This window comes from Microbacterium gawkjiense, from assembly GCF_031932225.1.
In the GTDB taxonomy this organism is placed as follows: domain Bacteria; phylum Actinomycetota; class Actinomycetes; order Actinomycetales; family Microbacteriaceae; genus Microbacterium; species Microbacterium gawkjiense.
On the sequence record NZ_JAUZVV010000001.1, the window covers coordinates 618284 to 675459 of the forward strand.

Sequence of the window (57176 nt, forward strand, 5' to 3'; positions counted from 1 at the left end):
GGCTCGGCGATCAGCTTGACCTGGCTGACCACCGGGTCCTGCTGCACGAGCTCGAAGAACGTCGACAGGCGGTCGACGTCGTAGAACTCGCGGGCGAGGGTCGAGGCGAGGTCGAAACGGAAGCCGTCGACGTGCATCTCGAGCACCCAGTAGCGCAGCGAGTCCATGATCAGCTGCAGCGCGTGCGGGTTGCCGACGTTGAGGCTGTTGCCCGTGCCGGTGTAGTCGGTGTAGTACCGCTTGTCGTCGTCTTCGAGCCGGTAGTACGCCATGTTGTCGATGCCGCGCATCGACAGCGTCGGGCCCATGTGGTTGCCCTCGGCGGTGTGGTTGTAGACCACGTCGAGGATGACCTCGATGCCCGCGGCGTGCAGCGCCCGCACCATCGCCTTGAACTCCTGCACCTGCTGGCCGACGCCGCCGCCCGCCGAGTACGTGTTCTGCGGGGCGAAGAAGGCGATCGTGTTGTAGCCCCAGTAGTTCGAGAGGCCCTTCTCCTGCAGCGTCGAATCGTTGACGAACTGGTGCACCGGCATGAGCTCGAGCGCCGTGACGCCGATCTTCTTGAGGTGCTCGATGACGACGGGGTGCGCGATCGCGCTGTACGTGCCGCGGATGTCCTCGGGGATGTCGGGGTGCGTCATCGTGAGGCCCTTGACGTGCGCCTCGTAGATGACGGTCTCGGCGTACGGGGTCTTCGGCTGCCGGTCACCCTGCCAGTCGAAGAACGGGTTGACGACGACGCCTTTCATGTTTGCTGCGGCCGAGTCCTCGTCGTTGGTCGAGTCGGGGTCGCCGAACGTGTAGCTGAACACCGACTGCCCCCACTCGACCTGGCCGTCGACGGCCTTGGCGTAGGGGTCGAGGAGGAGCTTGTTCGGGTTGAAGCGGCATCCGTTGGCGGGGTCGTACGGGCCGTACACGCGGTAGCCGTACCGCTGCCCCGGCTGCACCGACGGCAGGTAGGCATGCCAGACGAACGCGTCCACGTCGATGAGCTCGACGCGGGTCTCCTGACCGCTCTCGTCGAACAGGCAGAGCTCGACTTTCTCGGCGCCCTCGCTGAACAGGGCGAAGTTCGTCCCATTGCCGTCGAAGGTCGCTCCCAGGGGGTAAGCGGAACCGGGCCAAACCTGCATGCGTACTCCCGTGTTAGGTGGAAGGCCACAGTACCCAGGCGAGGTTTCCACCCTCCGGCCCTTGACAGGTCAGCGCAGCGACAGCATGTCGTCGAGGTACGCCGCGAGGGGCCGCGGCGGCCCCGTCGTGCTCCACGCGACGTGCGGCACGCCGTCCACGAGGGACAGGATGCCGGAGCTCTCGCCGCGGTCGACGGCTGCGGCATCCATCTCGGTCCAGCCGAGGTGCAGCACCTCGCCCTCGGCGAAACCGCCGCGGAAGGCCGCCGCCGCCCGCTCCGACCGCGCTCGCTGCGCTTCGGCCGTGTACCCGCGGACGGCGTCGTGCCGAGCGCGCAGGACCTCTCCCGTGGCGAACACCCGGTCGTCGCCGATCAGCAGGACCCCGACGTGCCACGCCTCGGTGACCGGGAGGATGCGAGGCGCGCGACCGATGCCGAGGATGCGGCGGTTCGCCGCCCAGTCCCCCAGTCGCTCCCGCGGGGAGCCGGCGAGCCGGGCGCGCGCCGCGTCGAGCAGACCGACCGTGGTCGTCGAGGCATCCGTCACCGTCGTCAGACGAGGCGGGTCGGCGCGACCGCGGCGCCGCCGCGGATCTGCTGATGCAGCCGCGCCATGCGCGCGTCGAGTTCAGCGGCGGCGTCGGCGGCGTCCTTCAGCTGGCCCAGCAGGTGCTCGGGCACCTGCCGCTCGTACTTGTAGTAGATCTTGTGCTCGAGGCTCGCCCAGAAGTCCATCGCGATCGTGCGGAACTGCACCTCGACCGGCACGTCGACCCGCCCCGTCGAGAGGTAGACGGGCACCTCGAGGATCGTGTGCAGGCTCTTGTACCCGTTGCCCTTGGGTGTCGCGATGTAGTCCTCGACCTCGCGCACCGTGATGTCGTCCTGCGCCGTGAGCAGGTCGAACAGCCGGTACACGTCGCTGACGAAGCTGCAGGTGATGCGGATGCCGGCGATGTCGGTGATGTGCGCGCGCACCGAGTCGAAGTCGGGCTCGATGCCGCGGCGCTGGATCTTCTCGACGATGCTGTCGGGCGACTTCACCCGGCTCGAGACGTGCTCGATCGGGTTGTAGTCGTGCATCTCGTGGAACTCCTCGCGGAGGATCGAGATCTTCGTCTCGATCTCCTGCAGCCCGAACCGGTACTCCATGAGGAACCGCTGGAACTCGTCGCGCATCGCCCGGAGGGAGGACGCCGACACCGTGATCTGCTGCTCGTCGAGCGGAGTGGACATGCTGCGACGCTATCGGGAACCACTCTGAGCGTGCTGTGAGGGCGGTGCCGTCGTCGCCCTCGGCACGAGCGCCGTCGGCAGCCGCAGGTGCGTCGCGGCCGGGGTCGCCCCGCCCATCAGCTCGAGCAGCATCGTCACGGCCTCGGCGCCGAGGCGCTGCATCGGCTGACGGACCGTCGTGAGCGCCGGGTCGGACTGCGACGCGTCGGGCACGTCGTCGAACCCGACGACCGACAGATCGCCCGGCACCGACAGCCCGTGCTCGTGCGCGACGCGGATGACGGTCAACGCCGAGACGTCGTTCGCGGCGAACACTGCCGTCGGCCGGTCGGCGCGGCGCAGCAGCCGGGTCGCGGCTTCGCGGGAGATGTCCTCGACGTACTCTCCGACCCCGACGAGGCTCGGGTCGAAGGGGATGCGGGCGTCCTCCAGCGCGCGGCGGTACCCGCCCTCCCGCAGCATCGACGAGCGCAGGTCCGGTCGGCCCGCGACGAATCCGATGCGCCGGTGCCCGAGCGAGATCAGGTAGGCGACCGCGTGACGGGCACCCGCGTAGCTGTCGGACTCGACGGTGGGCAGGTCCGCTGGACCGGTGTGCGGGTCGATGGCCACCACCGGCACCTCGGCCGTCACGTTCACGACGGTCGGCGTCACCATGATCACGCCGTCGACGAGCGTGCCGCTCAGCCGGCTGAGCGAACGCCGCTCCCAGCCCTGACTCGACACCTGGCGCGACCCGCTGTAGGCGAGCAGGTCCAGCCGCGAGTCGCGCAGCGCCGCCCCGACACCCTTCAGCACCTCGGCCGAGAACGGCTCGAAGTCCGCGACGAGCACCCCGACGACCCCCGTGCGCCGCGCGCGCATGCTGCTCGCGACGAGGCTCGACTCGTAGCCGAGCTCCTCGACGGCACCCAGCACACGCTGCACCGTCGCCGGCGCCACGCCGTACCTCCCGTTGACCGCCTTCGAGACCGTGGCCACCGAGACACCGGCCGCCGCGGCGACGTCATGGATGGTGGTGCGCCTGCGCATGTGTCGAAGCGTAGTCCCATGGAAAACATTTTCGAAAACGTTTGACGCCGGCGACAACAATTCCGACACTGGACCCAGCCCGGCACGCACCGCCGGGACCACCCGCACCTCGAGGACCGAGCGTGCACTCAATGAGGAGATTGGTGATCACATGAGGACCAGACGGTTCGCAGTGGGACTCGCGGCCTTCGCGGCAGCGACCCTCGCGCTCAGCGCATGCGCGGGCGACAACGGCGGCGGCAGCGGCAGCGGTGACGTCGAGATGACGCTGTGGCAGAACTCGACCACCGGCCCCGGCCAGCAGTTCTGGAAGGACGCGATCGCGGCGTTCGAGGCCGAGAACGAGGGCGTCACGATCACGATGCAGTCCGTCCAGAACGAGGACATGGACGGCAAGCTGCAGACCGCGCTCAACGCCGGCGACCCGCCCGACATCTTCCTCCAGCGCGGCGGCGGAAAGATGACCGCGATGGTGAACGCGGGTCAGCTGATGGATCTCACCGACCTGATCTCGGACGACGTCCGCAGCGAGATCTCGGAGGGTTCGTTCGCCGCGGAGACCTACCAGGACAAGGTGTGGGCCATGCCCCTCTCCGTCCTCCCCGGCGGATTCTTCTACAGCCAGGACGCCTTCGACGCGGCCGGCATCGCCGAGAACCCGAGCACGATCGACGACCTGAAGGCCGCAGTCGAGGACCTGAAGGGCACCGGGATCGCCCCGATCGCCCTCGGCGCGAAGGATGCCTGGCCGGCCGCTCACTGGTACTACTTCTTCGCCCTTCGCGAGTGCAGCCCCCAGGTGATCGAGGAGACCGGCGACTCCAAGGACTTCAGCGACGAGTGCTGGACGCGTGCCGCTCAGGACCTCACGGACTTCGCCGCCATCCAGCCGTTCAACGAGGGCTTCCTGACGACCGCCGCCCAGCAGGGCGCCGGCAGCTCGGCGGGCCTCATCGCCAACCGCAAGGCCGCGATGGAACTCATGGGCGCGTGGGACCCGGGCGTGATCGCGTCCCTCACCCCCGACGAGAAGCCGCTCCCCGACCTCGCCTGGTTCCCCTTCCCCGAGATCTCGGGCGGCGACGGCGAGCCGGGCTCCATGATGGGCGGTGTCGACGGCTACTCGTGCGCCGCGCAGGCGCCCAAGGAGTGCGCCGACTTCCTCAACTTCATCGCAGGCTCCGAGCAGCAGACGAAGTACTACGAGGCCTTCCAGTCGCCGCCGGTCAACTCGGTCGCGCAGGAGGCGGTGGAGGAGCCGTACCTGCAGCAGATCCTCGAGGCGTACAACAACGCACCGTTCGTTTCGCAGTGGCTCGACACGGTCCTCGGCCAGAACGTCGGCAACGCGCTGAACGTCGCGGTCGTCGACCTGCTCGCGGGAGGCAGCGACCCCGAGAAGTTCATCGCCGCCGTCAACGCCGCAGGCGCACAGGGCTGAGCATGACCGTTCGCGAGATGTCCGTCTCGGACACCCCTCCTCTCGCGGCGCACGCCGGGGGCGGCGACTCGTCGCCCCCGGCACGGCCGCGGTCCCGCCGCCGGCGGGGCCTCGGCTGGTCGGGGCGCCTCGAGGTGCTCCTGCTCGCCGGGCCCGCCGTCGTCTTCTTCGTCGGGTTCGTGATCCTGCCGGTGCTGATGGCCGCGTACTACGGCTTCTTCCGCTGGTCCGGGTTCGGGCCGGCCACCGAGTTCGTCGGGCTGAAGAACTACATCACGATCTTCAGCGACCCGAACTTCCAGAGCGCCCTGCTGCACAACGCCTTCATCGTCGTGATGTCGATCGTCTTGCAGGGACCGATCGCGATCCTGCTGGCACTGCTGCTCAACCGCAAGATGCGAGGGCAGTCCGTCATCCGCGTCCTCATCTTCGTGCCGTACGTCATCGCCGAGGTGGTCGTCGGCACCGGGTTCAGCCTGCTGCTCTCGACCAACGGCGCCGCCAACGGGATGCTCGAGAAGCTCGGCCTCGGCGGACTCGCGCAGGACTGGCTCGCCGACCCGGCGATCGCCATCTGGACCCTCATGGCGATCCTCACGTGGAAGTACGTCGGCTTCGCCGTCATCCTCTTCCTCGCGGGCCTGCAGGGCATCCCCGAGGAGCTCTACGAGGCCGCCGCGATCGACGGCGCGTCGTACTGGCAGATCCAGCGCCGCATCGCGCTGCCCCTGCTGGCTCCGACCCTGCGCATCTGGGCGTTCCTGTCGATCATCGGCGCGCTGCAGCTGTTCGACCTCGTGTACATCATCTGGGGCCAGTACGTCTCGTCGGTCGCCGGCACCAACACGATGGCGATCTACATGGTCGTCACCGGTCGCAACGCCGGGAACTTCGGCTACGGCAACGCCGTCGCCGTCGTGATCTTCGTCATCTCGCTCATCGTCGCGCTGTTCTACCAGCGCTTCGTGCTCCGCCGCGACACGGCCGGGGCGATCACAGAGAGGGGCGTGCAGTGAGCGCCACCATGACCCTCGTCACGGCTCCGCCCGTCGACACCCGCCCGCGCCGTGCACCCAAGAAGGCGCTGCCGTGGGGCTCGCCGGTCGTCTACTTCGTCGCCCTCGTCGTCATCGCCCTCATGCTCGGGCCGGTGATCTACATCATCCTGGGCGGGTTCCGGTCGAACTCGGCGATCACGGTCGACCCGGCCGGCTTCCCCGATCCGTGGAACGTCGAGAACTACGTCGGGGTGATCACGAGCGGCCAGTTCTGGGGGCAGGTCGGGAACTCGACCATGGTGGCGCTCGCCACCACCGTCGGCGCCGTCGCCCTCGGCCTCGCCGCGAGCTACGTCATCGCCCGCTACAACTTCCGCGGCCGCGGCGCGCTCTACGCGCTGTTCGCGTCGGGACTCATGTTCCCCATCACCGTCGCGATCACGCCGCTCTACATCGTGATCCGCTCGCTCGGGCTCATGAACTCGCTGCCGGGCATCATCCTCCCCCAGATCGCCTTCGCACTGCCGACGACGATCATCATCCTGGTGCCGTTCCTGCGGGCGATCCCCGACGAGATCCAGGAGGCGGCGTCGATCGACGGCTGCAGCCGACTCGGGTTCTTCTGGCGGATGGTGCTGCCGCTCGCGGTGCCCGGTGTCATCACCGTCGGCATCCTCGCCTTCATCGGCAGTTGGAACGCGTACCTGCTGCCGCTGTTCATCCTCAACAACGAGGCGTCGTTCACGCTGCCACTGGGCGTGCAGGCGTTCTCGTCGCAGTACTCCGTCGACACGGCGCGCGTGCTGGCGTTCACCTCGCTGTCGATGCTCCCCGCACTGCTGTTCTTCAGCCTGTTCGAGCGGCGCATCGTCGGCGGCCTCACCGGAGCCGTGAAGGGCTGACATGACGGACACGACGGTGCGCGCTTCGGCGCGCGTACGCGACCTGCTCGCGCAGATGACGCTCGAGGAGAAGACGGCGCAGCTCGTCGGCTACTGGGTCGACCAGGGCGGCGAGGTCGTCGCCCCGCTGGCCGACGAGATGGTCACGACGACGAAGTACGCGGATGCCACGACCCACGGCCTCGGCCACCTCACCCGGGTCTACGGCACACGCCCGGTCGACCCGGTCGAGCGGGCGGCGTGGCTGTGGGGCGAGCAGCGCCGCCTGCAGACCGAGACGCGCCTCGGTATCCCCGCGATCGTCCACGAGGAGTGCCTGACGGGCCTCGCGGCGTGGCAGGCGGCGACCTACCCGACGCCGCTCGCGTGGGGCGCCTCGTTCGACCCCGACCTCGTGGCCGAGATGGCCGTCGCGATCGGCGAGTCGATGCGCGAGCTCGGCATCCATCAGGGGCTCGCTCCCGTTCTCGACGTCATCCGCGATCCCCGCTGGGGGCGCGTCGACGAGTGCATCGGCGAGGACCCGTACCTCGTCGGGACGATCGGGACGGCCTACGTCCGCGGTCTGCAGTCGACGGGGGTGGATGCCACGCTGAAGCACTTCGTCGGATACTCGGGCTCGCAGTCCGGCCGCAACCATGCGCCGGTCCACGCGGGACCCCGCGAGCTCGCCGACGTCTTCCTGCCGCCGTTCGAGATGGCCCTCCGCGACGGCGGCGCGCGATCGGTCATGAACAGCTACGCCGAGATCGACGGCGCTCCGGTCGGCGCGAGCCCGTACTACCTGAGCGAGGTCCTCCGCGGACGCCTCGGGTTCGAGGGGCCGGTCGTCGCGGACTACTTCTCGGTCGCGTTCCTCCACTCCACGCACGGTGTCGCCGCCGACCTGGGCGAAGCGGCGGAGCTCGCCCTGCGCGCCGGGATCGACGTCGAGTTGCCGACGCTCGACGCGTTCGCCGGTCCCCTGCGCGACCGCATCCGCTCGGGGGCGCTCGACGAGGGCGTCCTCGACGATGCCGTCCTGAGGGTCCTCGCGCAGAAGGAGCGCCTGGGGCTGCTCGACGCGGACTTCGCCGAGCCTCCCGCGAGCGTCGACCTCGACGGGCCGCGCCACCGCGAGCTCGCGCGGCGCCTCGCCGCCGAGTCCGCCGTCCTGCTCTCGAACGACGGCACGCTGCCCGCGGCAGCGCCGGGGCGCATCGCCGTCCTCGGTCCGAACGCCGACTCGTCCGAGGCGCTCATGGGCTGCTACTCGTTCGTGAACCACGTGCTCGCCCACCACCCCGGCACACCCGCGGGCATCGAGATCCCGACCGTCCTCGACGCGCTGCGCGCCGAGTACCCGGCGGCGCGGATCGAGTCGGTGCGCGGGTGCGACGTCGAGGGCGAGGACGCGGCGGGGATCGCGGATGCCGTGGCCGCGGCATCCCGGTCCGACCTGGCGATCGTCGTGGTCGGCGACCGCGCCGGCCTGTTCGGCCGCGGCACCGTGGGCGAGGGCAACGACGTCGACGACCTCGAGCTGCCGGGTGTCCAGCGGCGCCTGGTGGAGGAGGTCGTCGCGTCGGGCACCCCCGTCGTCGTGCTCGTCCTCTCGGGGCGGCCCTACGCGATCGGGTGGGCGCTCGACGGCGCCGCCGCGCCCGCGGCGGTCGTGCAGTCCTTCTTCCCGGGCGAAGAGGGCGCCGACGCCCTCGCGGGGATCGTCTCGGGTCGGGTCACCCCGTCGGGCCGCCTGCCCGTTTCGCTCCCCCGCTCGGCCGGTGCGCAGCCGTTCACCTACCTGCACCCGCGCCTCGGCGGACGCAGCGACATCACGAGCGCCGACCCCACGCCGGTGCGGCCGTTCGGGTTCGGACTGACCTACTCGACGTTCGCGTACGAGGACCTGCGGGTCGCGACGCAGGCCACCACCGGCGACGGGCTCACCGCGACGGTCACGGTGCGCAACACCGGCGAGGCCCCGGCGACCGACGTCGTGCAGCTGTACGGTCACGACGTCGTGGGCACGACGACACGGCCGTCGGCGCAGCTGCTCGCCTACCAGCGTGTGCCGCTGGGGCCGGGCGAGACGGCGATCGTGGAGTTCCGCGTGCCGCCCGCCCGCCTCGCCTACGCCGGCCGCGACGCGGTGCGCGCGGTCGAGCCGGGACGCGTCGACCTGTGGGTCGGGCCCTCCAGCGCCGACCGCGAAGCGACGGCCTCGGTCGAGTTCACGGGTGAGGCGTACGTCATCGGACCGGACGACGCGCGGCTGGCGACGGCATCCGTCCTCGAGGGTGCCGTCGTCAGTCGGTGACGACGAGGGCCGCCTCGACCGGGAGCCGGTCGGCCGAGCCGCCGGCGGCGATGCGGTACGCGCCCGGCTGCACCCACAGCGCGCCCTCGTACAGCCAGCCCTCGGGCGCGCCGTCGACCCGGATCGTGTCGTCCCAGACCGCGAGGCGCTCGACGGCGAAGGGGACCTGCACCGTGCGGGTGGTGCCGGGCTGCACCCGCACGCGGGCGTACCCGAGTAGCAGGCGGCGGGGAGCGGCGATGGGCAGCTCGGGCGCGACCGCGTAGACCTGCACGAGCTCCTCGACGGCCCGTGCCGACGTGTTCGCGACCGTCACGGTCGCGACGACGACGCTCTCGTCGACCCGTGGGTCGAGGGCGGGATGCCGGTGGCCGGGCGCCGGAGCGGCGACCTGGGCGGCATCCACCGTCACCGCCGTGTAGGCGACATCACCGTAGCCGAGCCCGTGACCGAAGGCGAACGCGTACGGGTCGGGCTGGTGCCGGTAGGTCGCCTGCTGTCGCTGCGTGTCGTAGTCGAACAGATCGCCGGCCTGCGCGGGGTGGGCGGGCCACGACTGGGCGAGGCGGCCGGTCGGTTCGCGGTCGCCGCTCAGCACGTCGAGCAGGCCGTGTCCGAGCTCCTGGCCGGCGTGGCTCGACCACACGACCGTCTCGGCGTCTGCGGCGTCCGCGAGGACGTAGGGGAAGCTCGAGACGACCGTGAGGATGCTGCGCGGGTTCGCGTCGCGCGCGGTGCGCCAGAGATCCGTGGCGGCGGCCGGCAGCGACAGGTGCGGCCGGTCGACGGTCTCGCGCCCCGACAGGTGCGGATCGTTGCCGACGGCGACGATCACGACGTCCGCCGCCGCGGCGGCGCGGGCCACCTCGTCGCGGCCCGAGACGACCGTCTCGACCTCGAAGCGCGCGGCCTCGTCGAGGGTGACCGCCTCGGCGGCGAGCTGCCCGATGTCGCGCACGACCCGGACCCACCGGCCCGAGCCGAGGTGCAGGAGCGACCACGTGCCGTCCTCGTGGACGTGACGGCGGAAGCTCTCCTGCACGACCCAGCCGCCGACGCGCGTCGCGTCGGCGCGCATCGGCCAGCCGGCGCCGGTGAGCAGCCGGCCGGTCGCGTGCGACCGCAGCGTGAGCACGCCGTCGCCCCAGTCGGTCACGTCGAACAGCGTCGTGTCGGTGCGGGTCGCGGTGACGGCGTCGACGAACGCGCCGTCGGCCGTCGCGGCGACGTAGCCGGAGGGGGCGCGCAGGGCGACGGTGTCGGCTCCCGTGACCACCTCGACGTGCTCATCGGGGTACCGGTCGCGCACCCCCTGGGCGATCCCGACCTCGTAGGGTGGCGTGCCCGAGTACCAGTCGGTGAGCACGAGATCGGCCAGCGGTCCGACGACCGCGACCGATGAGGGCGGCGTGAGCGGAAGGATGCCGGCGTCGTTGCGCAGCAGCACGACCTGGCGCGCCGCGGCGACCCGGGCGAGCTCGCGGGCCTCCGCGGTGTCGATCTCGTCCGGGGCGATCCCGGCGTACGGATCGTCGTCGCCGTCGAACTCGCCGGTCCGCACCCGCATCTCGAGCAGACGCAGCACCGCGGCATCCACATCCGCCTCGGTCAGCAGCCCCGCCGCGAGCGCCCCGCGGACGGCCTCGAGGGTGGGGCCGGCGTCGGGGCCGTCGTCGGTGAACGAGTCCATCCCGCTCGTCACGAGCGCCGCGGCGCCGTGCACCTTGTCGGGCTGCGCGCGCTGGACGGTCACGAGGAAGGTGGGGGCACCGGCATCCGACACGACCGTGATCGACTCGTCGCTCCAGCGGCGCGCCTCGGCGACGAGCTCAGGCTGCGTGTGCGCCGGCACCCCGTTCACCCGGTTGTACGCGAGCATCATGCTGCCCGCGACCTTCTGCTCGATCGCCGGGCGGAACGCGGGCAGCTCTTCTTCGTGGAGGGTGCGCAGCGACATCTCCGACGACGTCGCCGACCGGTCGGTCTCGTTGCTGTAGGCGAGGAAGTGCTTGAGCGAGGGCACCGTCTTCCACACGCGCGGGTGGTCGCCGCGCAGCCCGCGGCTGTACGCCGCACCCAGCTGACCGGTGAGGTGCGGGTCCTCGGAGTACCCCTCCTCGTTGCGCCCCCACGCCGGGTGGCGGAGCGTGTTGACGACGGGGGCCCAGACGTTCAGGTCGACGTCGGCGCCCGACGCGCGCTTCGCGCGGACCTCGGTCGCGACGAGGTCGCCGATCCGATCGATCAGGTCGGGGTCCCAGGTCGCGGCGAGGCCTACCGGCTGCGGGAACACCGTCGCGACCCCCACCCAGGCCAGCCCGTGCAGAGCCTCGCAGCCGGTGTGGAAGGGACGGATGCCGAGACGGTCGACCGCCGGCATCGCCTGGTGCAGCATCGCGAGGCGCTCCTCCGGGGTCAGCCGGTCGAGCAGGTCGCGCGCCCGCTCGGCGAGGGGCAGGTCGACGCGGCGGAAGGCCTCGGCGCTCACCCCGCCGCCTCCACGCTGACGCTGCCGGCACCGGTCGCCGACGCCGTGCGGTCGCCAACCTGCAGGCTCCACGGCGCACGCGCATCGCTCGACTCGGCCGTGATGCGACCGCCCTCGCGGCGCACGCGGAACACGGTCGCGGGCGTGCCGTCGAAGCCGGGGACGATCGTCTCGGCGTCGTACCCGTCGGGCAGCTCGAAGCAGCGCAGGGTGACCCCGTCGGCCCAGTCGTAGTCGGGTCGGTCCTCGCGGGCGCCCCACGGCAGCACCGTGCCGGGCCGCACCCGCAGCGGGACGGAGTCGTACCCGTGGCGCTCGGCGTGCCAGCGCCGCCCCTCCGCGACATCGCCGGTCAAGAGCGAGGTCCATCGCCCGTCGGGGAGGTAGTACTCGACGTCGCCGTCCTCACCGAACACCGGCGCCACCATCAGGGCGTCACCGAGCAGGTACTGCACGTCGGCGTCGTGCGTCGTGCGGTCGTCGGGGAATTCCAGCACGAGCGGACGCATCATCGGGATGCCGTCGGTGTGCGCCTCCTCCGCGACCCGCGCGAGGTACGGCATCAGGCGCAGTTTCAGGCGCGTGAACAGGCGCGTGACCTCGACCGCCTCCTCGTCGAACGCCCACGGCACGCGGACCGTCCCCGATCCGTGCAATCGCGAGTGCGACGAGAGCAGACCGAACGCCAGCCAGCGCTTGAAGACACCGGCATCCGGCGTGCCCTCGAACCCGCCGATGTCGTGACTCCAGTAGCCGAACCCGCTCATCGCGAGCGACAGGCCGCCGCGCAGCGTCTCGGCCATCGACAGGAGGGTCGAGTCGTTGTCGCCGCCCCAGTGCACCGGGAACTGCTGCCCGCCGGCCGTCGCCGAGCGCGCGTAGAGCACCGCTTCGCCGACGCCGCGCTCCTCTTCGAGCACGCGGAACACCAGCGCGTTGTAGAGCTGCGGATAGTAGTTGTGCATGCGCTGCGGGTCGGAGCCGTCGTGCCACACGACGCCCTCGGTGGGGATCCGCTCGCCGAAGTCGGTCTTGAAGCTGTCCGCGCCCTGCCGGACGAGTCGGCGCAGGTGTTCGCCGAACCACTCGGATGCCTCGGGGTTGGTGAAGTCGACAATCGCCATGCCGGCCTGCCACATGTCCCACTGCCAGACGCCGCCGTCCGTGGTCTTGAGCAGGTAGCCCTTCTCGGCCGCCTCGGCGAACAGTGCGGAGCGCTGCGCGATGTACGGGTTGATCCACAGCGACACCTTCAGACCCCGCTCCCGCAGCCGCGCGAGCTGACCGTCGGGGTCGGGGAACATGCGCGGGTCCCACGTGAAGTCGGTCCACTGGAACTCGCGCATCCAGAAGCAGTCGAAGTGGAAGACCGACAGCGGCAGCTCGCGCTCCCGCATCCCGTCGACGAACTCCGTGACGCTCGCCTCGTCGTACGCCGCCGTGAACGACGTGGTCAGCCACAGGCCGAAAGACCAGGCGGGTACACGCGCGGGCCGACCGGTGAGCGCCGTGTACCGGCGGAGCACGTCCTTCGGCTCGGGGCCGGCGATCACGTAGTAGTCGAGCGTCTCGCCGGGGACGGAGAACTGCACGCGCGAGTTGATCTCGGATCCGACCTCGAACGAGACGGCGTCGGGGCTGTCGACGAAGACGCCGTAGCCGCGGCTCGTCAGGTAGAACGGCACCGACTTGTAGGCCTGCTCGCTCGAGGTGCCGCCGTCGGCGTTCCACGTGTCGATGGACTGCCCGTTCTTCGTGAACGCACCGAACCGCTCGCCGAAGCCGTAGACCCGCTCGCCCGGTTCGATCGACAGCTGCTGGTGGACGAAGGTGCCGTCGGGTCCGCTCATGTGTCCGATCGACCGGGGCAGTGATGTCGTGAGGACGCGGTCGCCCTGCTCGAACGCCATCCGCCACGCCCCCTCGCGCGAGACGCGGACGCGGAGGTCACCGGCATCCAGCACCGCCTCGGCGTCGTCGACGGAGACCGTCGGCAGGTACCCTTCCTGCGCCGTCACCGCGAAGTCGGGTCCGCGGTGCGCGGCGCCCGCGTGCCGCTGCACCCGCACCCGGATCACCCCGGCCGCCGGCGCCGTGAACGTCGTCGTGATCAGCGGGCGGTTGAGCGTGTCGCCGCGGTGGCGGATCTGCGCGGTGGGCGCGTAGACCGTGAGACTCCCCGCCTCGGCGTCGGCACGGACATCGTCCACCGTGCTCGCGTACAGCCCGGTCACTCCGGGCCGCATGAGCCAGTAGCCGTCGGTGAACTTCATGTCCTTCGCCTTTCCGTCACGACCCGCGCGTCCCCCCTCGGGACCGTCACGTGCTCGTCCATCTCGTCATCCGTCAACAGGTCGATCCACGCGCCCGGGAGCGGGATCGTCGCATCCTCCATGGAGCGGTTCAGCAGGAACAGCGCGTCGCCGCGGCGCACCGCCTCGACTCCGGGCACGGGCTCGGCGAGCGCACCGGCGACCCCGGCCGCCGCGAGGACGTCGCCGACGATCCCGTCGAGCAGCGCGTCGTCGACGACCGCGCCGACGTACCACGCGCCGCCGTGGCGCGTCACGACCGGCCGCCCGGCGAGGTCTCCCTCGGCGAAGGCCACGACCGTCTCGGCCCCGTCCGAGCGGAGCTTCTCGGCGAGGACCGAGGCGACGGATGCCGGGTGCCGCCCGTTCTCCGAGGCGAGGGCGACCCCCGCGTCGGGGAGCGCGACCCACTCCTCGCCGCTCGCGCCGATGAGGTCGCGCAGGAGCGCCGGCGAGCGGCCCGTCAGTATGTGGCCGCGCTCGTCGGCGACGCCGCTGAACGGTCCGATCACGACCTGCGCACCGGCGGCCGCGGCCTCCGCGAGGCGCGCGGCGTCGCCGGGGCGGAGGACGTAGCCGTGCGGCAGGACGACGACGTCGTAGCCGGTGAGGTCCGCGTCGAAGCGCACCACGTCGACGGGCACGTCGCGCCGCCACAGCGCGCGGTACCAGCGACGCACCTGGTCGATGCCGTCGAACCGGGTCGTCGGGCGAGCGGGTTCGTCGGACGCCCACCACGAGGACCAGTCGAACAGGAGGGCCGTGCGCGCCGGGACGCGCCCGCTGACGACGGGCCGCAACCGCTGCAGGTCGCTCCCCTGGCGGCGGACGCCCGCGAACACCTCGGTGTCGGCGCCCGCGTGGGGCAGCATCGCCGAGTGGAACCGCTCGGCGCCGGCGGTCGACTGGCGCCACTGGAAGAAGCAGACGCCGTCGGCACCGCGCGCGACGGCCTGCAGCGAATCCAGCCTCGCCCGCGCGGGCGTCTTCGGGAGGTTGTGAGGCCGCCACTGCACGGCGCTGATCGCCTGCTCCATGAGCAGCCACGGCCGGCCGCCGCCGAGACCGCGCATGAGGTCCTGGGCGAAGGCGATGTCGGCGGGACTGTCGGGATCGGCGGGGTCGGGGTACTGGTCGTCGCTCACGACGTCGACGTCGTCGGCCCACGACCAGTAGTCGACGTGCGCGAAGGGCCCCATGAAGTTGGTGGTGATGGGCTGCGTCGCGCCGGCCTCTCGGATCGTGTCACGCAGCTCGCGGTAGCAGTCGCGCAGCTCGTCGGAGGTGAACCGGCGGAAGTCCAGCGACTGCGTCGGGTTGATGAGGTACGGCGCGCGCCGGGGCGGCAGGATCTCGGACACGTCGGCGTAACGCTGCGCCCAGAAGGCTGTGCCCCACGCCTCGTTGATCCCCTCGATCGACCCGTACCGGCGCAGCAGCCACGCGCGGAACGCCCGGGCGGCCTCGTCGCCGTGGTCGATCTGGCCGTACTCGTTTCCGACGTGCCACATCCGGACGGCGGGATGCTGTGCGTACCGCGCGGCGAGGTCGGCCGTGATCGCCCGCGCAGCGTCGCGGTACACCCGCGAGGACGGCGCGAACTGGTTGCGGGACCCGGCCACGAGTCGCACGCCGTCGCGGTCGACCGGAAGGGTTTCGGGATGCCGCACGCCCAGCCACGGCGGCGGCGAGGCCGTGGGGGTCGCGAGGTCCACGGCGATGCCGCCGGCGTGCAGCAGGTCGAGCACCTCGTCGAGCCAGCCGAACTGCCGGGCGCCGGGGGTCGGCTCGATCTCGGCCCAGCTGAACACGCCCACCGTGACGAGGTTCACCCCCGCCTGCTGCATGAGCTCGACGTCCTCGCGCCAGACCTCGTGCGGCCACTGCTCGGGGTTGTAGTCGCCACCGAAGAGGATGCCGCGCTCGGCCGTCAGTTCGGCGAAGGCCGCGGCGGCAGCAGGGGTCATGACCGAGGGCCTTTCAGCGATATGGACGACGGTGTCGAAGCGCTTCAACGATTCCAACCTATACTAGCGATCAGGACCGTGTCCATCGGTCCGGCGGGCGGCGTTCCCGGCTCATGACGAGCAGATACGCTCGATCCACCCGGGTGTCGGAGCAGACCCCGCGGAGAAGGAGTGTCCATGACCACGATCGCGGACGTGGCGCAGGCCGCGGGGGTCTCGATCTCGACGGTGTCCTACGTGATGAGCGGCAAACGGACGATCTCGCAGGAGACGCGCGAGCGCGTCGAGCGGGCGATGGCCGACCTCTCCTACAGCCCGCAGGCCAGCGCCCGATCGCTCGCCTCGCGTTCCACGAGCGTCCTCGGTCTGCAGGCGCCGATCCGCGCAGGCGTCGACGTGCACGTCGTCATGCAGATCGTCGCCGGCGCCCTCAAAGAGGCACGCGCGCATCACCACGACATCCTCCTGCTGACCAGCGACGACGCCGCGGGGGTGGAACGCGCCGCACGGGCGGGCATGGTCGACGGCGTCCTCATCCTCGACGTCGAGACGAGCGACCCGCGCGTCGGTGCGCTGGCCGAGCTCAGCATCCCGGCCGTGCTCATCGGACTGCCGGATGCCGCCGACGACCTCGTCTGCGTCGACTTCGACTTCGAGGCCGCCGGCCGACTGGCCGCCCAGCGGCTCGCCGAGCGCGGCCATCAGTCCGTCGCCCTGCTCGGCGCCCCGCCGCAGGTGCAGGCCCGGCACACGTCGTACTCCGACCGCCTCATGCGCGGGTTCCTCGCCGCGAGCGAGGCGGCCGGCCTCACCGCGCGCGCCCTGCCGTGCCCCTCGGGCCCGGGCGCGACCGAGGTCGTCGACGCCGTGCTCGCGGAGTCCCCCGACACGACGGCGCTGTTCGTCCACAACGAGGCCGCGCTCCCCTTCATCGCCGCCCGCCTCATGGGAGCGGCGGACACAGGCCCCGTCGAGATCCTCGCGCTGAGCCCCGCCGAACTCGCCCTGCACGTGCCGGGCGTCTCGGACGTCATCGACCTGCCGGCCGAGACCCTCGGCGCGCGGGGCGCCCGGGCGTTGCTCGACGCCATCGGCGGCACGCGCGGACCGGGGGCCGAACTGATCGCCCCGCGTTTCGCCGATCCGACGGGCTGACGGATGCGGATCGATCCGGAGAACCGCGCGGTCCAGGGCCTGACGAGCTTCCTCGAGTTCGTCGCCCTCAACATCCTGTTCCTCGTGTGCTGCGTCCCGATCGTGACGATCGGCGCCGCCACGAGCGCGCTGTTCGAGGTGACTCGGCGCTACTCGGACGAGGAGAGCGGAAGGCCGGTGCGCGACTTCCTCCCCGCCTTCGGCCGGAACTTCCTCGCAGCGACCGGGCTCAGCCTCATCCTGCTGTCGGCCGCCGTCGCGCTGGCCTTCAGCGGCGTGTTCTGGCTGTCCTCGCCCGAGCCGCTGTTCACGGGTCTCGCGGTGCTGGGCTTCGCGGCTGCGGCCTACGCGATCGCTGCGTTCCTGCACGCGATGGCGCTCGTCGCCTCGTACCGGGCGCCGTTCCGTCAGACGCTCAAGAACGCGCTCCTGCTGCCCGCGGCGGAGCCCCTGCGCACCCTCGTGCTGCTCGTCATCCCGGTCACCGTGCTGTGCCTCGTGATCGTCTTCCCGCCGACGATCTTCCTCGTCGCGACGATCGGTTTCTCCGTCGGCGCCTACGGCTGCGCGTTCCTGTTCCGCAGCATCCACAGGCGCCGCTCCGGCACCGCCACCTGACGCGTCCCCCACGCGCCCGCGCCCCGCCCGTCTTCCCCGTCTGCAGCGACGATGGACGGCGACGACGCACGGTCATCTCTGGCGAGAGGCGATCACCAAGAGGACTGAATGAACGGCCGCGACGATCGCTCCGCCGACAGCCAGAGCAATCGCACCTCCACCCCAAGATGTCGAGAACCCGAGAAGCACGCCGATCAGGGCGAGGACGACCCCCAGGGCGAACCCTCCCCAACGCTCAGTCGTCGTCATGGTCCCGAGTCGAAGAAGCAGTAATGGACGAGGCCCGCGCCGATCGCAACCGTGAGCGGCAGCGTGGGTAGGAACACGGTAGCCGCGATGGACGCAGAACAGGGAAGGGCCCCGCCGGATCATCCGACGGGGCCCTTCGTCACTGCGGTGGCTGAGCTCAGCCGCCGAACTCCGCAGCGACCGCCTTGCGCGCGGCATCCTGCTCTTCAGCCCTGCTCATGTCGACCTCGAGGACCTTGTCGTAGCCGAGGCCCGTCGCGGTCTCCTGCAGCGAGGCGAACAGCGAGTCGAACTGCGCGTCGTTCTCGGCGAACACCATCTGCCACGAGGTCTGCACGATCGCCGCCTTGGCCTGGTTGCGCAGCGTCTCGATCTCGGACGAGTCGGCCTCCGGGGTGTAGCTCGCGCCCGGCCCGACCAGCAGCTGGTCGTTCTCGCGCAGGTAGTCCATCGTCGTCGTCGCGCCCATCTTGGCCGACCAGTCGTCGGTCACCGGGTTGCTCGTCTCGGCCTGATACGTCGGCCACAGCTTGTAGCTGTACGGGAAGCCGGTGTTCGGGTCGGTGTCGATCGGCAGGACCGCGCTGATGTTCAGCTGCGAGGCGCCGTCGATGTAGCTGCCGCCGCCCCACTCGGCCGGGACCTCGGCGTCACCTTCGAAGAACACCTTGTGACCCAGCTCGTTGAGCTCGGGCTCGCCGTCGGCGTTGATCTCCCACGTGAGGCCCTGAGGTCCCGCGGCGCCCTGCGTCTGGCTGTTGTTGGCCAGCGCACCCTCGGGCGAGAACAGCCAGTCGATGAACGCGGCGATGCGCTCGGGGTCCTCGGCCTTGGAGCCGATCGCGAACACCTGCTTGCCGCCGTACGCCTCAGCGCCGTACGAGAAGATGTTCATGTCGTCCATCGGCGCCATCATGAAGCCGCGACCCTCGTTGACGTTGGCGTCCGTGTTGTAGGCCGCTTGACCGAGCCACGGCCAGAACGAGTACAGGACCTGCCCGTTCTGATACTTCGTCCACAGGGTGTCGTAGTTCTGGGTCGTCGAGTCGGGGTCGAGGATGCCGAGCTGGTTCGCCTCGTAGAAGAAGCGCAGCGCACGGACGTACTGGCCGTCGTCGTCGAGGATGCCCTGGTACTCCGAGCCGTCGCCCTTCGCGAGGGCGAAGCCGACCTCGTCGAAGCCGTAGTAGGTGGTGGGCTGCTTGGCGTTGTTCAGCATGTTGCCGTCCCAGTCCTTGAACAGCGAGACCGCGTAGGTCTTCTGTCCGTTCGGGGCGGTGGGCTCGGCATCCTGCATCTTCTTGAGCACCGGCAGGAGGTCCTCGAGCGTGCCGATCTCGGGGTAGCCGACCTCTTTGTAGAGGTCCCAGCGCAGATAGGGACCGAAGGTCGGGTCGAGCCCCTCGGAGGGCTCGGTCGGCTTGAGCGAGGACACCTGCGAGGGGAAGGCGTACGTGGCGCCCAGGTCCTCGTTGATGCGGTCGACGGCGGCGTCGAAGCGGCCGACGTTCTTCATCGCCGGGTAGAAGCTCTCGGAGTCCAGCAGCAGACCGCCCTCGGCGAGCTCCTCGAGGCGCTGGCCCTTGTCGGTGATGATCAGGTCGCCGAGGTCACCCGCCGTCACACGCGTGTTGAAGAGCGTGTCACCGCCGCCCGCGACGTTCGGGGCGATGATGTTGAGCTTCATGTTGAACTTGTCCTCGACGAGCTTGCCGAACCAGCCCTCCTGCATGCCCATGTAGTTGGCGAGGCCGTCGAACACGTCGATCGTGATCGGCTTGTCCCATTTGTCGGGGAACTCGGAGATGGCCTCGCGCTCTTGATTCGCGGCGGGGCCGGTGCAGGCGCTCAGCAGCCCGACCGTCGCCAGAGCGGCGACGGCGCCGATGGCCTTGCGTGATAGCTTCATTGCTTTCCTCTCGGTGGTGTGACCGGGATCGGTCGATTCAGCCCTTGACCGCGCCGAGCATGATGCCCTTGACGAAGAAGCGCTGGAACAGCGGGTAGACGAAGATGATCGGCAGGATGACGATCACCGAGATCGTCATCCGGATCGACGTCGGGGTCTGGCTCGTGGCCGCGTCGACGATCGAGGTGAGGTTGCCGCCGTTCTGCATGGCCAGGGCCAGGCTGTTCGCCTGGTTGATGAACATGTAGAGCAGGTACTGCAGGGTGTAGAGACTCTGGTCGGTGATGTAGATGAGGGTGTCCTGGAAGCTGTTCCACTGCGCCACCGCCGAGAAGATCGCCACGGTCGCGAGGATCGGCGTCATGTTGGGCAGGTAGATCCGGAAGAAGATCTGCAGGATGTTCGCCCCGTCCATCTCGGCCGCCTCCTGCAGCTCGCTCGGCATCGCCTCGACGTAGGTCTTCACGAGGATGATGAAGAACGGCTGCACGACGAACGGCAGGACGTAGACCCAGAAGTTGTTCGTCAGTCCGAGGTTGCGGACGATGATGAACACCGGGATGAGGCCGGCGCTGAAGTACATCGTGATGATGACGAAGCGGTACCAGAACTTGCGACCCCACATGCGGGTCTGCGTGAACATGAAGCCGAGGAACGCCGAGGCGAGTACCGCCGCGACGGTGCCGATGACGGTTCGACCGACCGAGACGATCGCGGCCTGCGTGAGCCCGCCGAGCTGGAACACCTGCTCGTAGTTGGAGAAGTGGATGCCGCTGGGAAGCCACCGGATCTGTCCGAGAGCGGCGAGGTCGTTCGAGCTGATCGAGTTGATGATCAGGTAGTAGAACGGGTAAGCGCAGACGAAGGCGAGCGCGAGGAAGACGCCGTAGTTGACGATCGCGAAGACGAAGCGGCCCGACATGTCGGTGCCCCGTCGGATCTCGCGGCGGGTGGGAGTCGTGGTGACCATGACGGTGCGCTCCTGACTCAGACGATGGATTCGCCGCGCACGCGCTTGGCGATCCCGTTGACGGTGAACAGGAGGATGACGGAGATGAGGCTCTTCAACATGCCGATCGCCGTCGCCATCGACAGGTTGTTGCCCGTCATGCCGATGTTGTAGACGTACAGGTCGAGCACCTGGATGTAGTCCTTGTTGAAGGCGTTCTGGAACACGAAGTACTGCTCCATCCCGTTGTTGAGCAGGTTCGCGATCGACAGCAGCAGGAGCACGAGGTAGGTCGGCATGAGCTGCGGGACGGTGATGTACCACATCTTCTGGAAGCGTCCCGCGCCGTCGATCTCGGCCGACTCGTAGAGCGACTGGTCGATGCCGGCGATCGCGGCGAGGTAGATGATCGCGCCCCAGCCGAGCCCCTTCCAGATCGACCAGAGCGTCATCGTGATCCACACGTTCTGGTCGGTGTCGAGGAACTTCACCGGCGTCGTGATCAGGCCCGCATCCGACAGGATGCCGTTCACGAGGCCCGAGCTCGAGAAGAGCGAGAAGGCGATCATGTAGACGAGCACCCACGAGATGAAGTTGGGGAGCGTCGTCAGCGTCTGCACCGAGTTGCGGAACCACGGCGCCTTGATCTCGTTGAGGAAGATCGCGAAGGCCAGCGGCAGGATCGACGTCGCGATCCCGAGGAAGCTGATCGCCAGCGTGTTGATGACGACCTGCCCGACCTGGGCGACCTGGGTCGGGGATCCCACGAGCAGCTGGAACCACTGCAGGCCGACGAAGTCGCTGCCCGCGAGCCCGAGGGCCGGTCGGTAGTCGTACAGCGAGTAGATCCACCCGTAGAGGGGAAAGTAGGAGAACAGGAAGACGAGGACGAGGAACGGGACGATGCACAGGAACATCCGGAACGATCGCCGGTTCTTCGAGAGCCGCTGCTCGGGCCGGTGCGGTGCCTTCTCCTCGATCGTCGCGGCCGCAGCCTCGGTGACGATCGCCTGTTGCGTCATCGGTCGTGCCGAATCGCACGCTCGGACATGTGCCGGGTCATCTCACTCCTTCGTGATCGAAGCGCTTCCCTCGTTCGCCGTCGAACACCCGTCGAACCGCTTCGATACGAAGATAACGCTCGATCGGGGCAGCGTCAAACATCACGTTTCGGTCACACGAAAACGCCGCCCCGTCCGGTCGGCGGGGCGGCGTTCAGTTCGCGCGGAAAGTGCAGGTTGGCGCGGCTATCGCGACCACTGTGCGGCGGGTGTCAACGGCACGAGCGGTGGCCTCTCGACGGCCGTGTCGAGAGTCACGCGACGCCCCTCGGCCGACGACCGCAGCAGGCTCTCCATCGCGTCGAGCACGTGCAGGGCCAGCGCGCCGCTCGCGCGGCCGGGCCCGCCCGCCGCGACGGCGTCGATGAGCCCGATGCCGCGGCCGGAGCCCTCGTACCCGGCCGAGGCGAGGACTGCACGCCACCCGTCGTCGCCCAGCTCGTTCAGCCGGACCTCGCCGTCGAACATGTTCGGGTCGGGCACGACGAGCGATCCCCGGTCGCCGTGCACCTCGATCGGCGGGGATGTCGTCGCGACCGCGTCGAAGCTCGTCACGATCGTCGACACCGCGCCGCCGGCATGCTCGAGGAGCCCGCTCACGTGCGTGTCGACCTCGACCTCGATCCGCTCACCGGCCCGAGGACCCGTCGCGATGGTGCGTTCCGCGCGTGCGCGCCGCGCGGCGCCCGTGACGGCCACGATCGGTCCGAGCAGGTGCACGAGGCTCGTGAGGTAGTACGGCCCCATGTCGAAGAGGGGTCCTCCCCCGGGCGCGTAGTAGAACCCGGGCGCGGGGTGCCACAGCTCGTGACCCGGCGACACCCACGTCGCACTGGCCGCCATGGGCCGGCCGATGACCCCGTCGTCGACGAGCCGACGCGCCGTCTGGATGCCGGTGCCGAGCACCGTGTCGGGGGCCGAGGTGACCCGCACGCCGGCGGCGGACGCGGCATCCAGGATCGCCCGTCCATCGGCGACATGCAGGGCCAACGGCTTCTCGCCGTGCACGGACTTGCCGGCCGCGATCGCCGCGTGGGCGATGTCGGCGTGTGCGGCGGGCACCGTCAGGTTCAGCACCGTCTCGACCTCGGGATCGGCCATGAGCTCATTGACGCTGAGCGCCCGGGCACCGGGGACGGCAGCCGCCACCTGGGCCGCGCGCTCGCTGTCGAGGTCCGCCACCGCCGCGACCCGCACCGACGAGCTCGCCGCGAACAGGTCGAGGTATTGACGGGAGATGACGCCGAGACCGACGATCCCTACGGAGTGCGGGCCGCCCACAGCAGTCCCCTTTCGACGATGGTCCGCACGTGCGGATCGGCCAGCACCTCGGGGGTGTGGCCCGGGGTGGCGACGAAGACGCGACCGGCGCCCCAGAGGCGGGTCCAGACCGCCGGGCTCACGATCGGGCGATGCCACGGGTGGTAGTCCTGCGTCGGATGCGTCGTCGTGGCGAGGACGTCGATGAGGTCGTCGTGCAGCACCCAGTACTGCTCGGTGTGCAGGACGAAGTCGTCGACGCCGGCGGTGATCTCGTGACGTCGGCCGAGGTCGGTGATCTCGATGGTGTGGTCGAGGTAGTTGTCGCGCTCGTCGCCCGGCCGTTCGTCGGGATGCCGGCCCGGGTGGGTCGCGAACTGGCCGCCGACGAGCTGCAGGTAGTCCGAGCTGCCGCGGTACGAGTCGGCGATCCCGCCGTGCCAGCCGGCGAGACCGGTGCCGGCCTCGACGGCGGCGCGGAGCCCTTTCACCGCGGCATCCGAGATCGACGACATCGTGACCGCCTGGACGACGAGATCGGTCTCGGCCATCACGGCGGCGTCGGCGTAGACCTCGTTGGACTCCTCTACGCGTACTTCGAAGCCGTTCTCGGTGAGGAACGGGCGGAACATGTCCGTCGCCGCGACGGGATGGTGCCCGTCCCAGCCGCCGCGGACGATGAGCGCGCGCCGGCCCGTCACCGCAGCTCCGCCGCTCGTCGCGCGGCGACGCGGTCGTAGCGCTCCCGCACTTCGGGACGGGGGTCGGATGCCGCATCCCGGTCCATCTCGACCGGCCACTCCGGCCACGACCCGGCGAGCACGGCGGCCGCCTGGCGGGCCGCGCCCTGGGCGACGTACTCCCCCGGCGACGGCACGGCCACGGGCACGTCGAACACCTGCGCCGCGACGGCGGCGACCGCGGGGTTGCGCGCCGCGCCGCCCACGAGCAGCACCCGCTCGGTGGCGACACCGAGGCTCCGGATCGCCTCGAGCCCCGTCGCGAGGCCTGCGAGCATGCCCTCGACGGCGGCGCGGGCGAGGTTCTCCCGCGTCGTGTTCTCGAGCGACAGACCGTCGAGCGACGCGCGCGCCGCGGGCAGGTTGGGCGTGCGCTCCCCCTCGAACCAGGGCACGAGCACGACACCGCCGGCTCCGGGCTCGGCGGCGGCCGCCAGATCGGTGAGACCGTCGTGGTCGACGCCGAGCAGACGCGCGACGGCGTCGAGCACGCGCGCCGCGTTGAGGGTCGCGACCAGCGGCAGGAACCGTCCCGTCGCATCGGCGAACCCGGCCGCGGTCCCGGTCGGGTCGATCGTCCGGGTGTCACTGACGGCGAAGACCGTGCCCGACGTACCGATCGACACGACGACGTCGCCCGCCGTCGCACCGACGCCGAGGGCGGCGCCGGCGTTGTCGCCCGCACCCGGCCCGACGCGGCGGCCGGCGGCATCCGTCACCCACTCGAGCGGGCCGAGCACGCGCGGCAGCACCGCGTCGTGACCGAGCGCCCCCGCGAGCAGGTCGCGGTCGTAGCCGTCCGACGCGGGGTCCCAGTAGCCGGTGCCCGAGGCGTCCGAGCGGTCGGTGACGAGCTCGTCGAGCTGCGGATTCCCGGGACCGAACCCGCGCAGGCGCCACGTCAGCCAGTCGTGCGGCAGGGCGACCGCCGCCACCCGTGCTGCATTGTCGGGCTCGGCGTCGCGCAGCCAGCGGAGCTTCGTGATCGTGAACGAGGCAACCGGCACCAGACCCGTGCGCTGCGCGAGCGTCTCGGCGCCGAACTCGGCCGTGAGATCGGATGCCGCCTGCCCCGAGCGCGTGTCGTTCCACAGCAGCGCGTCGCGCACCACCGCGCCCGCCGCGTCGAGCGCGACCATGCCGTGCTGCTGGCCCCCGATCGACCACGCCTCGACGTCGTCGATGCCTCCGGCATCCGCGATCGCGCCCTGCAGGGCCGACCACCAGGCCTCGGGATCGACCGCCGTGCCTTCGGGGTGCGACGCGCGACCGGAGCGGACGACCGCCCCGGTCGCGGCGTCGACGATGACGACCTTGCAGGACTGCGTCGACGAGTCGACGCCCATGACGAGCGTCACGTCAGCGTGCGCCCAGCAGGTGCTCGGTCGCCAGCTGCTGCAGCCGCACGAAGCCGCCGCCCTTGCCGCCGAGGTAGACGCTCGGGTCGAAGTCCTCGTACGCGGAGCGGTCCGCGAGGAAGTCCTCGTACGTCTCGCCCGGGTTCAGGGTCGGCGTCGCGAGCTCATCGACCTTGGCGGCCGCGAGGGCCTCCTGCACCTCGGGGTCGGCGCGGAACGCCTGCGCCCGCTCCTTGAGAAGCAGGTAGGTGCGCATGTTGGCGGCCGCGGACTCCCACACGCCGGTCTCGTCCTCGGTGCGGCTCGGCTTGTAGTCGAAGTGACGCGGGCCCTCGTAGGCGGGGACGCCGCCGGGGCCGCCGTTCTCGAGCAGGTCGACGAGCGCGAACGCGTTGTGCAGGTCGCCGTGGCCGAACACAAGGTCCTGGTCGTACTTGATGCCGCGCTGCCCGTTGAGGTCGATGTGGAAGAGCTTGCCGTGGTAGAGCGCCTGGGCGATGCCGGCGGCGAAGTTCAAACCCGCCATCTGCTCGTGACCGACCTCGGGGTTGAGGCCGACGAGCTCGGGCCGCTCGAGCGAGTCGATGAAGGCGATCGCGTGACCCAGTGTCGGCAGCAGGATGTCGCCGCGCGGCTCGTTCGGCTTCGGCTCGATCGCGAAGCGGATGTCGTAGCCCTTGTCGGTGACGTAGTCGCCGAGCAGGTTGACGGCCTCGCGGTACCGCTCGAGCGCCTGGCGGATGTCCTTCGCGGAGTCGTACTCGGCGCCCTCGCGGCCGCCCCACATGACGAAGGTCTTGGCGCCGAGCTCGGCCCCGAGGTCGAGCTGGCGGAACACCTTGCGGAGGGCGAAGCGGCGGACGTCGCGGTCGTTGGCGGTGAAGCCGCCGTCCTTGAACACGGGCGCGCTGAAGAGGTTGGTCGTGACCATCGGGACGATCATCCCGGTCGCGTCGAGGGCGCCCTTGAGGCGGTCGATCTCGCGCTGGCGCTCGGCGTCGCTCGACCCGAAGGCGAACAGGTCGTCGTCGTGGAAGGTGAGCCCGTAGGCGCCGAGCTCAGCAAGCTTCTCGACGGCGTGGACGGTGTCGAGCGGGGGTCGCGTCGGTCCGCCGAAGGGGTCGGTGCCGTTGTAGCCGACGGTCCACAGGCCGAAGCTGAACTTGTCTGCGGGGGTGGGGGTGACCATGTCGCTCCTTCGCGAACCATTAATTGTTGTTAGCAGCAACGTATACCAGGCGCGCCGCCGCCACAAACCCCACGTGATGGCTATGGTGGGTCCGTGACCGAGCAAGGGCGAACCGTCGAATCCGTCCGGCGCGCCAACCTCGGCAGCATCCTGGGGATCGTCCACCGCGAGGGCCCGCAGTCCCGCGCCGCGCTCACCGAGTCGACCGGACTGAACCGGTCGACCGTCGCCGACCTCGTCGCGACCCTCGTCTCGTTCGGCCTCGTCGTCGAGCGCGCACCCGACCCCTCGCACCGCGTCGGCCGCCCCTCCCCCGTCGTCTGCGTCGACCCCGCCGTCGTCGCCATCGCCGTCAACCCCGAGGTCGACGCGCTCGAGATCGCCGCCGTCGGGCTCGACCGCGCAATCCGCGCCGTCGTCGACCTGCCGCAGGAGCACCTCCTCACCCCCGAGGCGACCGCCGACCTCGTCGCCGCGCAGATCGCGACCTGGCGCCGAGCCGAGCTGGCGGACGCCCGCATCCTCGGCGTCGGACTCGCCGTGCCCGGGCTCGTCCGGGTCGAGGACGGCCTCGTCCGCGACGCGCCGCACCTCGGCTGGGTCGACGTGCCCCTGCGCGACGTCGTCGCGGCGGCCACCGGCATCCCCGTCGTCGTCGGCAACGACGCCACCCTCGGCACCGTCGCCGAGCACCTCTTCGGCGCCGCGAGCGGCATCGACAACGCGGTCTACCTCAACGGCGGCGCGAGCGGCATCGGCGGCGGCATCATCGTGAACGGGATGCCGGTGGTGGGCGCCGGCGGCTACGCCGGGGAGTTCGGGCAGAACCGCCCCGGCATCGCCACCCTCGCCGACCGGCGAGCCCGCGACGGCGTCCTGGAGGACGAGGTCAGCCGCGCTCGACTGCTGTCGGTCGTGGGACTGGGCCGCGGCGACGACCGCGAGCTCGGCGACGCGCTCGCGGCGCAGATCGACACCCCGTCGGTCGCGGGAGAGGTCGAGCGGCAGCGCCGCATCCTGGCCACCGCACTCGCGAACGCCGTGAACGTGCTGAACCCCTCCGCCGTCGTGCTCGGCGGCTTCCTCGCGGTGCTCGCGGGACTCGACGTCGCAGCCCTCGAGCAGGCCGTGCGCGCGCAGGCGATGCCCGCCTGCGGCGAGGACCTGCGGATCCTGCCCGCCGGCCTGGCGGATCACCGCCTGCTCATCGGCGCCGCCGAAGCCGTCTTCGAACGCGTGCTGGCGAACCCGCAGCCCGTCTGAGCGGCGCGCGGTTCTCGCCGCGTGTGCCGGATGCAGGGTGAGATGCCCCCGGGGCGCGTCGACACCCCCGTATGCAGCATTGAACCTGCGCTCGGCACACCAACGGCGAACCGTTCTCCGGAGGGATGCGAGGAACGTGCCCCGCAATGCCTCCCTCGAGGCGATCCATCCGGAGAACGGCCCGGGATCCGCCGCCGACGGCGTCAGTCGCCGAGACGCCAGGTGACGAACGGGATGCCGGCGACGCCGTCGCGCGTGCGGTCCGTCGCCCGCCGACCGCGCGCGTGTTCCGCCGGGCGACCGCCGCGGATCTCGTCGAACCGCTCGTGGAGGGCCGACCCGATCCCCCGATCGAAAAGGTCCGGCAGGACGTACAGGCTCACCAGCTCGACGGTCGCCCCGAGCCGCACGTGCAGGAACCCCGTTGGTCTCTCGTCCGCGGCGACGAGCCGCCGCCACATCGGCTCGCGGTCGCGCGCCGCGGCATCCTCAACGGTCGCCGTCCGGAGCATCGTCAGCGGGGGCCGGGTCTGACCGACAGGTCGGTGATGACGGCGTCGCGCGGCAGGTCGAGGGCGGTGAGCACGGCGGTGACGACGGATGCCGGCTGGATCCAGGCATCCGCGTCGTAGTCCTTCGCCTCCTGCGCGTGGACCTGGGCCTGCATCGGCGTCGCGGTGCGACCCGGGTAGACCGTCGTGACGCGGACGCCGTGGGCGGCCTCTTCGCCGCGCAGCGCATCGGCGAGCGCCTTGAGCCCGTGCTTCGACGCGGCGTACGCGGCCCACTGCGGGTGGGCGGTGAGGCCGGCACCGGAGTTCACGAACAGCACCTGTCCCCGCGCGGCGCGCACGCGCGGCAGCAGCAGGCGCGTGAGTTCGGCGGGCGAGACGAGGTTGACCGCGAGCTGGTCCTGCCACGAGTCGACCGTGAGGTCCTCGACGTGCCCGAGGTCGACGATCCCCGCCGCGTGCACGACCGCGTCGATCCCATCGGGAAGATCGGATGCCGCAACGGCCGCGGCGAGCGATGCGGGCTGCGCGAGGTCGGCGACGATCATCGCGGCCCCGGGGTGCTCGGCCGCGAGATCGTCCGCCCGGTCGGCGTCGCGCGCCACGAGGACGAGGCGGTCGCCCCGCTCGGTCAGGCGCTCGGCGAGGAGCTGCCCGATGCCCGATCCGGCACCGGTGAGGACGATGGTGTGCGGCATCCCCTCATCCTGTCATCGGATGTTCCCGAGGAGATGCGGCTTCCCGAGGACCGATCGGGTCGAAAACCTCCTCGGCAACCGTCATCTCCTCGCGAACCGACACGGCGAACCGACGCGACGCCGCCTCAGTCGCCCAGCAGCGCGCGCCGGGCCATGCCGGCCAGGATGCCGCCCGCCCGGTCTGCGCTCGGCGCGGCCGAGTGCGGGGTCGAGTTCAGCAGGCCGAAGGCGGCGAGCAGCCGCGTCTCGCGCTCGGCGTCGGCGAGGTCGGGGCGGAGCGCCGCGAACGGCCTGTCCCACTCCCGCACGTACTCGCGCTGCAGCCGCCGCACCTGCTGGTTGACGTCCGCCGGCAGGTTGGCGAGCTCCCGGTCCTGCACCCGGATGACGTCCGCGTCGCTCGTGGCGAACTCGAGGTGGAACGCGATGAGCGCCTCGAACACCTGCCGCGGGTCCCCGCCCGAGGCCGTCAGCGCGCGCCCACCCTCGAGCAGCCGCTCGCTCGCGTCGAGCAGCAGGTCGCAGAGCAGCGCCTCCTTGCTCGCGAAGTGCCGATACAGCGCCGGACCGCTCATGCCGACGGCGTCGCCGAGGTCGGCGGTCGAGACGGCGGCGAAGCCGCGCTCGGCGAACAGCCGCGCGGCCGACGCCATCAGCTCGGCCCGCCGGTTCGCCTTCTGCGTCGCCCGCCAGGTCGTCATCGCGACAGGGTCCGCCGCGCCTGTCTCAGCACGGGCTCGTCGATCATCCGTCCGCGGAACCGGAACACCCCGGGCTGCCGCGTCGCCTCGTCGAGCACCGCCTCGGCCCACTCGACCTCGTCCGGGCTCGCCGCGTAGGCACGGCGGATGACCTCGACCTGGGACGGATGGATGGAGGCGGTCGCCGCGAACCCCGAGGCCGCGGCATCCCGCGCCTCGTCCTCGAGCCCGGCGGTGTCGGCGATGTCGAGGTGCACGGCGTCGATCGCGTCGACCCCCGCCGCCGCGGCGGCGATGAGCACCCGCGAGCGCGCGTACCGTGCGACGTCGCGGTAGCGCCCGTCGTCGAAGCGGCTCGAGCGTCCGCCGATGCCGGCGACGAGGTCCTCAGCGCCCCACATGAGTGCGTCGACGAGCGGATGCCGCGCCAGCGCGCCCGCGTTCTCGACCCCGCGCGGCGTCTCGCAGAGCGCGATCACCCGGTACCCGTCGAGGGCGTCGACCTCGGCCGTCTCCTCGGCCTTCGCGAGCATCAGCCGACGGAACGGCGTGCCCTGCAGAGCCGCGAGGTCGCGCGCGAGTTCGGGAGTGGATGCCGGGTTCACCCGCACGATCACGCGATCGGCGTCGACGTCCGCCGCCGCGAGCGCCGTCCGCGCGGCCGTTTTGCCCTCCGGCGCGACGGCGTCCTCGAGGTCGAGGATCACGGTGTCGGCGGCGGCGAGCGCCTTCGCGTACCGCTCGGGACGGTCGGCGGGGCAGAACAGGAGCGCGGGGCCGAGGGTCATGCCGCGGCCTCCGGCGACATCCGCATGAGCGTCGAACGTCGCGCGGTCGCGACGACCTGGTCGTGCTGGTTGCGCATCGTGTGCACGAACTCGACGATCCCCTGCCCGGGTCGCGACGTCGACGCGCGCTTCGACGCGACGACGGTCTCAGCGTAGAGCGTGTCGCCGTGCCGCACGGGGGCGGGGAAGGTGACCTCCGAGAAGCCGAGGTTCGCGACGATCGTCCCCTGCGTGAGCTGCGCGACCGACAGGCCGACGAGCGTCGACAGGGTGAACATGCTGTTGACCAGCCGCTCGCCGAACTCGGTCTGCTCGGCCCATGCGGCATCCAGGTGCAACGACTGCGTGTTCATCGTCAGCGTGGTGAACAGCACGTTGTCGGCCTCGGTCACGGTGCGGCCGGGGCTGTGTACGTAGACGGCGCCCTCCTCGAGCTCCTCGAAGTACAGCCCGCGCTGCACGATGCGCCGGGGCACGTCCTCACTCATGGGTTCTCCTCCTGCGTCGGGATCACGACGGCGAGCGTCTGCCCGCGGCCCACGCTGTCGCCCGTCGCGACCCGCAGCGCCACCGTACCGGCGACCTCGGCCCGGACGACATGCTCCATCTTCATCGCCTCGACGACGACCACGGCGTCACCGGCCGACACCACCGCGCCGTCGGCGACCGACGTCATCACGACGACGCCCGGCATGGGCGAGACGAGCTCGGGCACGGCCGACGCATCCGCGTCGCGGCGGTGGTCGAGGCTCACCCGGCGCACCTCGCGCGCGCGTCCGCCGCGCGAGAGCCACAGGGCGTCGCCCTGGACGGCCGCGACGACCGTGGCGCTGCGATCGCCGACCTGCACCGCGAACCGGTCGCCGAGGTCCCGGACGGACGCCGCGACCTCCGTCCCGCCGACGATCACCCGGTCGCCGACGAGCTCGACCGCGCGCTCCTCGCCGCCGGCCGCCAGCCGGTACCGCCGCGGCGCGGGTGGACCCAGACGCCACCCGTCCGCCCGGTGCCACGGATCGTCCCCGCGGGGGACGGCGGCGTCGAGCAGCAGCGCCGCCTCGACGAACACGTCGTCCGGATCGCCCGTCGCGACGAGCCCGTCGAGCTCGCGGGCGATGAGCCCCGTGTCGAGTTCGCCCGCCGCCACCGCCGGCAGCTCGAGCAGCGCGCGCAGGAACGAGAGGTTCGTCTCGAACCCGAGCACCGCGGTGTCGCCGAGGGCGGCGACGAGCCGGCGTCGCGCCTCGTCGCGGGTCCGGCCCGTGGCGATGACCTTCGCGAGCATGGGGTCGTAGTCGACCGACACGTCGAGCCCGTCGGCGAGGGCGCTGTCGACCCGGATGCCGGGGCCCACCGGGTGCACGACCCGCACGACGCGTCCGCCGGTCGGCAGGAAGCCCGCCGCGGGATCCTCCGCGTACACCCGCGCCTCGATGCTGTGCCCCGTGAGCACGACGTCGTCCTGCCCGAACCCGAGCGGCTCCCCCGCGGCGATCCGCAGCTGCGCCGCGACGAGGTCGATGCCGGTGACCTCCTCGGTGACGGGGTGCTCGACCTGCAGGCGGGTGTTCATCTCCATGAAGAAGAACTCGTCGGGGCGGTCCGCCGCCACGATGAACTCGACCGTCCCCGCACCTCGGTAGTCGACGCTCCGCGCGGTCTCGCACGCCGCCCGCCCGATGCGCGCGCGGGTCGCCTCGTCGAGCAGCGGCGACGGCGCCTCTTCGATGACCTTCTGGTGCCGACGCTGCAGCGAGCACTCCCGCTCGCCCAGGTGCACGACGTTGCCGTGCGCATCGGCGAGCACCTGCACCTCGATGTGCCGCGGGGTGTCGACGTAGCGCTCGAGGAACAGGGTGTCGTCGCCGAAGCTCGCGCCCGCTTCACGGCGGGCGGCGGCGAGCGCGGCCGGCAGGGCCGCGGCATCCGTCACGACGTGCATCCCCTTGCCCCCGCCGCCCGCGGACGGCTTGATGAGCAGCGGATAGCCGACCTCGGGCGCCGCGGCGATGAGCTCGTCGTCGGACATGCCTGCACGGGCGACCCCGGGCACCGTCGGAACGCCGCGCGCCTCGACGGCGTGCTTGGCGGCGATCTTGTCGCCCATCGTGCGGATCGCGTCGGCGCTCGGCCCGATGAAGACGATCCCGGCCCGCTCGCACGCCGCCGCGAAGGCGGTGTTCTCGGACAGGAACCCGTAACCGGGGTGAATCGCCTCCGCCCCCGTCGCTCGGGCCGCGGCGATCACCGCGTCGATGTCGAGGTAGCTCTGCGCGGCGGGCGCGGGACCGAGGCGCACGGCTTCGTCGGCGAGCGCGACGTGGCGGGCACCGGCATCCGCATCGCTGTAGACGGCGACCGAGCGGATGCCGAGCTCCCGCAGTGTGCGGATGACGCGGCAGGCGATCTCGCCGCGATTGGCGACCAGGACGGTGGAGAACATGCGCATCACATCCGGAAGACGCCGTAGCCCGGCGCGTCGAAGGGCGCCCGCAGGCAGACGTCCAGGGCGAGGCCGAGGGCGTCGCGCGTCTCGGCGGGGGCGAGGATGCCGTCGTCCCAGAGGCGCGCCGTCGAGTAGTACGGGCTGCCCTGCACCTCGTACTGCGCACGGATCGGCGCCTGGAACGCCGCCTCGTCGTCCGTCGACCACTCCTCACCGCGCGCTTCGATCTGCTCGCGGCGGACGGTGGAGAGGACGGATGCCGCCTGCGGACCGCCCATGACCGACACCCGCGCCCCGGGCCACAGCCACAGGAACCGCGGCGAATACGCCCGCCCGCACATCGAGTAGGTGCCGGCGCCGAACGAGCCGCCGACGACGACCGTGAGCTTCGGCACCGAAGCGCACGCGACCGCGTTCACCATCTTCGCGCCGTGCTTGGCGATACCGCCCGACTCGTACTCGCGCCCGACCATGAAGCCCGTGATGTTCTGCAGGAAGACGAGCGGGATGCCGCGCTGGTCGCACAGCTCGATGAAGTGCGCGCCCTTCAGCGCCGACTCCCCGAACAGCACGCCGTTGTTCGCGAGCACGCCCACCCGGTGACCGTGCAGGCGCGCGAAGCCGGTCACGAGCGTCTCGCCGTACTCGCGTTTGAACTCGTGCCACGAGCCGCCGTCGACGATCCGGTCGACGATCTCGCGGGCGTCGTAGGGCGTCGTGAGTTCGACGGGGACGACGTCCGCGAGCGTGGCCGGATCGGCCGCGGGTGGGGTGACCGGCTCGGGCTGCTCGCGCAGGGGTGCCGGGGCGGGGAGGGTCGCGACGATGTCGCGGACGATCTGCAGCGCGTGCTCGTCATTCTCGGCGAGGTGGTCGGTGACGCCCGAGACCTTCGTGTGCAGGTCGCCGCCGCCGAGGTCCTCGGCCGAGACCACCTCGCCGGTCGCCGCCTTCACGAGCGGCGGTCCGCCGAGGAAGATCGTCCCCTGGTTGCGCACGATGACGGTCTCGTCGCTCATCGCGGGCACGTACGCGCCGCCGGCGGTCGACGAGCCGAGCACGGCGGCGATCTGGGGGATGCCGTCGCGCGACATCCGGGCCTGGTTGTAGAAGATGCGCCCGAAGTGGTCGCGGTCGGGGAAGACCTCGTCCTGCATCGGCAGGAACGCGCCGCCCGAGTCGACGAGATAGATGCACGGCAGCCGGTTCTCGGCCGCGATCTCCTGCGCGCGCAGGTGCTTCTTGACGGTGATCGGGTAGTAGGTGCCGCCCTTCACCGTCGCGTCGTTCGCGACGACCATGACGTGGCGACCGTGGACGAGCCCCACCCCCGCGACGACACCACCGGCGGGACACTCGTCGTCGTACAGGTCGAGCCCCGCGAGCGCCCCGACCTCGAGGAACGGGCTGCCCGGATCGAGCAGCGTGTCGACGCGGTCGCGGGCGAGGAGTTTGCCGCGCGCCGTGTGGCGCTCCCGGGCCCGCTCGGGGCCACCGCGCGCGGCGTCCGCGCGGCGACGCTCGAGCTCGGCGATCAGGTCGGGATACGTGGGGGCTGTCATCGTCGACGGCACCTCCGAAGAGAATGCTTCAGTTAACGTTCGCTAACCGAAGGAACGATAACACCGCGATCGCCGCTTCGGAAGGGTCAGGCCTCGAGGATCGCCCGCAGCGACTCGAGGTCGGCCTCGATGGCCGCGGCATCCTCCGCGAACTCCGCGTCGGTCACCCCGTCGCGGCGGTAGAGCGTGAAGACGACCTCGCTGCCGTCGTCGTTGCGCAGGACGCGCATCGGATTGTGGACGACGGTGCCGTCCGGCAGGGTGACGTCGTGATCGAGGATGCCCGCCTCGACCGGCCCCGGGAACGCGACCCCGATGTCGCCCATCGGCGAGTCGGCGAGCCAGCGTCCGCCCTCGTGACGGATGCCGGTGCTCAGCCCCGCCGCCCAGCGCGGCAGGTTCGCGGGGTCGCCGGCGAAGGCGATCACCTCGCTCGGTGGCCGCCCGATCGGGCGGGAGAGATGGAGCGCGGGCCAGGTCATGCCGGGAGGCTACCGCGGAGCGGAGACACCCGCACCGGGAGCGACGAGGATGGAGGGATGACGACGTTCGACGACCCCGTGCTGCAGGCGATGGCGATGCGGCGGTCGCTCGCGAAGGTCGGGCCGGGCGCGCCCACCGACGACCACCTGCGCGACCTGCTCGCCGCCGTCACCCCCGTCGCCGACCACAAGGCGCTGCGACCCTGGCGTCTCATCACCCTCCGCGGCGACGACCGCGCACGCCTGGGCGAGGCGCTCGACGCCGCCGCCGGAGTGGAACGCGAACCGGGCGACCGCAACGGCAAGCCCTTCCGCGCCGACCTCCTCATCGCGGTCGTCGCGAGCCCGAAGCCGCACCCCGCCGTCCCCGTCTGGGAGCAGCAGGCGACCGCCGCCGGAGCGGCTCACCTCCTCGAGCTCGCGCTGTGGCGGGCGGGGTGGGGTGTCATGTGGCGGACGGGGCTGCTCGTGAACTCCCCCGAGGTCCGCGCGCTGCACGGTCTCGCCGACGACGAGCTGCTCATGGGGTGGCTCTACGTCGGCAGCATCGACCCCGACCTGCGCGCCCGGATCGACGAAGCGCCGAGGAAACCGCTCGATCCCGAGCCGTTCCTCGGCGCTCTGCCGCGCTGACGTGCGACGTCAGCCGCGACGCATCGTCGCGGTGACGGGGCAGTCGAACGGGTCGCGCGCGGCCAGACCCACCCGGTTGAGGTAATCGATGACGATCGCGTACGACCGGCCGAGGCTCGTCTCGGTGTACGGCACGCCCAGGGTCGCGCAGTGCTCGCGGACGATCTCCCGCGCCCTCGAGAGGTGGGGGCGGGGCATGTTCGGGAAGAGGTGGTGCTCGACCTGGTAGTTCAGGCCGCCCATCAGCCAGGTCGCCCACCAGCCGCCGCGGATGTTGCGCGACGTGCGCACCTGCTTGCTGAAGAAGTCGAGCTTGGCGTCGGCCGCGATGACCGGCATCCCCTTGTGGTTCGGCGCGAAGGACGCTCCCATGTAGACGCCGAACACGGCGAGCTGCACGCCGATGAAGGCGAACGCCATTCCGAGCGGCAGCAGCAGGAAGACCGGGACAGCGACGACGGCCAGCCGCACGATGATCATGCCGATCTCGAGCCAGCGCGCCTTGACGTCCTTCTCGGTGAAGAGGTACTTCAGGCCCAGATGATGCAGGTTGAGCCCCTCCAGGGTCAGGAGCGGGAAGAAGAGCCACCCCTGCCGCTTCGTGATGGCGCGGCGGATCCCGCGGGCCGATGCGGCATCGGCATCGAGGAACGAGATCGTGTCGATCTCGATGTCGGGGTCCTTGCCGACGCGGTTCGGGTTCGCGTGATGACGCGTGTGCTTGCCGGTCCACCACGCGTAGCTGATCCCGACGACCCCGGCGGCGAGGATGCGTGCGAGGCGGTCGTTGGCGGGGCCCGAGGTCAAGATCTGACGATGCGCCGCCTCGTGGGCGAGGAACGCGACCTGCGTGAAGATGATGCCGAGAGCGCCGGCCATCAACAGCTGGTACCAGGTGTCGCCGAGCAGGATGAAGCCGGTGACCGCGCCGCCGAAGGCGAGCAGCAGGGCGACGCCGACGGCGAGGTAGAAGATCGGCGTCCGGCGCAGCAGCCCGGTCTCGCGGACGATGCGCGAGACGTCGGTGAACGCCTTCGCCATGGGAGGGAACTGATCGGTTCCGGCGTACGTCTGACGGACGGGACCGAGACGCGAGTCGGCGACGGATGAAGCGATGGGGCACCTGCTTGGAATCGGGTGTCCGCTGCGGGCGGAGACGAAAGCAACAGACGGATGCCGATCGCTGAGGGCCACGTTACGGCGAGGTTCATCGCCGGCGCGGAATGCAGTGACGTTCCCCACGGGACTGCCAGGCCCCGCCCAGACTCGGGGGTCAGCTCTCCCCCGAGCGCGCGGACGCGATCTCGGGGAAGGTGCGCACCGGCACGATGACGACGTCGTGCATCTTCCAGTCCAGTCCACGGCACTCGGCCTGCGCCTGCTCGATCTCCGCGAGCCGCGGCATCCGCCCCTTCCGCGGCCGGACGAAGGCCTCGACGTGGAAGAACTGACCCTGATCGCGGGTGCGGGTGCGTACCTCGTCGACCCAGCGCAGCGACGACAGGTGGTCATGGATCCGGTCGATGTCGGGATGCGGCTTCGCGTCGTCGAAGGTGGTCGCCCGTGTGTCCATGAGGTCGGTGATCGCGCCCTTCGTGTTCTTCACGCCGTCCCAGAGGATGCTGCCCGAGATGAAGATCGCCGCCGCCGCATCCGCCCACCAGATCCCGAGACCGATGCCACCGACCCCGACGATCGAGCCGACCGCCGTCATCCAGTCCGCTTTGTTCATGTCGGCGTCGGCATAGAGCACCTTGTTGTGCAGCTGCCGAGCGAGCCGCATCTTGACCCGCCCGAACCAGATGGGGAGCGGGATCGTCGCCGCCATGACGGCCATCATGAACCAGCCGAGCCACACGGACTGGCCGAACACCTCGACCGAGCCGATGGGCGGGCGCTCGCCGCGGACGAGGGTCAGCGCGGAGTCGACCAGGAGGAACGATCCCATGGCGAACAACGCCACTCCGGCCACGAGGTGGGCGACCCCGACCGAGCGGAAGTAGCCGTAGGGGTAGCGCGGGTTCGCGGCGCGCGCCATCACCCGCACGGCGACGAGGAAGGCGAGGGGCGGGGCGAGCGAGAGCATGTCCTCGACCCACGCGGCGCGCATCGCCTGCGAACTGCCGGTCACGACGCCGACGACGGGGATCGCGACGGCGAGGAAGGCGATCGTCGCCCACTCCATGCGCACAGCGCTGCGCAGTGCGCGTCGACCGTCGTCGTCCAGGCCGTCCCGGAGCGCGTCGCGCCTCATCCGCGGGCCTCCTCGCGGAGGAACACCTCGAGCTCCATCAGGAACCCGTTCTCGCCCGCTCGCGTCAGCATGACATGTTTCTCGACCTCGCCCGAGGGACTCGTCGTCTCGCGATACACATCCGTGACTGCCGCGTCATCCTTCCACGGCGTCGCGTCGGTGAGTCCGCCCACGACGACATCGAGGCTCCCGGCGTGGAGCGCGTCGACGAGGACCTCTTCGGTGCCCGCGCGCCACTCGACGGCGGCGCCGTGCCGCGCCGCGAACCGCTCGAGGAGCGCGACCTCGCTTCCGGATGCCCGGCCGTCGCCGGTTGAGGTCCACGGCGGGTTCTCGGTCACCCCCGCCCGCAGCACGCCGCTCTCGGCCACACGATCCAGCGTGCCGTCGGTGTCCGCGGGTCGGACCCCGCAGCCTGCGAGCCCCAGGGCGACGATGAGGGATGCGGCGACGGCCGCCTGCGCTCGACGTGACATCCGAACCTCCTCTGCGTCACCCTAGAGAGGCGCCGGAACCGCCCTCACCGGGGTTGACAGCCGTGCGGTCGACGGCACCGCGGCGGGAGGTCAGCCGACCGGCTGCTCGGCAATCGCCGACGACGACGAGCGCCCGTTGACGTCGAGGTAGAGCTGACGCTCGGTCACGGACACCGTCACGGCGTTGCGTCGCTCGAGAGCCGACGCCGCATCCTCGACGAAGTCCTTCTCGAAGCTGTAGAGCGGGATGTCGGCGCCGCGATGGATGGTCTTGCCCGCCCACGCCTGGGCCAGGCGATTCGGCTCGCGGTGCGTGTACACGGCCACGCGGCCGGCCGCCTTGCTGCCGGTGTGGAGTCGCGCGGCATCCGGAGCCCCCACCTCGATCCACGCCGTCAGGCGTCCCGTCGCGTCGCGGACGAGGACGGCCGGTTCATCCGTCGCGGCGATGCCCTCGCTGAACGCGATGCCCTCCTCGTATTCGAGGGAGTACGCGAGCACACGCAGGAGGACGTTCGCCGCCGTCTCGGACGGGTGCCGCGCGAGGCGGAGCGAGAGTTCCTCGTAGACGCCGCGGTCGACGTCGGCGAGCTGCACGGTGAAGGTGTGCATCGTGGATCCGATGGCCATCCGACGAGCCTAGGCCGGGATGCCCCGCGACGCGGTCACGGGACATAATGGTCGCATCCCGACCGGCGATCCAGAGCGAGGAGCCACGCGCATGCCGTTCCACAGCCAGGAGATGCTCGAGCAGTGGCTCGAGGAGTTCGCCGCGCTGGGTTACTCGATCAGCGAGCGTGTGAAGGTCATTCCCCAGGACGGCGCCGACGGCCGCGACACGGGCCTCATCGCCCTCAACCTGCTCGACTCGATGACCCTGACCTATCTCCAGCCCGAGCCGCTGGGGTCCATCCACTGGGGCATCACGTTCGAGGCGCGCGAGACCGACCTGAAGATGAATGCCGGGCGCACCCTCGAGCTGTCCGCCGAGCTCGCGATGGTGTCCATCCTCTGCACGTTCCTGCAGACGAAGTCGCTCGCAGAGGTCGAGGTCGAAGCCGGCTCGGTCGATCCCGAAGCGCTCGGTCTCTGATGGACGAGAGCCTGCAGTCCGAGCTCCGCGCGCTGCAGGCACGGGCCTACGGCCCGGGCGACGGCCTGGCCGGCGACGCCGCCGCGCGCCGGCGGCTGGAAGAGCTCGAAGGCCGTGCGCGGCGGGAGCGGGATCACCCGCCCGTCGTCGACCAAGTGCCCGCATCCGTTCGTGCAGCGACGCCGCACCCCGAGGTTCCCCCGCTGCCGCCGGTCTCCCCCGCGGACGCCGCGCGCGCTTTCGTGGCGACCCCGCGCAAGGCAGAGCGCGCAGCCGACGAACGTCGGCGTCGTCGCCTGAGGGGTCTCGCCTGGGTCGGGTCGCTCGCGATGGCGGCGACCCTGGCGGTCGGAGTGACGGCGGCCGTGACGAGCCGTCCGGTGTGGACGGCGGCATCCGTCCCGCCCGGGACCGACATACGGCACGTCGCGACCCTGATGGAGGATCAGGACCGCGGATGGCCGGACGGATACCTCGGCGGCACCGCCGACGGCGTCGTGTTCGAGTCGATCGGCGAGATCACCCCCGTCGTCGGATCCATGCCGACCGGTACGGGTGTGACCCGGTGCATGCAGTTGCTCCCACCCCAGGCGTGGGAGCCCGCGGGCGAGGAAGGCAGCATCTGGGGCGGATACGGCGGATGCAGCGTCGAGCCGTTCTCCGTCACCGCCACCTTCGTCGTCGGGCCCGAGGCGCCGTCGGCGCTGCGGGAGAGGTTCGCCGAGGGGACGCGCCTGCAGTTCGTGGCCGGCGACGGTGTCATCGAGGTGTTCTCCGCGGACGCGCCGACGGCCGAGGCGACGAACTGACCGCCTCGGCCGTCCGACGTCGTCAGGCCGCCTGGTAGGTGAGGCAGTCTGCGGACTCGGCTCCGGGTCCGACGCGGACAGCGGATGCCGTGCACTCGAGCGACGAGTTGAAGACGCACTCCGAGCGCTGACAGGCGCCGACGTGGCTGACGACCTTGTCGAGTCCGCCCTTCGTGCCGAGGGGGATGAAGGTCGCGCACTCGGCGTCGCCGGGGGCGCCGCCGATCGTCACCGCCGCGGCGTGGCAGTGCGAGTGGTCGTTGTAGGAGCAGCCGAGGGCGTTGCACTCGGACACGCGGGGCAGGTCGTCGAGGGTCATGCTCATGGAAGCCTCCAGGGTCGTGGTGGTTCGAGGGTATTCCGCGACCCCCGGAGGTTGGACAGCCTTAGTCGCGAGAAATCTGCCCGATCAGTCGCCTTTTCGAAGTTAGGTGAGCCTCGCCTCTCGGGGTCGTGACTCGCGTGGCCCGCGAGGCCTATCACAGGCTGTCGATTTCCACATCGGGCACCGCCGGCAAGCGCGGAACTGGTAGATTCCCTGCATTCCGCAGCGTGCGGAAAGCCCGGATCGGACCCGAATCCCGACACGGGCGACGAGGAACATCGGCGCGAGGCGGCCGGCGCGAGAAAGCGGAGTGCTCGTCCCGACGGAGGGAGAAGGGTACGCATGGCTCTCGCTGCATTGTCCGCCGACCTTCCGCCCGCCCTCCCGCTGTGGCCTCAACTCGCGCTCAGCCACGTCGAGACGGCGCTCTCGGAGCCGGACCGACCGCTACGCCTGGTCGTGATCGGTCCCGCGGGCTCCGACAAGTCGCCGCTGCTCGCGCAGATCGCCGATCGCCTCCCCACCCTCCCCCACACGCGGATCATCGACGACGGCCATCTCCTCTCCGACGACGAGGCGCACGCGCTGAACACCTCGCTCGACGACCCGCGCGCCGGGCTCGTCCTCGCCTGTCGGCCGTGGCCGTGGACGCCGACCCTGACGGCGCTGATCCGACGGATCGAGCAGTCGCACCCCGCCCTCGCCCTCGGTCAGGTGGACACCGAGGACGTCCTCCGCGCGCTGTCCGCAGCCGGACGCTCGATCGACACCGGCTGCGTCGGCGCGATCGTGCAGATGGCGGCATCCGTCACCTGGCTCGTGAAGGAGGCGCTCGCCGCGCACGGCGACGGCTTCTGCCACGACCCCTCCCACGAACGGGTCGCCCGCGCCGTCGGCGAAGTCATCGCCCTGCGGCTGGACACCCTCGACCGCGAGACAGCGCGCATCGTGCGTCTGGCCAGCCTCGCAGGCGACGACCTGCCCCCCATCATCGACGGGGCGGCCACGGAGTCGCTCGCCCGCGGCCACGCCGAGGGACTGTTGCTGCGCGGCGGGCGCCCCGTGCCGATCGTCCGGACGACCGTCGCCCGGATGACCCCGGTCGCCGAGCTCATCGACCTGCTCGACACCGCCCCGCTCTCGCCCCTCGACCCCGAGATCGCCACCTCTCTCGGTGGCCATCTGGACCCGCGATTGGCTCTCGCCCTTCGCTGCCAGGCCGACGAGGCGGCCGGCTACGATCCGCTGCGCGCCACGGAGCTCTACGACGCCGCGCTCGCGGCCGGCGACGACGCGCCGCTCATCGCGATCCGCAAGGCTCGGATGGCCTGGCATCGCGGGGATGTCGACGAGGCCGCATCCCTCGTCGACACCATCGTCCGGGGGGCCACCGGGGACGAGGGCGACGAGGCCCTGCGCATCCTCGGCTCGGCGTGGAGCGCCCGCGGTCTGCTCCGCGCCAGCGCCGCGACCTACCGCGCCCAACCGACCACGGACTTCGTCCTGCGTGCGCAGGGGGCGCTCTCGGCCTTCGGCACCGGCGACGCGAGGCCGATGCACGACACGCTCGGCATCGTCGACAGCGGAGTGAGCGGCATCCCGACCACCCTCCACGTCGCCTACGTGAAGCTGCTGCGGGGGCTCGCGGCATCCCTCGCCGCCGCGACGGGCACCGCCTTCAACGAGCTCATCCGGGCCAGCGCGACGTACGGCGATTCGAACGAGCACGGGCCTGTGCCCGAGCTGCCCGCCGTCATCGCGGCGATCGGCGCGATCAACATCGGCGAGCTCGATACGGCCGGCAACCTCCTCGCCGATGCGCTGATGGAGGAGCACGGCGGCCCCTGGGCCCGCTCGCGACTGCTTCTGTGGGCCGCGTGGGTCGCGGTGCACCGGCAGCATCCGGAGGAATCCGCGGCGCGACTCGCCGACGTCGACGCCTCGGCCCTGCCGTTGAGCAGCCGCGAAGTGCTGGTCCGCGACTCGGTCATGCTCGCGCACGTGCGGCGCTACGGGTCGCTCGACGAACTGCGTGCGCTGTGGGAGCGGGTGCGGGACGACGTCCGCCATGTCGAACCCGACCTCTACCTGCTGCACCCGCTGCGCGAGTTCATCGAGACCGCCCCGCTGTTCGACGACTCGGAGCGCGTCCTGCCCGCGATCGAGGCGCTGACGGACATCCTGCGCGGTCTCGGCGACCCGTCGATGTGGTCGACGCCGTTCCACTGGTCGACCTACCATCGGGCGCTGCTCGCACGGGATGCGCACGGACAGGCGCATGCTGCGCGCGCGCTGTCGGCCGCGGCACGCGGCTCCCGTCTCGCCGCCACCCTGTCGGTGGCGGTCGGCGAGTGGTCGCGCAGCCGCGTCGACGACGGCGACATCGATCGCATCGAGCAGATCGCCTCGCGCCTGGCCGAGGTGGGGCTCGCCTGGGAGGGCGCACGGTTGGCGATCTCGCTCTCCGAGCGTTCCCGCGATCGCCGCGCCGGCACTCGCCTCGGCACCTTCGCCCGCGCTCTGCACCCGAACGCCGGACCGGGGGTCTCGGGCAACGACGTGGCCCTCGGCGACAGCGGGCTGTTGAGCGCCCGGGAGCGCGAGGTCGCCGGCCTGGTGCTCAGCGGCATGACGTATGCCGAGATCGGCGAGGCGATCTTCATCTCACCTCGGACGGCCGAGCACCACATCGCGCGCATTCGCCGCCGACTGGGCGCGACCTCGCGCACCGACCTCATCGCCAAGCTGCAGGCGATCGTCGGCACCGACGACGGCGCCACCGACGCGGGCGGCAGCCGCTGACGAGGACCGCTCGAGAAGAGCGGACCCCCTCCGGCCAGTTCAGTGGGGACTGCGGCGGGAGAGGGTCCGCGAAACCATCCAGGTCGCCGGAGACGCGCAAGTTTGGGGACAGTACGCGTCGAGACCGCTTGGGGAACGGTTCGGCAACCGATGGGGGATGGCTCTCACATGCTAGAGGAAAGCGCACCGCCGGAACAGGCATGACGCCGGATCTTGAGGTGAACGACGTGGATCAGGCGTCCGGACAACCGATCCGACCCGAGCGCACATCGACGGGAGCGAGGAGCGGCGTGTGCAGAAGCCGTGGCTCCGCGCCGTCCGTCTTCACGTCGGGACCGGCCACGAATCGGAAGGTCAGCACGTCGGATCCTCCCGGCGACAGCTCGACCCGTTGGGTGACCGAGAGACGACCGTCGTCCTGCGCATCGACGGATGCGACGGGCGCGCCGTCGAGCGTCACACCGCCGGCGAACCAGCCGCGCGGCGTCACCACCGTCACCGTGGGCGCGATGTTTCCCGCCTTCACGCCGTAGGCCCCGCCGCCGGTGACGCTGAGGGGCAGCGACGACGCATCCGCCGCCGCCAGGGTGTTCCCCAGGTCGACCGCCACCTCGACCTCCCGCAAGCCGTCGGCGCGACAGACACCCGAGCGGGTCTCCAGCCCGACGGTCAGGTAGGGCGTGAGCTTGCCTCCGGTGGCATCGTTGAAGTACACGGCGAACGCATCCGGACCGGCCGCGTCGAGGCGGGCGAGCGGACCGGCGAACGCCGTGCCGGCGAGAACCGCCTGCTGCTCCGCGTCGCGGCTCCAGATCGAGATGCGCCCCTCCTCGACGACGCCGGCGAGCGCGGTGACCAGCGTCAGCGGGCGTGCGCGCTCGGTCAACGCCGCGAAGACGGCCCCCGCGGCATCCGCGAAGTACCGGCTCTGCGCGTCCTGATCGAGGGTGCGGTACGGCTCGACGAGCAGTCGGTCGATCGCGTTCGACTGATCGAGCGCACCCGATCGCGTCTCGACGGGGCCGACCGCCTTCAGGATCGCTGCGAGGACGACGGGGTCCATCGACACCACGACATCCGGGGCCGACCCGCCCGACCTCTGCCACCACGCGGCGGCGAGGTTCGCCGTGACACCGAAGTCCGCGGTCATCGACGTGTTCTGCACGTACCGACCGATGCCGTCCCCGAGCGCTCGGACCTCGGCGGCAGGCACGGTGCCGAGCGGCTTGTCGGACGGCGAGAAGTCCGACGAGTCGCGCTGGGCTTCGAGCGAGAGCACGCCGTCCCTCGCCCGGAGCTCGAGGAACGTCCCGGTGATGCCGCCGCCGGTACGCAGCTCGGCGGTGTTCTGGAGGACGATGAGGATGCGACGGTCGCCGTCGGCCCCGAGCATCGCCGGGACCAGCTCGGCAGCCTGCGCGGCTCCGTCCATCGCCGTCCGGAGATCGTCGACGGCATCGGTCACGCGCTCGACGCCGTCGGCGAGCCGGGGGATCAGGGCGGTACGGTCGATGCCCGCCAGATCGCGCGCGATGTCGTCCTGCGTGGCGGCCGCCCGACTCAGCGCCGGGGCGGCCTCGCGCAGGGCGTGGACCGCAGCGGGGGCGTCGGCATCCGTCAGTCGCCGCGCCGTCTCGAACATCGTCGGGGCGACCTCCTCGCCCACTCGGACGATCGCGGTCGCCGCGCGACGCGCCGCCGAGAGATTCGCACCCACCCCCGGGATCGCCTCGGCGGCGGACCAGACCGGATCGTCGGGGATCGCCGGCGCGATCTCGGCGACGAGTCGGGATGCCGCGCGTTCAGCTCCGTCGATGTCGCCCTCGGCGACGGCCGTCGTGGCGACGGCGGCATCCTCCGTCGCAGCCGTCAGGGCCTGCTGCAGGTCCCAGGCGGATCGCCCGACATGGACGACGGCGACCACGGTGCCGAGGAGGAGGAGAGCGCCGGCGACCCAGAGGAGTCGACGGCGCCTCGTCACGACTCGACCCGGCGGCGGCGAGCGATCAGGAAGAGCCCTCCGGCGACGGCGGCGGCGCCACCGACGGCGGCCGCGATGGGCCACTGCCCGCCCGTGAATGCCAGGGTTCCGGGAGTGCCGTTCGAGGCGACCCCCGTCGGCGTGGCGCATGTGTCGGAGTAGCCCGGGTAGGCCAGCGGCACGGCGATGCTCTCATCGCCGACGCGCAGCTGGGCGGTCACGGCCCCCGTGGTCCACGCCGCTGCGTCGTCGCGCGGGGTCCACTGATCGCCGGAGCGCACCCAGCCGGGGAGGGCCTCGACGGTGCCGTCGCCGTCGACCTCGACGCCCGGCCAGAGCACGGTGCCGTGCCCTTCACCGGCGTCGTCCACCGTGAGCGGCACCGAGAGCTGGTGACCGTCCCCGGAGATGACGAGCTCGGCGGACGGCGCCGACGCGGTACGTGCAGCCGCCGATGCATCCACACGGACGATCGAGTAGTCGATCGCCGGTGCCTGGTGGACGCACAGCGACTGCACGACCGACCCGTTCAGTCCCGACTCGTCGGGAGTGTTCGGGACGTACGACCCGTCGGCCGCGAATGCCGGTGCCGAGCCGGCACCGACGATGACGGCGCCCACGATCGCGGCGCGCCAAAGTTCCCCCCACATGTCTGCCTCCCCAAAGGCGACGAGGCGGCGCCTCGGATGGGCGCTCGCTCGTTGTTCAGCCGTCACGTTACCGCCGATGCCGCCGGCGGACCTCCCGTGTTCTGCCCCGCAACCCCCTAATCCCCCTCCCTACTTGTCCCCCATCTGGGGGACAAGAGATTAGGTTCGTCCCCCTATTGGTGGACACCGTCGTCACCTGTAGCGTCTCCGATATCGCCGCCGCAGAGGCTTTGGGGAGTCGACACGGCACATGGCGGCAGCAGAAGGAGTGGGGGCGAGCTTGGGGGCCGTACCCATATCTGCCTGGGCTCTTCGTACGTCTTCGTTCGCGCATCGAACTCGTGCGAAGAGCCCTTACTCCGCACACCGTATGGGGCGGTGGGCGGGGTTCTCTGGGGGAAGAGAAGGAGGGTGCGCCGAGGGGTCGGTGCATCGAGCGGTGTCGCTGGGGGGCGGCGCCGCACACGGGGAATCGCGGATCGGATCCGCACATCGGGGGACGCGAGCCACACTTGCGTCGATGTTTTTCGGGGGATGGAACGTTCATGGGGACAGAACGGAACAGGGGTGCGCGTCTGCGTGACGCGCTCGTCGATCCGACGAGACCATCGGTGCGCGAGGCACTCCGGGGCCCGCGTGATCGCCGCCGGAGCCGTGGCCGCACCACGGTCTCCGGCGGCATCACCCCGACCGCCAGGGCGGTCCGCTGATGCACCTGCGCCTCGTCGCGCTCACGCCGCACTCCGCAGCTGTCGCTGAGCGCCGCACCCCGTCGCCGGCATCGCCTGTCGCCTCGTACCCTGCTGAGGGTCTGCGCGAGCGCTCGACGCCCGGCGGTCTGACGCCCGGCGCCCTCCTGGAGCATGCCGACGCGGAACACTGGCGCGTCGCCGTCGTCGGCGGCTCAGCCGCCCAGCGCGAGGAGCTCCACCGGCGCATGGTCGCCGACCGACCCGGCGTGGCCCTCATCGGCCACTGGACGCCGGTGCACCCCGCGATCCGATCGCGGGAGACCTCCCTCGACATCGCCGAACAGATCCGGAACGCCGAGGCCGACCTCGTGGTCGTCTGCCTGCAGACGCACCGGCAGACGGACTGGATCGGCACCTACGGCGAACTGACGGGCGCACGCGCCCTGATCGCTGTGGACGCACTCGGCGATCTTCTGACCGATCGAGTCCCGCGCATCCTCGCCGACGGCGCGCGCGGACGACTCGACAAGATGTGGCGGCTCGCGCTCGAGCCGAAGCGATGGGCGAAGCGGTACCTCGTCGAGGGACCCCCGGCCTCTCAGGCCGTCCGCCGATCCTCGGCTCCTCATGATGCATGAACCGTCACCCGCACGCGGGCACGGCCGGACCTCCCCCCCGTCCGTCCGTGCCCGCCTGGTGGATCAGCCGGCGCGGCCCGAGCGCCGGCTCTTCCACGACCGCTCTGCCGCCTGAGCGCGCCACGGACCGCCAGCCCGCGACGCACCGCGGCGCCCGGCGCTGAGCGGGATGCCCCAGCTCGGCGACCGCAGCGCGCAGCGCCTCGCTCAGCGACGGCAGCGCCTCGCTCAGCGACCCGAGCGCGTCACCGTCTGCGCGTTCGCGAGCGCGGGTGCGCCCGGGTCGCGCAGGATCGCCACGATCTGATCCTGTTGCGCGGCCGTGAGCGTGCGCGAGACGGGCAGGGCGAGCGTGCGATCGGCGAACCGCTCCGACCCGGGAAGCCCGTCGGGAGGTGTCAGCGCACGGTACGGCGCGTGGCGGTGGATCGCCGAGCCGCCCCGTCGCACGGCGATGCCGGCGGCGGCGAGCGCGGCGAGCAGTCCGTCGCGGTCGACCCGATACGCGTCCTCGACCTCGACCCAGAACGATCCGACGTTGCCCGTTCCCCACGCGGGGTCCGCCGCGAGACGCAGCCCCCGCACGCCCCGGAGGCCGTCGCGGTACCGGTCGGCGATCTGCCGACGGCGGCGCACGATCTCGGGCAGGCGACCGAGCTGGACGATCCCCACGGCGGCCTGCAGGTCGGTCAGGCGCGAATCCCCACCCACCTCCCGGTACTCCTCCGCGGGCGGCACCGAGCCGGGACGCGGATCGGCGGACGGGGTGATCATGCCGTGCTCGCGCAGCCGCCGCGCCCGCGCCGCCCAGGCCGCGTGCGTCGTGGTGAGCATGCCGCCGTCACCCGTCGTCAGGATCGCGCGGCCGTCGAACGACCAGGTGGCGATCTCGGCCGCGGCACCGACGGGGCGGCCGAGACAGGTCGAGCCCACACCGCCGGCGGTGTCCTCGATGACGACGATCCCGAGCGGGTCCGTGACGTCGCGGATGCTCTGGAGGTCGACGGGAGAGCCCCCGTGGTCCGCGATGATGACCGCGGTCGTCGTCGGGGTGAGGGCACGCTCGACCGTGGCAGCGGTCGCGGTCCCGGTGACCGGATCGACGTCGGCGAACACCGGTGTCGCCCCCACCGAGCGCACGGCGTTCGCGGTGGCGATGAATGCCAACGACGGGACGACGACGTCCTCGCCGGGCCGCACCCCTGCGACGAGCAGGGCGAGATGCAGGGCGTCGGTGCCGTTAGCGGTCGCAACGGCGTAGTTCGCGTCGACGAGACCGGCGAAGTCCTGCTCGAAGCGCGCCACCCTCGGGCCCTGCCCCACCCAGCCGCTCGCGATGACCTCGGCGACCGCGTTCAGCTCGGCCTGGCCCAGCCAGGGGGCGTCGACGCCGATCTCCCACTCAGCCATGGTGGGCCCGCCCGTGGCGGCGCGACCGGCTCATGCCGCCACCACGGCAGAGGAGCGGGCGTGCGGGATCGGATGCGGCGCACCGAAGGCCGCCAGGCTGCCCGCGGCGGCGTCGAGGATCGACAGCACCCGGAGCCCGGACGCGCCACTCGTGCGCGAGGCGCGCTTCTCACGGATCGCGGCGGCGAACTCGCTCACGACGAGCGTGAGCGCCTCCCGCTCCTCGAGCGCCGGCGCGCGGGTCGCGCCCGCCCGGTACGGGATGCTGACCTCCCGTCGCTCCTTCGCGGTCGCGCGCGAGATCGATGCGACGTCCGCGCCGCGGTCGTACATGGTGAGCCGCTGCTGCGTGTTCAGGTCGTCCCACACCAGGGTGTGGCGGGTGCCCCCGATCACCATGCGGCGCGTACGGGTAGGGCTCAGCCAGTTGACGTGCACGTGCGCCATCGCCCCGCCCGCGAGCGGCATCGCGAGGTGGCCGATGCACGACTTGCCGGTGTTCAACGGGTCGGATCCGTGCGCCGACACCGAGGTCGCCCGCAGGCCACCCGGCAGCACGAAGTCCATGATCGACAGGTCGTGCGGAGCGAGGTCGCGGAAGACGTCCACGTCGGGCTGCACGAGACCGAAGTTGATGCGCACGCTGTCGATGAACAGGATGTCGCCGAGCTCGCCGCTCGCGATCAGCTCACGCATCTTCATCACCGCGGGCGTGTAGCAGGACGTGTGGTCGGCCATCAGCACGAGGCCGCGTTCGGATGCCCGCCCGACCATCTCCTCGCCGCGCTGCTGGGTGTCGGCGAGCGGCTTCTCGACCAGCACGTGCTTGCCGGCCTCGAGCGCGGCCATCGCGATCTCGTGATGGGTCGATGCGGGCGTCGCGATCGCGATGGCGTCGATCTGCGGGTCGGCCAGCACGGAATCGAGCTCGGGGACGACCCGGGCACCCCCGACGGCGTCCGCGGCGCGGCGCGCGCGGTCGATGTCGAGGTCGCAGATGGCGGCGAGGCTCCATTCACGGCTGGCACGCAGCGTGCGCGCCAGGGTCGGCCCCCAATATCCCGCGCCGATCACGGCGACATTCAGTCGTCTCTTCACTTCGTCCCCCGGATTCCCCCCACGGATCACGCTCCCCACGAGCGCCCCCCGACGGCTGTCGCCGTCCACCGGTGGGGGCGATCGCCGCCGCACCGGTGTCGTCTCGCGGCGACCCTCCGAGGGCCGTCCGCGACGTCATGTGCCCGCACTGCGGTCGCCGAGCGGGCGCAGAGCTGCGGAAGTGTTTCGGAGCGCGCCGTCAATCGGATGGCGACGCGCGGCGCTCGCAGGACCGGGGCGGCGTACGGCGTCCGGACGGCCGTGGCGAGGCGCGGTCGCGCGGCGGTCGTACGCGCGTCGATGCGCGTCGGACCCGTCCGGTGTACGCCGAGTGTCCCCGCAGTCCCCATGCTCTCCCCCACAACGCCCACACCCCGAGCAAGAGGTGCGGACGGTAGACCGGCGCCGTCGACGATCCCACTCGTCGCCGTTGTGCTCGCCTCCCCAGGCGGGCACGACCGGTGTCCCCGCGGCTATGAAACCAGACGGGGGCGGCGGGCACAAGGCGACCCGCTCTGTGAATCCCGTGGGTGTTCAGCCCCACCCGCCGAGGTAGGCGGCGACATCGGGCTCGCCGACCACCTCGCGCACCGCGTCCGCGGTCTCCGTCGTGCGGGGGAACAGGTCGTCCCGCTGCCAGCGTGCCTCGCGCGCCGCGGCCCGGAGGGAACGGATGCGGAGGAGCACCGCGCCGTCCGCACCGGTGAGGCTCGCGACGCCGAGGCCCTCCTGGGCGACCCGCTCCACGACCGCGTGAAGGCCCGCGCCCGCGCGGACCGGTCGCACGATCTCGAGGTGCAGCCGCACCCGGTCGAGCACGCCGCGCCCTGCGGCCAGGTCCGCGGCGTCGACGGCGGCGGATCCGGGCACCGCCGCCACGACGGAGTCGACGCTCACGAACGCGGCGGCTTCCGAGGCGCCCTCCGGCGCGGTCACGGCGATGTCGACCCGCGTGGTCGGCAGCCCGCGGGGTCGCGAGCCCGGCACCGGGATCAGCTCCGACAACAGCATCGCCTCGGCGTTCCGGTCCGCCTGGCCCGTCCCCTCGCGCGCACCCGCATCCGGACCATCGTGCCACGCCACCGCGGACGGCACGTGCGCGAGCACCGCTCCCCGCAGCCACGCGCGGTATGCCCACTCCCAGTCCTCCCCGCCGTAGGCCCGGAATGACTCGTCGAAACCGCCGGCGGCCGCGAACATCGTCCGCGAGCACGCGAGTACGGCGCCGATGGTATGCCGGTAGCTGCGGTCGTCGGCGTCGAGCAGGTCGCGCGACCACCGGTAGGCGTCGGCGAGCCATGCGGGCTCGGGGAGCTCCCGCCCCGCGACGACCCCGCGCACGTCGGCGACGGCGGGAGCGTCCGCGAGGTCGGCGTGGCGCCGTCGCCCGACCGCGACGACGTCCGGGGCGAGCCCCGGCATCCGCGTCAGCTCACGGATGAAGCCCGGCTCGGGGACCGTGTCGGCGTCGAGGAAGACGAGCACCTCCCCCGTCGCGTGCGCCGCGCCGAGGTTGCGCACCGCGGCGAGGCGGAATCCCTCGTCGGCCTGCCGGACGAGCCGGACGCCCGCCGGCACCCGCGGCGGCACGGCCGAGCCGTCGTCCGCGACGATCACTTCGAGGCGGTCGCGGGGGTGGTCCTGGCCTGCAAGGGCTGCGAGGCACCGCGCCAGCTGCGCGGGCTGCTCGTAGTGCGCGACGACGACCGAGACGGTGGGTGTCGCCTCCCGTCCGTCCAGCAGGTCCCAGCGGTTGCCCGGCAGGGCGATGCCCTCCGGCATCAGGCCGCCCACCAGGCGAGGTACGACGCGGCGACGTCGTCGAGCGTCGGCGCGAGCGAGGCACCGGGAGCCAGCCGCGTCGACGTCGGATCGAGCCAGGCGTCCACGAGGCGGGCGGCGAGCTCGTCGGGGGCGTAGCGGGCGAGCGTGCCGGGGCGGAGCGCATCCATCTCGGCGGCGTAGCGCGAGTCGACGACCAGCGGGCGGCGGCCCGCCTCGACCCAGTCCAGCATCGACCGCGAGGCCGACACGTGCTCGTGCGCCGCGAGGGGGATGCCGGGGGCGAGCAGCTCGGCGGCGAAGGCGTCGTCGCCCAGGAATCCGGTGACCTCGAACGCGACGCCGAGCTCGGCGGCATCCGCCCGCAACCGGACGACGTCCTCCTCGTGGCCGCGCGACGGCGCGCCGATCGCGCGCACCGCGACGTCGCCGACGTCCTCGCCCCGGCGGCGGAGCTCGTCGGCGGCCCGGGCCGCCGCGACCACGGCGGGACGGTGACCCTTTCCGGGGTAGACGAAGCCGGCGATGAGGACGCGCAGGTCGCGCGTCGCGTCGCCGGGGTGCGACGGCGGGATGCCGGTGCGCGCCCCGAGCGCGATCGCCTCGGCGCGGGCGACGCCGGGCAGGAACTCGTCCATGAGCAGTTGCTCGTGACGACTGTTGACGGCGACCCGGGCGGACGCGGCGACCATCCGCGCGTAGGCGGCGCGGCGGCGCTCGAACATCGTGCCGTCGGAGGGCTGCGGCACGTCGTGGAGCGTGAGGGTCAGCCGCATCCGCTCGGCCCAGCGTTCGACGACGTCGGCGGCGTCCTCGGGTGTCCTGCCGAAGAGGCGGTCGGTGGCGTGGAGGTGCACGCGCGCACCCGCGTCGAGCCCGGCGAGCGCCCGGTCGCCGGCGGCGACGTCCGCGACGCGCACCGTCCGCGCGCCGGGACGGAGGGCCCCGACGGCGCGGGCGACATCGTCGCCGTACCGCGTGACACCGTGCCCCTCCGGACCGAGGACGAGCAGGAGCGGAGGCGCGGAGATCACCCGGCATGGTTATCCGCCCGGGGGGGCGAGGTCAAGCCCCCTCGATCCGACGCATGACGCGCCTACGGTCGGGGCGTTCCCGCGCACCCACTTCTCGGTCGGCGCGACGCCGTCAAAGGGAGAACAGTGGACACGAGCACGCCGATCGTCGCCCCCGCGGGTGCGGAGAGGACCGGAGCGATCACGATCGTCTCGGTCCCCGCCGGCCACCCGTACGTCCGGCAGACGACGGCGGATCCGCGTGTGAGCGTGCTCCCCGACCCCGTCGCCCCCGGAGCGGACCCCGCGGTGTGGTGGCCGCCCGCCGCCCTCGACCCGACCTGGATCCGTGCGCACGCCGATGCCGCATCGCTCCTCCACATCCACTTCGGCACCGAGTCGTTCCCGCCCGGACACCTGACCGCGTGCCTCGAGGCCGCCCACGCCGTCGGCTGGCCCGTCGTCTACACGCTGCACGACCTCGAGCACCCGCAGCTGACCGACGACTCCGGCTACCTCGCCCAGCTCGACGAGCTCGTGACGGGCGCCGACGCGGTGACGACCCTCACGGTCGGCGCCGCCCGCGCGGTGCGCGAGCGCTGGCGCCGGCACGCGACCGTCATCCCGCATCCGTCGGTCCTGCCGCGATCCGCCGCGATCGAACCGGCGCTCGGTGCGGGCCGCGTCGTCGGCGTGCATCTGAAGGACCTCCGGCCGAGCGTCGACGGACCGGGCACGGTCCGGGCGCTGGAGGCCGCGCTCACCGCCCTGCGCGACGCGGGCCACGACGTCCGCGGCGAGGTGCGTCTGCACCGTCGGGTGCGGGATGCGGATGCCGCAGCCGAGGTGCGCGCGCTGTGCGCGGCATCCGCTGTCCTCGACCTCGTCGAGCACGAGCGTTTCGCCGACGCCGAGCTGTTCGCGGCCCTCGCGAGGCTCGACGCGTGCGTGCTGCCCTACCGGCACGGCACGCACTCGGGATGGCTCGAGCTGTGCTGGGACCTGGGCGTCCCGGTCGCCGCCCCGCGGATCGGGTTCTTCGCCGAGCAGCACGCCGACGACACGGTCGCCTCGTTCGCGCCCGGCGACGCCGCGGAGCTCGCGCGCGCCCTCGCCGGCCTGTGGGTCGCCCCGTCGGCGCGCCCGGCGAGCGCCGCGCGCGACGCCCTCGTCGACGAGCGCCGGGCGCTGCGCGCCGTGACGGATGCCGCGATCGCCGAGCGTCACGCGGAGCTCTACCGGCACCTGCTCGAGAGCCGCACCGCGTGAGCGCCCGTCCGCTCCGCATCGTCGTGATCGCGCCGCTGCGCTTCCCGATCCGGCGCCCGCACGCGGGCGGTCTGGAGTCCGCCGTCTGGGCCGAGGTCGACGCGCTCCGCCGTCGCGGGCACGAGGTGACCTTCATCGCCCCCGAGGGGTCGGACTTCCTGCCAGACGAGGCGGCGTTCCGGCTGCCGCCGGTGGTGTGGCCGGGCGATGCCGCACCGACCGACAAGACGTGGCCCGAGAGCTACCACCGCGAGAGCGCCCCGGCGCTCGACCGTGCGCTCAGCGGGATCGCCCGCCATCCCGAGCGGTACGACGTGGTCTCGAACCACTGCCTCGACCCCCTGCCGCTGCGCCGCGCGAGCGCCCTCGGCGTGCCGATGGTGACGACCCTGCACACGCCGGTCGAGGCCGCCGCCGTGGCCGCCCACGTCGCCGCGGGAGGGGCGGGGTCACGGTTCCTCGCGGTGAGTTCGCACACGAAAGGGCAGTGGGATGCCGCGGGTGTGCCCTCGCAGCTGTTGCCGAACGGCGTCGACCCGGCCGCGTGGCCGCTCGGCCCCGGGGGCGACGACCTCGTGTGGTTCGGCCGGATCGTCCCCGAGAAGGCCCCGCATGTCGCCGTGGACGTCGCCCGCCGCCTCGGCCGGCGCCTGATCATCGCCGGGCGGATCGGCGACGAGGACTATGCCCGCGACGTCCTCCTCCCCCTCGTCGGAGGGGGGATCGACTACGTCGGCGAGCTCTCACCCGGTCCCCTGGCCGAGCTCGTGGGTCGCAGCGGACTCGCGTTGGCGACGCCGGCGTGGGCGGAGCCGTTCGGACTCGTGGGGCCGGAGGCCCTCATGTGCGGCACGCCGGTGGTCGGCTTCGCGGTCGGCGGCGTGCCCGAGATCGCCGCCGCGACGATGGGCATGCAGCTCGTGGCCGCCGGCGACGTCGCGGCGATGACGAAGCGTGCGGGCGCGATGCTGCCGAGCGGGAGGGATGCCGCCTTCCGCGAGGTCGTGCGCGAGACGGCGAGCCGACGCTTCTCCCTCGATGCACGCATCGACGCGCTCGAGACGATCTACGCGGGGATGATGGCCACGGAGACCGCGGCGTGACGGACAGGCGCCCCCGGCTCGGCTGGTACGTGCATCACCACGGGCGAGGACACCTCACCCGGCTTCTGGCGATCGCTCCTCACCTCGAGGCGGAGGTCGACTGCCTCAGCACGCTCGCGGCCCCCGCCGGCCTGCCGTCCGGCTGGACATGGACGGTGCTCGACCGGGACGACGACGCTGGGGCGCCGATCGATCCGACGGTGGCCGGGATGCTGCACTGGGCTCCCATCGGGCACCCGGGTCACCGTTCGCGTATGTCGGTCATCGCAGCGGCGGCCGTCGACGGCCGCTGGGACGGGATGGTCGTGGACACCTCCGTCGAGATCACTCTGCTCGCGCGGCTGCTGGGGTTGCGCACCGTGGTCGTGACCCAGCCGGGGCACCGCGTCGACCGGCCCCATCTGCTCGGGTTCGCCGCCGCCGACACCGTCCTCGCGCCGTGGGCTCGCGGCATCCTCTCACCGCCGCACCTCGAAGCGCTCGGTGAGAAGGTCGTGCACACCGGCGGGATCAGCCGGTTCGCCGGTCGCACCGCCTCGCGCGGGCGCTCTGACGAGGTGGTCCTGCTGGCGGGAGGCGGCGATGCGATCGTGGGCCCGGCGGCGATCCGGGATGCCGAGAAGGCGACCGGGCGTCCCTGGCGGCTCCTCGGCGGCAGTGCCTGGGCGGACGACCCGTGGTCGGCGCTGGTCTCCGCCGGCGTGGTGGTCTCGTGGGCGGGCCAGAACGCGATCGCCGACCTCGCCGCGGCGCAGGCGCCCGCGATCGTGGTGCCCCAGGACCGACCGTTCGACGAGCAGCGCGAGACGGGTCGCGCCCTGCACCGCGCCGGTCTCGCGCAGGTGCAGGACCAGTGGCCGACAGCGGCGCAGTGGCCGGAACTCGTTGACCGCGCGGCGTCGGCGCGGCCCGAGTGGGAGCGGTGGGAGGTCGCCGGGGCACCCGGACGAGCCGCCGCAGCGATCATCGACACGATGCGGGGACGGCGATGACGGTCGCGGTCGTGAGCCTCTGCTCGACCCCTCGCGTGACACATCTGCGCGCGCAGCTGCGGGCCCTCGCCGGAGTGCCCGACCTGCGGCGCATCGTGATCTGGATCGGCGACGACGATCCGCCGGCGCTGGAGGCCGACACCGTGCTGCGCGTGCCGCCCGGGCCGGCCGGGCTGCGCTTGGCCGCCGCCCGCAACGCGGGAGCGGCCGCTGCGGGCGAGGCCCGCCTGCTGATCTTCCTCGACGCGGACTGCGTGCCCGGTCCCGACCTGGTCCCGCGCTACCGCGCGGCCGCCGGACGACACCCCGAGGCGGTGCTGTGCGGGCCGGTGACGTACCTCGCGGAGGGCGTCTCGGCATCCGACCCCGCAGACCTCGTCGCGCTCACCTCTCCCCATCCGGCACGGCCGATGCCCGCCGGCGGGGCCGAGCGGACCGCCTCAGCCGACGAGTACTCGCTGTTCTGGTCGCTGTCGTTCGCCCTCACACCCGAGACGTGGCGCCGGACCGGCGGGTTCGACGAGGCCTACGAGGGGTACGGCGGCGAGGACACCGACTTCGCCTTCCGTCTGCGCGCGCGTGAGGTCCCGCTCGTGTGGACGGGGGGCGCCCACGCCTACCACCAGTACCACCCGACGAGCTCGCCGCCTTGGCAGCACCTCGACGACATCCTCCGCAACGGTGCGCTGTTCGCGGGCCGCTGGGGCGAGTGGCCCATGACCGGCTGGCTGACCGCCTTCGAGCAGGGCGGCGCGGTGACAAGGGATGCCGACGGCTGGCGACGCACGCCGGCAGCGGCGGACAGGCCCGTCAGGCCGTAGCGACGACGCCCCCGTCGCCGAACCGAACGACGGCCACGGACGCGGGGAGCAGCCGGAAGCGGATCCCCTCCGCCGAGGCGAAGATCTCCTCCGCCGAGGCGCGCGATACGCCGCGCCCGTCGCTGCGACGCCCGGTCGAGGTATCGATTCCCCCTTCCGCGAGACCGCGGACCTCGACGACCAGGTCGATCTCGGCCCCGCCGTGGTTGACGACCGCGAGCCCATGCTCCCCCGCGCTGTTGCGGACACCGAGCACCTGCACGCCGGTGGGCGACGCGCTCTCGTAGGTGATGAAAGCGCCGGCTCCGAGACCCAGTTCGATGCTCAGCAAGCGGAAGGCGTCCGCCTGCGGCCGCAGCGTCGCATGGTCGCCGTGCCAGTCGTAGATGCCCTGCGCGATCCGGCCGTCGTAGTTCTGATCGGGGTGGAGGTCGACGTTGCACGGCAGCGCGGACATGAAGGCGGCTCCCGTCAGACCCGGCACCTCGGCGAGCATCATCAGCGCGCCGGCGGCATAGGCACAGGCTGCGGTTCCCGCGATCTCCGGCTGCGCGGCATCCGGTCGCCAATCGATGTTCC

The 57176-nt window shown here is 71.7% G+C and carries 50 protein-coding genes (2 of these 50 running past the window's edge); 16 read left to right on the forward strand and 34 right to left on the reverse strand.

Features of this window, described 5'->3' with window-relative positions:
* The 4 genes from glgX to Q9S71_RS03065 all read right to left on the reverse strand — a co-directional run.
* Nucleotides 1–1139: the 5' portion of a glycogen debranching protein GlgX gene (glgX, locus tag Q9S71_RS03050; protein ID WP_311860439.1), read on the reverse strand. It extends 1072 nt beyond the left edge of the window; only the first 1139 of its 2211 coding nucleotides appear in the window; it begins with the start codon at nucleotides 1137–1139; its stop codon lies off the left edge, out of view.
* A gap of 69 nt (nucleotides 1140–1208) precedes the next feature.
* Nucleotides 1209–1688, reverse strand: coding sequence for a glutaminase (locus tag Q9S71_RS03055; protein WP_217529545.1), 480 nt, complete (start codon nucleotides 1686–1688; stop codon nucleotides 1209–1211).
* 5 nt (nucleotides 1689–1693) lie between these two features.
* On the reverse strand, nucleotides 1694–2377 hold the full coding sequence (locus Q9S71_RS03060) for a GTP pyrophosphokinase (protein WP_217529548.1): 684 nt from the start codon (nucleotides 2375–2377) through the stop codon (nucleotides 1694–1696).
* A gap of 9 nt (nucleotides 2378–2386) precedes the next feature.
* Nucleotides 2387–3466, reverse strand: coding sequence for a LacI family DNA-binding transcriptional regulator (locus Q9S71_RS03065; RefSeq protein WP_479724343.1), 1080 nt, complete (start codon nucleotides 3464–3466; stop codon nucleotides 2387–2389).
* A gap of 94 nt (nucleotides 3467–3560) precedes the next feature.
* On the opposite strand from Q9S71_RS03065, the gene Q9S71_RS03070 reads away from it, so the two are divergent.
* From Q9S71_RS03070 to Q9S71_RS03085, 4 genes are read left to right on the forward strand one after another with little or no spacing between them, the layout of a single operon-like run.
* The gene (locus Q9S71_RS03070) at nucleotides 3561–4850 is read left to right on the forward strand and encodes an ABC transporter substrate-binding protein (protein ID WP_311860441.1); all 1290 of its coding nucleotides are present in this window, start codon (nucleotides 3561–3563) and stop codon (nucleotides 4848–4850) included.
* Nucleotides 4851–4852: 2 nt separating this feature from the next.
* On the forward strand, nucleotides 4853–5866 hold the full coding sequence (locus Q9S71_RS03075) for a carbohydrate ABC transporter permease (protein ID WP_311860442.1): 1014 nt from the start codon (nucleotides 4853–4855) through the stop codon (nucleotides 5864–5866).
* Between the two features lie 8 nt (nucleotides 5867–5874).
* A complete protein-coding gene (locus Q9S71_RS03080; RefSeq protein ID WP_064003730.1) occupies nucleotides 5875–6750 on the forward strand; it encodes a carbohydrate ABC transporter permease in 876 nt (291 codons plus the stop codon).
* A gap of 1 nt (nucleotide 6751) precedes the next feature.
* The gene (locus Q9S71_RS03085; protein ID WP_311860443.1) at nucleotides 6752–9049 is read left to right on the forward strand and encodes a beta-xylosidase/alpha-l-arabinosidase; all 2298 of its coding nucleotides are present in this window, start codon (nucleotides 6752–6754) and stop codon (nucleotides 9047–9049) included.
* Here Q9S71_RS03085 and Q9S71_RS03090 read toward each other — a convergent pair.
* Genes Q9S71_RS03090 through Q9S71_RS03100 form a run of 3 tightly spaced genes read right to left on the reverse strand, consistent with a single transcriptional unit; the run spans nucleotide 9039 to nucleotide 15816 of the window.
* The gene (locus Q9S71_RS03090) at nucleotides 9039–11537 is read right to left on the reverse strand and encodes a glycoside hydrolase family 3 C-terminal domain-containing protein (RefSeq protein WP_311860444.1); all 2499 of its coding nucleotides are present in this window, start codon (nucleotides 11535–11537) and stop codon (nucleotides 9039–9041) included. The two genes, Q9S71_RS03085 and Q9S71_RS03090, sit on opposite strands and share 11 nt — an antisense overlap.
* Nucleotides 11534–13810 (reverse strand): alpha-xylosidase, encoded by a 2277-nt coding sequence (gene yicI, locus Q9S71_RS03095; protein ID WP_311860445.1) that lies wholly within the window; start codon nucleotides 13808–13810, stop codon nucleotides 11534–11536. The genes Q9S71_RS03090 and yicI overlap by 4 nt, the downstream gene beginning before the upstream one ends.
* On the reverse strand, nucleotides 13807–15816 hold the full coding sequence (locus Q9S71_RS03100) for a beta-galactosidase (protein ID WP_311860446.1): 2010 nt from the start codon (nucleotides 15814–15816) through the stop codon (nucleotides 13807–13809). Before Q9S71_RS03100 ends, yicI begins: the two co-directional genes overlap by 4 nt.
* A 177-nt stretch (nucleotides 15817–15993) precedes the next feature.
* Between Q9S71_RS03100 and Q9S71_RS03105 the strand changes: the two genes are divergently transcribed.
* Together Q9S71_RS03105 and Q9S71_RS03110 are read left to right on the forward strand one after the other, a co-directional pair.
* A complete protein-coding gene (locus tag Q9S71_RS03105; protein ID WP_064003712.1) occupies nucleotides 15994–16971 on the forward strand; it encodes a LacI family DNA-binding transcriptional regulator in 978 nt (325 codons plus the stop codon).
* A gap of 3 nt (nucleotides 16972–16974) precedes the next feature.
* Complete coding sequence (locus Q9S71_RS03110) at nucleotides 16975–17589, forward strand: YesL family protein (protein ID WP_311860447.1); 615 nt, start codon at nucleotides 16975–16977, stop codon at nucleotides 17587–17589.
* A gap of 406 nt (nucleotides 17590–17995) precedes the next feature.
* Here Q9S71_RS03110 and Q9S71_RS03115 read toward each other — a convergent pair whose 3' ends face one another.
* The 7 genes from Q9S71_RS03115 to xylA all read right to left on the reverse strand — a co-directional run bounded on the left by Q9S71_RS03115 (nucleotide 17996) and on the right by xylA (nucleotide 26304).
* A complete protein-coding gene (locus tag Q9S71_RS03115) occupies nucleotides 17996–19747 on the reverse strand; it encodes a type 2 periplasmic-binding domain-containing protein (RefSeq protein WP_311860448.1) in 1752 nt (583 codons plus the stop codon).
* Between the two features lie 37 nt (nucleotides 19748–19784).
* Nucleotides 19785–20717: a carbohydrate ABC transporter permease gene (locus Q9S71_RS03120; RefSeq protein ID WP_311860450.1), complete on the reverse strand. Its 933-nt coding sequence runs from the start codon at nucleotides 20715–20717 to the stop codon at nucleotides 19785–19787.
* Between the two features lie 17 nt (nucleotides 20718–20734).
* On the reverse strand, nucleotides 20735–21718 hold the full coding sequence (locus Q9S71_RS03125) for an ABC transporter permease (RefSeq protein WP_311860451.1): 984 nt from the start codon (nucleotides 21716–21718) through the stop codon (nucleotides 20735–20737).
* Between the two features lie 225 nt (nucleotides 21719–21943).
* Entirely contained in the window at nucleotides 21944–23038 is a 1095-nt protein-coding gene (locus Q9S71_RS03130) for a Gfo/Idh/MocA family protein (RefSeq protein WP_311860452.1), read from the reverse strand.
* Nucleotides 23017–23718 carry a ThuA domain-containing protein gene (locus tag Q9S71_RS03135; protein WP_311860453.1) on the reverse strand — a complete coding sequence of 234 codons (702 nt, stop codon included), beginning with the start codon at nucleotides 23716–23718 and terminating at the stop codon, nucleotides 23017–23019. Before Q9S71_RS03135 ends, Q9S71_RS03130 begins: the two co-directional genes overlap by 22 nt.
* Nucleotides 23715–25115, reverse strand: coding sequence for a xylulokinase (xylB, locus tag Q9S71_RS03140; protein WP_311860454.1), 1401 nt, complete (start codon nucleotides 25113–25115; stop codon nucleotides 23715–23717). The genes Q9S71_RS03135 and xylB overlap by 4 nt, the downstream gene beginning before the upstream one ends.
* A gap of 1 nt (nucleotide 25116) precedes the next feature.
* On the reverse strand, nucleotides 25117–26304 hold the full coding sequence (xylA, locus tag Q9S71_RS03145; RefSeq protein WP_217529638.1) for a xylose isomerase: 1188 nt from the start codon (nucleotides 26302–26304) through the stop codon (nucleotides 25117–25119).
* A 93-nt stretch (nucleotides 26305–26397) separates the two neighbouring features.
* Between xylA and Q9S71_RS03150 the strand changes: the two genes are divergently transcribed.
* Nucleotides 26398–27567 (forward strand): ROK family transcriptional regulator, encoded by a 1170-nt coding sequence (locus tag Q9S71_RS03150; protein WP_311860455.1) that lies wholly within the window; start codon nucleotides 26398–26400, stop codon nucleotides 27565–27567.
* Between the two features lie 203 nt (nucleotides 27568–27770).
* Here the strand turns inward: Q9S71_RS03150 and Q9S71_RS03155 are convergent, their stop codons facing one another.
* The 8 genes from Q9S71_RS03155 to Q9S71_RS03190 form a co-directional block, all read right to left on the reverse strand.
* Entirely contained in the window at nucleotides 27771–28079 is a 309-nt protein-coding gene (locus tag Q9S71_RS03155; protein ID WP_311860456.1) for a hypothetical protein, read from the reverse strand.
* 2 nt (nucleotides 28080–28081) lie between these two features.
* Nucleotides 28082–28777 carry an SDR family oxidoreductase gene (locus Q9S71_RS03160; RefSeq protein ID WP_311860457.1) on the reverse strand — a complete coding sequence of 232 codons (696 nt, stop codon included), beginning with the start codon at nucleotides 28775–28777 and terminating at the stop codon, nucleotides 28082–28084.
* A gap of 125 nt (nucleotides 28778–28902) precedes the next feature.
* Nucleotides 28903–29478 carry a TetR/AcrR family transcriptional regulator gene (locus Q9S71_RS03165; protein WP_311860458.1) on the reverse strand — a complete coding sequence of 192 codons (576 nt, stop codon included), beginning with the start codon at nucleotides 29476–29478 and terminating at the stop codon, nucleotides 28903–28905.
* Entirely contained in the window at nucleotides 29475–30266 is a 792-nt protein-coding gene (locus Q9S71_RS03170) for an HpcH/HpaI aldolase/citrate lyase family protein (protein ID WP_311860459.1), read from the reverse strand. The genes Q9S71_RS03165 and Q9S71_RS03170 overlap by 4 nt, the downstream gene beginning before the upstream one ends.
* Nucleotides 30263–30754 carry a MaoC family dehydratase gene (locus tag Q9S71_RS03175; RefSeq protein WP_311860460.1) on the reverse strand — a complete coding sequence of 164 codons (492 nt, stop codon included), beginning with the start codon at nucleotides 30752–30754 and terminating at the stop codon, nucleotides 30263–30265. The genes Q9S71_RS03170 and Q9S71_RS03175 overlap by 4 nt, the downstream gene beginning before the upstream one ends.
* On the reverse strand, nucleotides 30751–32715 hold the full coding sequence (locus Q9S71_RS03180) for an acetyl-CoA carboxylase biotin carboxylase subunit (RefSeq protein ID WP_311860461.1): 1965 nt from the start codon (nucleotides 32713–32715) through the stop codon (nucleotides 30751–30753). The genes Q9S71_RS03175 and Q9S71_RS03180 overlap by 4 nt, the downstream gene beginning before the upstream one ends.
* Nucleotides 32715–34274, reverse strand: a complete 1560-nt coding sequence (locus Q9S71_RS03185) for a carboxyl transferase domain-containing protein (RefSeq protein WP_311860462.1) — start codon at nucleotides 34272–34274, stop codon at nucleotides 32715–32717. The genes Q9S71_RS03180 and Q9S71_RS03185 overlap by 1 nt, the downstream gene beginning before the upstream one ends.
* A gap of 86 nt (nucleotides 34275–34360) precedes the next feature.
* Entirely contained in the window at nucleotides 34361–34756 is a 396-nt protein-coding gene (locus Q9S71_RS03190; protein WP_217529656.1) for an SRPBCC family protein, read from the reverse strand.
* Nucleotides 34757–34813: 57 nt separating this feature from the next.
* On the opposite strand from Q9S71_RS03190, the gene Q9S71_RS03195 reads away from it, so the two are divergent.
* Nucleotides 34814–35389 carry a nitroreductase family protein gene (locus Q9S71_RS03195; RefSeq protein ID WP_311860463.1) on the forward strand — a complete coding sequence of 192 codons (576 nt, stop codon included), beginning with the start codon at nucleotides 34814–34816 and terminating at the stop codon, nucleotides 35387–35389.
* Nucleotides 35390–35398: 9 nt separating this feature from the next.
* Here the strand turns inward: Q9S71_RS03195 and Q9S71_RS03200 are convergent, their stop codons facing one another.
* The 4 genes from Q9S71_RS03200 to Q9S71_RS03215 form a co-directional block, all read right to left on the reverse strand.
* Nucleotides 35399–36505: a fatty acid desaturase family protein gene (locus tag Q9S71_RS03200; protein ID WP_422880346.1), complete on the reverse strand. Its 1107-nt coding sequence runs from the start codon at nucleotides 36503–36505 to the stop codon at nucleotides 35399–35401.
* A 157-nt stretch (nucleotides 36506–36662) separates the two neighbouring features.
* Nucleotides 36663–37643, reverse strand: coding sequence for a cation efflux transmembrane domain-containing protein (locus tag Q9S71_RS03205; protein WP_311860464.1), 981 nt, complete (start codon nucleotides 37641–37643; stop codon nucleotides 36663–36665).
* Complete coding sequence (locus Q9S71_RS03210; RefSeq protein ID WP_311860465.1) at nucleotides 37640–38119, reverse strand: transporter substrate-binding domain-containing protein; 480 nt, start codon at nucleotides 38117–38119, stop codon at nucleotides 37640–37642. The genes Q9S71_RS03205 and Q9S71_RS03210 overlap by 4 nt, the downstream gene beginning before the upstream one ends.
* A 90-nt stretch (nucleotides 38120–38209) precedes the next feature.
* Nucleotides 38210–38749, reverse strand: coding sequence for a YaeQ family protein (locus Q9S71_RS03215; protein WP_311860466.1), 540 nt, complete (start codon nucleotides 38747–38749; stop codon nucleotides 38210–38212).
* A 91-nt stretch (nucleotides 38750–38840) separates the two neighbouring features.
* Here Q9S71_RS03215 and Q9S71_RS03220 point away from each other — a divergent pair, with 91 nt between their 5' ends.
* Nucleotides 38841–39212: a hypothetical protein gene (locus Q9S71_RS03220; RefSeq protein ID WP_311860467.1), complete on the forward strand. Its 372-nt coding sequence runs from the start codon at nucleotides 38841–38843 to the stop codon at nucleotides 39210–39212.
* The gene (locus Q9S71_RS03225) at nucleotides 39212–40021 is read left to right on the forward strand and encodes a hypothetical protein (protein ID WP_311860468.1); all 810 of its coding nucleotides are present in this window, start codon (nucleotides 39212–39214) and stop codon (nucleotides 40019–40021) included. Before Q9S71_RS03220 ends, Q9S71_RS03225 begins: the two co-directional genes overlap by 1 nt.
* Nucleotides 40022–40043: 22 nt before the next feature.
* On the opposite strand, the gene Q9S71_RS03230 is transcribed toward Q9S71_RS03225, so the two are convergent.
* The gene (locus Q9S71_RS03230) at nucleotides 40044–40346 is read right to left on the reverse strand and encodes a DUF1540 domain-containing protein (RefSeq protein WP_064003688.1); all 303 of its coding nucleotides are present in this window, start codon (nucleotides 40344–40346) and stop codon (nucleotides 40044–40046) included.
* Nucleotides 40347–40688: 342 nt separating this feature from the next.
* Here Q9S71_RS03230 and Q9S71_RS03235 point away from each other — a divergent pair, with 342 nt between their 5' ends.
* Nucleotides 40689–43148, forward strand: a complete 2460-nt coding sequence (locus Q9S71_RS03235; RefSeq protein ID WP_311860469.1) for a helix-turn-helix transcriptional regulator — start codon at nucleotides 40689–40691, stop codon at nucleotides 43146–43148.
* Nucleotides 43149–43380: 232 nt separating this feature from the next.
* Here Q9S71_RS03235 and Q9S71_RS03240 read toward each other — a convergent pair whose 3' ends face one another.
* Together Q9S71_RS03240 and Q9S71_RS03245 are read right to left on the reverse strand one after the other, a co-directional pair.
* Nucleotides 43381–45129 (reverse strand): DUF4012 domain-containing protein, encoded by a 1749-nt coding sequence (locus tag Q9S71_RS03240; protein WP_311860470.1) that lies wholly within the window; start codon nucleotides 45127–45129, stop codon nucleotides 43381–43383.
* Nucleotides 45126–45779 carry an LPXTG cell wall anchor domain-containing protein gene (locus Q9S71_RS03245; protein ID WP_311860472.1) on the reverse strand — a complete coding sequence of 218 codons (654 nt, stop codon included), beginning with the start codon at nucleotides 45777–45779 and terminating at the stop codon, nucleotides 45126–45128. The genes Q9S71_RS03240 and Q9S71_RS03245 overlap by 4 nt, the downstream gene beginning before the upstream one ends.
* A gap of 709 nt (nucleotides 45780–46488) precedes the next feature.
* Between Q9S71_RS03245 and Q9S71_RS03250 the strand changes: the two genes are divergently transcribed.
* On the forward strand, nucleotides 46489–47109 hold the full coding sequence (locus Q9S71_RS03250) for a WecB/TagA/CpsF family glycosyltransferase (RefSeq protein ID WP_311860473.1): 621 nt from the start codon (nucleotides 46489–46491) through the stop codon (nucleotides 47107–47109).
* Between the two features lie 228 nt (nucleotides 47110–47337).
* Here the strand turns inward: Q9S71_RS03250 and Q9S71_RS03255 are convergent, their stop codons facing one another.
* The 4 genes from Q9S71_RS03255 to Q9S71_RS03270 all read right to left on the reverse strand — a co-directional run bounded on the left by Q9S71_RS03255 (nucleotide 47338) and on the right by Q9S71_RS03270 (nucleotide 52433).
* Nucleotides 47338–48519 carry a DegT/DnrJ/EryC1/StrS family aminotransferase gene (locus Q9S71_RS03255; RefSeq protein WP_311860474.1) on the reverse strand — a complete coding sequence of 394 codons (1182 nt, stop codon included), beginning with the start codon at nucleotides 48517–48519 and terminating at the stop codon, nucleotides 47338–47340.
* 30 nt (nucleotides 48520–48549) lie between these two features.
* Complete coding sequence (locus Q9S71_RS03260) at nucleotides 48550–49617, reverse strand: Gfo/Idh/MocA family protein (RefSeq protein ID WP_311860475.1); 1068 nt, start codon at nucleotides 49615–49617, stop codon at nucleotides 48550–48552.
* Between the two features lie 534 nt (nucleotides 49618–50151).
* On the reverse strand, nucleotides 50152–51399 hold the full coding sequence (locus Q9S71_RS03265; protein ID WP_311860476.1) for a glycosyltransferase family 2 protein: 1248 nt from the start codon (nucleotides 51397–51399) through the stop codon (nucleotides 50152–50154).
* A complete protein-coding gene (locus Q9S71_RS03270; protein WP_311860478.1) occupies nucleotides 51399–52433 on the reverse strand; it encodes a hypothetical protein in 1035 nt (344 codons plus the stop codon). The genes Q9S71_RS03265 and Q9S71_RS03270 overlap by 1 nt, the downstream gene beginning before the upstream one ends.
* A gap of 126 nt (nucleotides 52434–52559) precedes the next feature.
* Between Q9S71_RS03270 and Q9S71_RS03275 the strand changes: the two genes are divergently transcribed.
* From Q9S71_RS03275 to Q9S71_RS03290, 4 genes are read left to right on the forward strand one after another with little or no spacing between them, the layout of a single operon-like run.
* Complete coding sequence (locus tag Q9S71_RS03275) at nucleotides 52560–53681, forward strand: glycosyltransferase (protein WP_311860479.1); 1122 nt, start codon at nucleotides 52560–52562, stop codon at nucleotides 53679–53681.
* Nucleotides 53678–54784, forward strand: a complete 1107-nt coding sequence (locus Q9S71_RS03280) for a glycosyltransferase (RefSeq protein WP_311860480.1) — start codon at nucleotides 53678–53680, stop codon at nucleotides 54782–54784. The genes Q9S71_RS03275 and Q9S71_RS03280 overlap by 4 nt, the downstream gene beginning before the upstream one ends.
* Entirely contained in the window at nucleotides 54781–55776 is a 996-nt protein-coding gene (locus Q9S71_RS03285) for a glycosyltransferase (protein ID WP_311860481.1), read from the forward strand. The genes Q9S71_RS03280 and Q9S71_RS03285 overlap by 4 nt, the downstream gene beginning before the upstream one ends.
* Before the next feature lie 35 nt (nucleotides 55777–55811).
* Nucleotides 55812–56597, forward strand: a complete 786-nt coding sequence (locus Q9S71_RS03290; RefSeq protein WP_311860482.1) for a glycosyltransferase family 2 protein — start codon at nucleotides 55812–55814, stop codon at nucleotides 56595–56597.
* On the opposite strand, the gene Q9S71_RS03295 is transcribed toward Q9S71_RS03290, so the two are convergent.
* Nucleotides 56587–57176: the 3' portion of a hypothetical protein gene (locus Q9S71_RS03295; RefSeq protein WP_311860483.1), read on the reverse strand. It continues 784 nt past the right edge of the window; 590 of the gene's 1374 nt are visible here — the last part of the coding sequence; the start codon falls outside the window, past its right edge; it ends in the stop codon at nucleotides 56587–56589. The genes Q9S71_RS03290 and Q9S71_RS03295 overlap by 11 nt on opposite strands.

Bases quoted from the DNA above. Each gene is read 5' to 3' on its own strand.
- Q9S71_RS03170 (WP_311860459.1), bottom strand. From the start codon at position 30,266: ATGACCCTCGGCCCCGCGCTCCTGTTCTGCCCCGCCGACCGTCCCGAG.
- Q9S71_RS03190 (WP_217529656.1), bottom strand. From the start codon at position 34,756: ATGACCTGGCCCGCGCTCCATCTCTCCCGCCCGATCGGGCGGCCACCG.
- Q9S71_RS03100 (WP_311860446.1), bottom strand. From the start codon at position 15,816: ATGACCCCTGCTGCCGCCGCGGCCTTCGCCGAACTGACGGCCGAGCGC.
- Q9S71_RS03245 (WP_311860472.1), bottom strand. From the start codon at position 45,779: ATGTGGGGGGAACTTTGGCGCGCCGCGATCGTGGGCGCCGTCATCGTC.
- Q9S71_RS03225 (WP_311860468.1), top strand. From the start codon at position 39,212: ATGGACGAGAGCCTGCAGTCCGAGCTCCGCGCGCTGCAGGCACGGGCC.
- Q9S71_RS03160 (WP_311860457.1), bottom strand. From the start codon at position 28,777: ATGCCGCACACCATCGTCCTCACCGGTGCCGGATCGGGCATCGGGCAG.
- Q9S71_RS03235 (WP_311860469.1), top strand. From the start codon at position 40,689: ATGGCTCTCGCTGCATTGTCCGCCGACCTTCCGCCCGCCCTCCCGCTG.
- Q9S71_RS03250 (WP_311860473.1), top strand. From the start codon at position 46,489: ATGCACCTGCGCCTCGTCGCGCTCACGCCGCACTCCGCAGCTGTCGCT.
- Q9S71_RS03195 (WP_311860463.1), top strand. From the start codon at position 34,814: ATGACGACGTTCGACGACCCCGTGCTGCAGGCGATGGCGATGCGGCGG.
- Q9S71_RS03105 (WP_064003712.1), top strand. From the start codon at position 15,994: ATGACCACGATCGCGGACGTGGCGCAGGCCGCGGGGGTCTCGATCTCG.
- Q9S71_RS03125 (WP_311860451.1), bottom strand. From the start codon at position 21,718: ATGACGCAACAGGCGATCGTCACCGAGGCTGCGGCCGCGACGATCGAG.
- Q9S71_RS03155 (WP_311860456.1), bottom strand. From the start codon at position 28,079: ATGCTCCGGACGGCGACCGTTGAGGATGCCGCGGCGCGCGACCGCGAG.
- Q9S71_RS03075 (WP_311860442.1), top strand. From the start codon at position 4,853: ATGACCGTTCGCGAGATGTCCGTCTCGGACACCCCTCCTCTCGCGGCG.
- Q9S71_RS03185 (WP_311860462.1), bottom strand. From the start codon at position 34,274: ATGACAGCCCCCACGTATCCCGACCTGATCGCCGAGCTCGAGCGTCGC.
- Q9S71_RS03180 (WP_311860461.1), bottom strand. From the start codon at position 32,715: ATGCGCATGTTCTCCACCGTCCTGGTCGCCAATCGCGGCGAGATCGCC.
- Q9S71_RS03210 (WP_311860465.1), bottom strand. From the start codon at position 38,119: ATGTCACGTCGAGCGCAGGCGGCCGTCGCCGCATCCCTCATCGTCGCC.
- Q9S71_RS03230 (WP_064003688.1), bottom strand. From the start codon at position 40,346: ATGAGCATGACCCTCGACGACCTGCCCCGCGTGTCCGAGTGCAACGCC.
- Q9S71_RS03255 (WP_311860474.1), bottom strand. From the start codon at position 48,519: ATGGCTGAGTGGGAGATCGGCGTCGACGCCCCCTGGCTGGGCCAGGCC.
- Q9S71_RS03220 (WP_311860467.1), top strand. From the start codon at position 38,841: ATGCCGTTCCACAGCCAGGAGATGCTCGAGCAGTGGCTCGAGGAGTTC.
- Q9S71_RS03070 (WP_311860441.1), top strand. From the start codon at position 3,561: ATGAGGACCAGACGGTTCGCAGTGGGACTCGCGGCCTTCGCGGCAGCG.
- Q9S71_RS03085 (WP_311860443.1), top strand. From the start codon at position 6,752: ATGACGGACACGACGGTGCGCGCTTCGGCGCGCGTACGCGACCTGCTC.
- Q9S71_RS03060 (WP_217529548.1), bottom strand. From the start codon at position 2,377: ATGTCCACTCCGCTCGACGAGCAGCAGATCACGGTGTCGGCGTCCTCC.
- Q9S71_RS03080 (WP_064003730.1), top strand. From the start codon at position 5,875: ATGACCCTCGTCACGGCTCCGCCCGTCGACACCCGCCCGCGCCGTGCA.
- yicI (WP_311860445.1), bottom strand. From the start codon at position 13,810: ATGAAGTTCACCGACGGCTACTGGCTCATGCGGCCCGGAGTGACCGGG.
- Q9S71_RS03265 (WP_311860476.1), bottom strand. From the start codon at position 51,399: ATGCCGGAGGGCATCGCCCTGCCGGGCAACCGCTGGGACCTGCTGGAC.
- Q9S71_RS03175 (WP_311860460.1), bottom strand. From the start codon at position 30,754: ATGAGTGAGGACGTGCCCCGGCGCATCGTGCAGCGCGGGCTGTACTTC.
- Q9S71_RS03120 (WP_311860450.1), bottom strand. From the start codon at position 20,717: ATGGTCACCACGACTCCCACCCGCCGCGAGATCCGACGGGGCACCGAC.
- Q9S71_RS03215 (WP_311860466.1), bottom strand. From the start codon at position 38,749: ATGGCCATCGGATCCACGATGCACACCTTCACCGTGCAGCTCGCCGAC.
- Q9S71_RS03110 (WP_311860447.1), top strand. From the start codon at position 16,975: ATGCGGATCGATCCGGAGAACCGCGCGGTCCAGGGCCTGACGAGCTTC.
- Q9S71_RS03165 (WP_311860458.1), bottom strand. From the start codon at position 29,478: ATGACGACCTGGCGGGCGACGCAGAAGGCGAACCGGCGGGCCGAGCTG.
- xylA (WP_217529638.1), bottom strand. From the start codon at position 26,304: ATGGTCACCCCCACCCCCGCAGACAAGTTCAGCTTCGGCCTGTGGACC.
- Q9S71_RS03205 (WP_311860464.1), bottom strand. From the start codon at position 37,643: ATGAGGCGCGACGCGCTCCGGGACGGCCTGGACGACGACGGTCGACGC.
- Q9S71_RS03115 (WP_311860448.1), bottom strand. From the start codon at position 19,747: ATGAAGCTATCACGCAAGGCCATCGGCGCCGTCGCCGCTCTGGCGACG.